The 55,922-nt window shown below is 61.7% G+C and carries 57 protein-coding genes and 1 pseudogene (1 of these 58 running past the window's edge); 27 read left to right on the top strand and 31 right to left on the bottom strand.

Features of this window, described 5'->3' with window-relative positions; genetic code table 11:
• Window positions 1-309 carry the end of a 16S rRNA (adenine(1518)-N(6)/adenine(1519)-N(6))-dimethyltransferase RsmA gene (rsmA, locus tag ACLKMW_RS02485; protein WP_415722800.1) on the top strand. 516 nt of this gene lie to the left of the window's left edge, so the window shows 309 of its 825 coding nt (coding positions 517-825); the start codon falls outside the window, past its left edge; it ends in the stop codon at window positions 307-309.
• A 25-nt stretch (window positions 310-334) separates the two neighbouring features.
• Here rsmA and gmk read toward each other — a convergent pair whose 3' ends face one another.
• From gmk to fabD, 7 genes are all read right to left on the bottom strand, one after another.
• A complete protein-coding gene (gmk, locus tag ACLKMW_RS02480) occupies window positions 335-982 on the bottom strand; it encodes a guanylate kinase (RefSeq protein ID WP_415722799.1) in 648 nt (215 codons plus the stop codon).
• Between the two features lie 3 nt (window positions 983-985).
• Entirely contained in the window at window positions 986-1,876 is an 891-nt protein-coding gene (locus ACLKMW_RS02475) for a YicC/YloC family endoribonuclease (RefSeq protein WP_415723172.1), read from the bottom strand.
• A gap of 53 nt (window positions 1,877-1,929) precedes the next feature.
• Window positions 1,930-3,126, bottom strand: a complete 1,197-nt coding sequence (gene mltG, locus ACLKMW_RS02470; protein WP_415722798.1) for an endolytic transglycosylase MltG — start codon at window positions 3,124-3,126, stop codon at window positions 1,930-1,932.
• 79 nt (window positions 3,127-3,205) lie between these two features.
• Window positions 3,206-4,468: a beta-ketoacyl-ACP synthase II gene (gene fabF, locus ACLKMW_RS02465; protein WP_415723171.1), complete on the bottom strand. Its 1,263-nt coding sequence runs from the start codon at window positions 4,466-4,468 to the stop codon at window positions 3,206-3,208.
• A gap of 37 nt (window positions 4,469-4,505) precedes the next feature.
• Complete coding sequence (locus tag ACLKMW_RS02460) at window positions 4,506-4,742, bottom strand: acyl carrier protein (RefSeq protein ID WP_019170544.1); 237 nt, start codon at window positions 4,740-4,742, stop codon at window positions 4,506-4,508.
• A 197-nt stretch (window positions 4,743-4,939) separates the two neighbouring features.
• Complete coding sequence (gene fabG, locus ACLKMW_RS02455; RefSeq protein ID WP_415722797.1) at window positions 4,940-5,677, bottom strand: 3-oxoacyl-[acyl-carrier-protein] reductase; 738 nt, start codon at window positions 5,675-5,677, stop codon at window positions 4,940-4,942.
• Between the two features lie 59 nt (window positions 5,678-5,736).
• Window positions 5,737-6,678 carry an ACP S-malonyltransferase gene (gene fabD, locus ACLKMW_RS02450; RefSeq protein WP_415722796.1) on the bottom strand — a complete coding sequence of 314 codons (942 nt, stop codon included), beginning with the start codon at window positions 6,676-6,678 and terminating at the stop codon, window positions 5,737-5,739.
• Window positions 6,679-6,882: 204 nt separating this feature from the next.
• Between fabD and ACLKMW_RS02445 the strand changes: the two genes are divergently transcribed.
• The gene (locus tag ACLKMW_RS02445) at window positions 6,883-8,799 is read left to right on the top strand and encodes an LTA synthase family protein (protein ID WP_415722795.1); all 1,917 of its coding nucleotides are present in this window, start codon (window positions 6,883-6,885) and stop codon (window positions 8,797-8,799) included.
• Between the two features lie 28 nt (window positions 8,800-8,827).
• Here the strand turns inward: ACLKMW_RS02445 and ACLKMW_RS02440 are convergent, their stop codons facing one another.
• Window positions 8,828-10,501 (bottom strand): pilus assembly protein TadG-related protein, encoded by a 1,674-nt coding sequence (locus ACLKMW_RS02440; RefSeq protein ID WP_415722794.1) that lies wholly within the window; start codon window positions 10,499-10,501, stop codon window positions 8,828-8,830.
• A 381-nt stretch (window positions 10,502-10,882) separates the two neighbouring features.
• Between ACLKMW_RS02440 and rpsF the strand changes: the two genes are divergently transcribed.
• The 11 genes from rpsF to ACLKMW_RS02385 all read left to right on the top strand — a co-directional run bounded on the left by rpsF (window position 10,883) and on the right by ACLKMW_RS02385 (window position 21,105).
• Window positions 10,883-11,341, top strand: a complete 459-nt coding sequence (gene rpsF, locus ACLKMW_RS02435; protein ID WP_415723170.1) for a 30S ribosomal protein S6 — start codon at window positions 10,883-10,885, stop codon at window positions 11,339-11,341.
• Window positions 11,341-11,589, top strand: a complete 249-nt coding sequence (gene rpsR, locus ACLKMW_RS02430) for a 30S ribosomal protein S18 (RefSeq protein WP_019170551.1) — start codon at window positions 11,341-11,343, stop codon at window positions 11,587-11,589. The genes rpsF and rpsR overlap by 1 nt, the downstream gene beginning before the upstream one ends.
• 227 nt (window positions 11,590-11,816) lie before the next feature.
• Entirely contained in the window at window positions 11,817-12,392 is a 576-nt protein-coding gene (rplI, locus tag ACLKMW_RS02425) for a 50S ribosomal protein L9 (protein WP_415722793.1), read from the top strand.
• A gap of 196 nt (window positions 12,393-12,588) precedes the next feature.
• The gene (locus ACLKMW_RS02420; protein WP_415722792.1) at window positions 12,589-13,887 is read left to right on the top strand and encodes a class I SAM-dependent methyltransferase; all 1,299 of its coding nucleotides are present in this window, start codon (window positions 12,589-12,591) and stop codon (window positions 13,885-13,887) included.
• A gap of 97 nt (window positions 13,888-13,984) precedes the next feature.
• Window positions 13,985-14,308 carry a YnfA family protein gene (locus tag ACLKMW_RS02415; protein WP_415722791.1) on the top strand — a complete coding sequence of 108 codons (324 nt, stop codon included), beginning with the start codon at window positions 13,985-13,987 and terminating at the stop codon, window positions 14,306-14,308.
• Between the two features lie 185 nt (window positions 14,309-14,493).
• Entirely contained in the window at window positions 14,494-15,984 is a 1,491-nt protein-coding gene (locus ACLKMW_RS02410; protein ID WP_415722790.1) for a replicative DNA helicase, read from the top strand.
• Window positions 15,985-16,054: 70 nt separating this feature from the next.
• A complete protein-coding gene (gene radA, locus ACLKMW_RS02405) occupies window positions 16,055-17,452 on the top strand; it encodes a DNA repair protein RadA (protein ID WP_415722789.1) in 1,398 nt (465 codons plus the stop codon).
• A gap of 57 nt (window positions 17,453-17,509) precedes the next feature.
• The gene (locus tag ACLKMW_RS02400; protein WP_415722788.1) at window positions 17,510-18,097 is read left to right on the top strand and encodes a CvpA family protein; all 588 of its coding nucleotides are present in this window, start codon (window positions 17,510-17,512) and stop codon (window positions 18,095-18,097) included.
• A 58-nt stretch (window positions 18,098-18,155) separates the two neighbouring features.
• Window positions 18,156-19,625, top strand: coding sequence for an amidophosphoribosyltransferase (purF, locus tag ACLKMW_RS02395; protein ID WP_415722787.1), 1,470 nt, complete (start codon window positions 18,156-18,158; stop codon window positions 19,623-19,625).
• Entirely contained in the window at window positions 19,625-20,371 is a 747-nt protein-coding gene (locus ACLKMW_RS02390) for an SDR family NAD(P)-dependent oxidoreductase (protein ID WP_415722786.1), read from the top strand. Before purF ends, ACLKMW_RS02390 begins: the two co-directional genes overlap by 1 nt.
• 107 nt (window positions 20,372-20,478) lie before the next feature.
• Window positions 20,479-21,105, top strand: coding sequence for a hypothetical protein (locus ACLKMW_RS02385; protein ID WP_415722785.1), 627 nt, complete (start codon window positions 20,479-20,481; stop codon window positions 21,103-21,105).
• 37 nt (window positions 21,106-21,142) lie between these two features.
• Here the strand turns inward: ACLKMW_RS02385 and ACLKMW_RS02380 are convergent, their stop codons facing one another.
• On the bottom strand, window positions 21,143-21,670 hold the full coding sequence (locus ACLKMW_RS02380) for an OsmC family protein (RefSeq protein WP_415722784.1): 528 nt from the start codon (window positions 21,668-21,670) through the stop codon (window positions 21,143-21,145).
• Window positions 21,671-21,885: 215 nt separating this feature from the next.
• Here ACLKMW_RS02380 and ACLKMW_RS02375 point away from each other — a divergent pair, with 215 nt between their 5' ends.
• On the top strand, window positions 21,886-22,785 hold the full coding sequence (locus tag ACLKMW_RS02375; protein ID WP_415722783.1) for a DMT family transporter: 900 nt from the start codon (window positions 21,886-21,888) through the stop codon (window positions 22,783-22,785).
• 252 nt (window positions 22,786-23,037) lie between these two features.
• Window positions 23,038-25,251 (top strand): AMP-binding protein, encoded by a 2,214-nt coding sequence (locus ACLKMW_RS02370; protein WP_415723169.1) that lies wholly within the window; start codon window positions 23,038-23,040, stop codon window positions 25,249-25,251.
• Between the two features lie 6 nt (window positions 25,252-25,257).
• Here ACLKMW_RS02370 and pssA read toward each other — a convergent pair whose 3' ends face one another.
• The 5 genes and pseudogenes from pssA to ACLKMW_RS02345 form a co-directional block, all read right to left on the bottom strand.
• A complete protein-coding gene (gene pssA / locus ACLKMW_RS02365) occupies window positions 25,258-26,070 on the bottom strand; it encodes a CDP-diacylglycerol--serine O-phosphatidyltransferase (RefSeq protein WP_415722782.1) in 813 nt (270 codons plus the stop codon).
• Window positions 26,071-26,073: 3 nt separating this feature from the next.
• Window positions 26,074-26,775: pseudogene (locus tag ACLKMW_RS02360) on the bottom strand (phosphatidylserine decarboxylase); the annotation flags it as partial.
• Window positions 26,776-26,899: 124 nt separating this feature from the next.
• Window positions 26,900-28,783: an ABCB family ABC transporter ATP-binding protein/permease gene (locus ACLKMW_RS02355; RefSeq protein WP_415722781.1), complete on the bottom strand. Its 1,884-nt coding sequence runs from the start codon at window positions 28,781-28,783 to the stop codon at window positions 26,900-26,902.
• 11 nt (window positions 28,784-28,794) lie between these two features.
• The gene (locus ACLKMW_RS02350) at window positions 28,795-29,136 is read right to left on the bottom strand and encodes an ArsR/SmtB family transcription factor (RefSeq protein ID WP_415722779.1); all 342 of its coding nucleotides are present in this window, start codon (window positions 29,134-29,136) and stop codon (window positions 28,795-28,797) included.
• A gap of 57 nt (window positions 29,137-29,193) precedes the next feature.
• Window positions 29,194-30,666: a LysM peptidoglycan-binding domain-containing protein gene (locus ACLKMW_RS02345; protein ID WP_415722778.1), complete on the bottom strand. Its 1,473-nt coding sequence runs from the start codon at window positions 30,664-30,666 to the stop codon at window positions 29,194-29,196.
• A 114-nt stretch (window positions 30,667-30,780) separates the two neighbouring features.
• On the opposite strand from ACLKMW_RS02345, the gene ACLKMW_RS02340 reads away from it, so the two are divergent.
• Window positions 30,781-31,389, top strand: a complete 609-nt coding sequence (locus ACLKMW_RS02340; RefSeq protein WP_415722777.1) for an LOG family protein — start codon at window positions 30,781-30,783, stop codon at window positions 31,387-31,389.
• Between the two features lie 31 nt (window positions 31,390-31,420).
• Here ACLKMW_RS02340 and rarD read toward each other — a convergent pair whose 3' ends face one another.
• The 6 genes from rarD to cysS form a co-directional block, all read right to left on the bottom strand.
• The gene (gene rarD / locus ACLKMW_RS02335; protein ID WP_415722776.1) at window positions 31,421-32,353 is read right to left on the bottom strand and encodes an EamA family transporter RarD; all 933 of its coding nucleotides are present in this window, start codon (window positions 32,351-32,353) and stop codon (window positions 31,421-31,423) included.
• A gap of 75 nt (window positions 32,354-32,428) precedes the next feature.
• The gene (cimA, locus tag ACLKMW_RS02330; protein WP_415722775.1) at window positions 32,429-34,048 is read right to left on the bottom strand and encodes a citramalate synthase; all 1,620 of its coding nucleotides are present in this window, start codon (window positions 34,046-34,048) and stop codon (window positions 32,429-32,431) included.
• Window positions 34,049-34,175: 127 nt separating this feature from the next.
• Complete coding sequence (gene pip, locus ACLKMW_RS02325; protein ID WP_415722774.1) at window positions 34,176-35,135, bottom strand: prolyl aminopeptidase; 960 nt, start codon at window positions 35,133-35,135, stop codon at window positions 34,176-34,178.
• On the bottom strand, window positions 35,128-35,628 hold the full coding sequence (locus ACLKMW_RS02320) for a GFA family protein (RefSeq protein WP_415723168.1): 501 nt from the start codon (window positions 35,626-35,628) through the stop codon (window positions 35,128-35,130). The genes pip and ACLKMW_RS02320 overlap by 8 nt, the downstream gene beginning before the upstream one ends.
• A 13-nt stretch (window positions 35,629-35,641) precedes the next feature.
• Window positions 35,642-36,025, bottom strand: coding sequence for a VOC family protein (locus tag ACLKMW_RS02315; protein WP_415722773.1), 384 nt, complete (start codon window positions 36,023-36,025; stop codon window positions 35,642-35,644).
• Window positions 36,022-37,473, bottom strand: a complete 1,452-nt coding sequence (gene cysS, locus ACLKMW_RS02310; RefSeq protein ID WP_415722772.1) for a cysteine--tRNA ligase — start codon at window positions 37,471-37,473, stop codon at window positions 36,022-36,024. The genes ACLKMW_RS02315 and cysS overlap by 4 nt, the downstream gene beginning before the upstream one ends.
• A 375-nt stretch (window positions 37,474-37,848) precedes the next feature.
• Here cysS and ACLKMW_RS02305 point away from each other — a divergent pair, with 375 nt between their 5' ends.
• The gene (locus ACLKMW_RS02305; protein ID WP_415722771.1) at window positions 37,849-38,001 is read left to right on the top strand and encodes a transcriptional regulator; all 153 of its coding nucleotides are present in this window, start codon (window positions 37,849-37,851) and stop codon (window positions 37,999-38,001) included.
• On the opposite strand, the gene ACLKMW_RS02300 is transcribed toward ACLKMW_RS02305, so the two are convergent.
• Together ACLKMW_RS02300 and ACLKMW_RS02295 are read right to left on the bottom strand one after the other, a co-directional pair.
• On the bottom strand, window positions 37,984-38,592 hold the full coding sequence (locus ACLKMW_RS02300) for a LysE/ArgO family amino acid transporter (RefSeq protein ID WP_415723167.1): 609 nt from the start codon (window positions 38,590-38,592) through the stop codon (window positions 37,984-37,986). The genes ACLKMW_RS02305 and ACLKMW_RS02300 overlap by 18 nt on opposite strands.
• Window positions 38,593-38,609: 17 nt before the next feature.
• On the bottom strand, window positions 38,610-39,365 hold the full coding sequence (locus tag ACLKMW_RS02295; protein ID WP_415722770.1) for an SOS response-associated peptidase: 756 nt from the start codon (window positions 39,363-39,365) through the stop codon (window positions 38,610-38,612).
• A gap of 157 nt (window positions 39,366-39,522) precedes the next feature.
• Between ACLKMW_RS02295 and ACLKMW_RS02290 the strand changes: the two genes are divergently transcribed.
• The 6 genes from ACLKMW_RS02290 (at window position 39,523) to ACLKMW_RS02265 (ending at window position 43,235) form a co-directional block, all read left to right on the top strand.
• A complete protein-coding gene (locus ACLKMW_RS02290; protein WP_415722769.1) occupies window positions 39,523-39,912 on the top strand; it encodes an NUDIX hydrolase in 390 nt (129 codons plus the stop codon).
• 58 nt (window positions 39,913-39,970) lie between these two features.
• Window positions 39,971-40,348, top strand: a complete 378-nt coding sequence (locus ACLKMW_RS02285; protein ID WP_415722768.1) for a TIGR02301 family protein — start codon at window positions 39,971-39,973, stop codon at window positions 40,346-40,348.
• A gap of 134 nt (window positions 40,349-40,482) precedes the next feature.
• Window positions 40,483-40,740 carry a hypothetical protein gene (locus tag ACLKMW_RS02280; RefSeq protein WP_415722767.1) on the top strand — a complete coding sequence of 86 codons (258 nt, stop codon included), beginning with the start codon at window positions 40,483-40,485 and terminating at the stop codon, window positions 40,738-40,740.
• 81 nt (window positions 40,741-40,821) lie between these two features.
• Window positions 40,822-41,652, top strand: a complete 831-nt coding sequence (locus ACLKMW_RS02275; protein WP_415722766.1) for a dihydrolipoyllysine-residue succinyltransferase component of 2-oxoglutarate dehydrogenase complex — start codon at window positions 40,822-40,824, stop codon at window positions 41,650-41,652.
• Between the two features lie 99 nt (window positions 41,653-41,751).
• Window positions 41,752-42,624: a CAF17-like 4Fe-4S cluster assembly/insertion protein YgfZ gene (gene ygfZ, locus ACLKMW_RS02270; protein ID WP_415722765.1), complete on the top strand. Its 873-nt coding sequence runs from the start codon at window positions 41,752-41,754 to the stop codon at window positions 42,622-42,624.
• Entirely contained in the window at window positions 42,621-43,235 is a 615-nt protein-coding gene (locus ACLKMW_RS02265; protein WP_415723166.1) for a YfbR-like 5'-deoxynucleotidase, read from the top strand. Before ygfZ ends, ACLKMW_RS02265 begins: the two co-directional genes overlap by 4 nt.
• Here ACLKMW_RS02265 and recO read toward each other — a convergent pair.
• The 7 genes from recO to rpoZ all read right to left on the bottom strand — a co-directional run bounded on the left by recO (window position 43,210) and on the right by rpoZ (window position 49,646).
• Window positions 43,210-43,971 (bottom strand): DNA repair protein RecO, encoded by a 762-nt coding sequence (gene recO, locus ACLKMW_RS02260; protein WP_415722764.1) that lies wholly within the window; start codon window positions 43,969-43,971, stop codon window positions 43,210-43,212. The two genes, ACLKMW_RS02265 and recO, sit on opposite strands and share 26 nt — an antisense overlap.
• An 18-nt stretch (window positions 43,972-43,989) precedes the next feature.
• The gene (era, locus tag ACLKMW_RS02255; RefSeq protein WP_415722763.1) at window positions 43,990-44,904 is read right to left on the bottom strand and encodes a GTPase Era; all 915 of its coding nucleotides are present in this window, start codon (window positions 44,902-44,904) and stop codon (window positions 43,990-43,992) included.
• On the bottom strand, window positions 44,901-45,617 hold the full coding sequence (gene rnc, locus ACLKMW_RS02250) for a ribonuclease III (RefSeq protein WP_415723165.1): 717 nt from the start codon (window positions 45,615-45,617) through the stop codon (window positions 44,901-44,903). The genes era and rnc overlap by 4 nt, the downstream gene beginning before the upstream one ends.
• A 2-nt stretch (window positions 45,618-45,619) precedes the next feature.
• Window positions 45,620-46,369 carry a signal peptidase I gene (lepB, locus tag ACLKMW_RS02245; RefSeq protein WP_415722762.1) on the bottom strand — a complete coding sequence of 250 codons (750 nt, stop codon included), beginning with the start codon at window positions 46,367-46,369 and terminating at the stop codon, window positions 45,620-45,622.
• Window positions 46,370-46,461: 92 nt separating this feature from the next.
• Window positions 46,462-46,863 (bottom strand): holo-ACP synthase, encoded by a 402-nt coding sequence (acpS, locus tag ACLKMW_RS02240; protein WP_415722761.1) that lies wholly within the window; start codon window positions 46,861-46,863, stop codon window positions 46,462-46,464.
• A 40-nt stretch (window positions 46,864-46,903) separates the two neighbouring features.
• Complete coding sequence (locus tag ACLKMW_RS02235) at window positions 46,904-49,132, bottom strand: RelA/SpoT family protein (RefSeq protein ID WP_415722760.1); 2,229 nt, start codon at window positions 49,130-49,132, stop codon at window positions 46,904-46,906.
• 112 nt (window positions 49,133-49,244) lie between these two features.
• Window positions 49,245-49,646 carry a DNA-directed RNA polymerase subunit omega gene (gene rpoZ / locus ACLKMW_RS02230; protein WP_415722759.1) on the bottom strand — a complete coding sequence of 134 codons (402 nt, stop codon included), beginning with the start codon at window positions 49,644-49,646 and terminating at the stop codon, window positions 49,245-49,247.
• Window positions 49,647-49,961: 315 nt separating this feature from the next.
• On the opposite strand from rpoZ, the gene ACLKMW_RS02225 reads away from it, so the two are divergent.
• Both ACLKMW_RS02225 and ACLKMW_RS02220 read left to right on the top strand, forming a co-directional pair.
• Window positions 49,962-50,546, top strand: a complete 585-nt coding sequence (locus ACLKMW_RS02225) for a LabA-like NYN domain-containing protein (RefSeq protein ID WP_415722758.1) — start codon at window positions 49,962-49,964, stop codon at window positions 50,544-50,546.
• Window positions 50,546-51,196: a uracil-DNA glycosylase gene (locus ACLKMW_RS02220; protein WP_415722757.1), complete on the top strand. Its 651-nt coding sequence runs from the start codon at window positions 50,546-50,548 to the stop codon at window positions 51,194-51,196. Before ACLKMW_RS02225 ends, ACLKMW_RS02220 begins: the two co-directional genes overlap by 1 nt.
• Window positions 51,197-51,237: 41 nt before the next feature.
• Here ACLKMW_RS02220 and smpB read toward each other — a convergent pair whose 3' ends face one another.
• Window positions 51,238-51,714 carry an SsrA-binding protein SmpB gene (gene smpB / locus ACLKMW_RS02215; RefSeq protein WP_415722756.1) on the bottom strand — a complete coding sequence of 159 codons (477 nt, stop codon included), beginning with the start codon at window positions 51,712-51,714 and terminating at the stop codon, window positions 51,238-51,240.
• Window positions 51,715-51,739: 25 nt separating this feature from the next.
• Window positions 51,740-52,621, bottom strand: a complete 882-nt coding sequence (gene dapA / locus ACLKMW_RS02210; RefSeq protein WP_415722755.1) for a 4-hydroxy-tetrahydrodipicolinate synthase — start codon at window positions 52,619-52,621, stop codon at window positions 51,740-51,742.
• A gap of 248 nt (window positions 52,622-52,869) precedes the next feature.
• On the opposite strand from dapA, the gene ACLKMW_RS02205 reads away from it, so the two are divergent.
• Both ACLKMW_RS02205 and ACLKMW_RS02200 read left to right on the top strand, forming a co-directional pair.
• Window positions 52,870-54,894, top strand: a complete 2,025-nt coding sequence (locus ACLKMW_RS02205) for a lytic transglycosylase domain-containing protein (protein ID WP_415723164.1) — start codon at window positions 52,870-52,872, stop codon at window positions 54,892-54,894.
• Window positions 54,891-55,793: an alpha/beta fold hydrolase gene (locus ACLKMW_RS02200; protein WP_415722754.1), complete on the top strand. Its 903-nt coding sequence runs from the start codon at window positions 54,891-54,893 to the stop codon at window positions 55,791-55,793. The genes ACLKMW_RS02205 and ACLKMW_RS02200 overlap by 4 nt, the downstream gene beginning before the upstream one ends.
• Window positions 55,794-55,922 lie beyond the last annotated feature (129 nt).

Raw genomic sequence — 55,922 nt, 5'->3', positions numbered from 1 at the left:
GGCGTGCTTGCCGGCTGGCGCACCGAGGCACGAATTGCCTTCGACGTGCCGCCCCAAGCCTTCACGCCACCTCCCAAGGTCACGTCCTCGGTTGTTCAGCTACTGCCGCGCGAAAACCCGCTGCCGGCCGATGTGCGCACGCTCGGGCGCATAACCGAAGCGGCTTTCGGGCAGCGCCGTAAAATGCTCCGGCAGAGCCTGAAGGGGATCGAGGGTATGCGCCTGCTGGAAGCCACCGGAATCGACGGTACACGCCGCGCCGAGACGCTGGACATCGCCGAATTTGTCGCGCTGGCGAACGCGGTTTAGGGCGACAGCCGCTTACGCGACCGGCTCACACTTTCTCGTCGAGCAATTCGGTGACAAAGTCGAACAGCCCCGCTCGGCGATCACGGCGCAGACGTTCGGCGGTCACGATAGCGCGCACCTCATCGAACGCCTGATTGAGATCGTGGTTGATGACAACGTAGTTGTATTCACGCCACTGCTCGATCTCTACCCGCGCATTCTCCAGCCGCTTTTCGATCACCTCATCGGAATCCTCGGCACGACGCTTCAGCCGAGCCTTCAGCTCCTTCATCGAGGGCGGCAGGATGAAGATCGAAACGATGTCGCCCCGCAGCTTTTCCTTAAGTTGCAGGGCCCCCTGCCAATCGATGTCGAACAGCATGTCGCGCCCTTCGGCCATCGCTTTTTCAGCCGGCTCGCGCGGCGTGGCGTAGAAATTGCCGTGGACCTCCGCCCATTCCAGCAAGGCGTCGTTATCGCGCAGAATCTCGAATTCGCGCTGGCTGCGAAAATGATAGTGGACGCCTTCGATCTCGCTGCCGCGCCGCGCCCGCGTGGTGACGCTCACCGATAGTTCCAGGCCGGGATCACTCTCCAGCAGATTGCGTGCGATGGTCGATTTTCCCGCGCCCGAAGGCGAGGAAAGAACCAGCATCAGGCCGCGACGACGGATGACGGGATGGCCGACGCTCATATGTTACTCCAGATTTTGAACCTGCTCGCGAAACTGATCGACCACTGCCTTCAGTTCCAGGCCGATTGCGGTGACCGTTGCCGCATTGGATTTCGAGCAGAGCGTGTTTGCTTCCCGATTGAACTCCTGCGCCAGGAAGTCAAGCTTGCGTCCGATGGCGCCGCCGCCGGCAAGCAGCGATCGGCTTGAGGCGACATGCGTTTTCAGTCGATCGATTTCCTCGCGGATATCGGCCTTGGTCGCCAGAAACGCCGCCTCCTGGTGCAGCCGCAACTCATCGAGATTGGCCGATGCGTCCAGGAGCAAGGCGACCTGTTCTGCGATTCTAACACGAATGACGGCGGGATCCCGCGACGGATCGGCTTCGGCTCTCTTCGTCAGCGCCTCGATCGCGTCGATCTGGCCGGCAAGCAGAACCTCCAGCGCTGCCCCCTCGGCCTCGCGCGCCTGTTTCAACCCGTTCAAAGCGGCATCCAGAACGCCAAGCACGGCGGCATCGTAACCTGCCCGCGCTTCCTCGGTCTCGTTGGTTTCCGGCACCTCAAGCACGCCGCGCAGCGCCAGCAGCCCGTCGGCGCTCGCGGGGGCTGCGCCGAACTGCTCCTGCAAGCGTTGCGCCAGGCCGGCCAGATCCTTAAGAAACGCCTCGTTGACCACCGGCAGCACATTCTGGCCAGCGGCGCGGACCACGTTCAGCGTCGCCTGTATGTTGCCGCGATGAAATCGCTTCTGAATTGCCTGCCGAACGGGCTGTTCCAGCCGCTCCTGCCCCTGCGGAAGCCGCAGTCGCGCCTCGACCGCCTTGCCGTTCACCGATTTGAGTTCCCAGACGATCGCAGCACCTTCGTGCTCGCCCGCGGCGCGCGAAAAACCCGTCATGCTCTGCAAGGCCAAGTGCGCGCCCCTCATATCCGTCTTTCCCCGCACGGCCGCGTTGCGACCATGCGCTATTGGGCGGTATTCGTCTTCGTCTCACCCGCTTCGCCAGCACCGGCGGCGGCCTTTTCAGCTTCTTCCGCCTGCTTCTTCTGCACGGCGCGCCAACGCGCCACGTTCTCATTGTGCTCTTCGAGTGTCTTGGCGAAGACGTGGCCACCGGTGCCATCGGCGACGAAATAAAGATCATCGGTCCGTGACGGATTGGCGACCGCCTCCAGCGAAGCGCGGCCTGGATTGGCAATCGGCGTCGGCGGCAGACCGTTGATGGTATAGGTGTTGTACGGCGTCGGCTTCTCGATGTCCGAGCGGTAGATCGCACGATCCGTCGGCTTTCCCTTGCCGCCGTAGAGACCGTAAATGATGGTCGGATCGGACTGCAGCCGCATATTCTTCTCAAGGCGATTGAGGAACACGGCAGCGACGCGCGAGCGCTCATCGCCGCGCGCCGTTTCTTTCTCCACGATCGATGCAAGGATCACGAATTCATCGATGCTGGCCAATGGCAGGTCGGGGCTGCGCCGTGCCCAGACTTCCTCCACCAGTTCCTTTTGATGTGCGAGCATCTTGTCGACGATCTGCTGACGCGTGGCGCCGCGCGTGAAGCGCTGGGTGTCGGCGGCAAGGCTACCCTCGGGCGGCAACGTCGACGGCATGTCGCCGGTTAGCGCCTCATGCTCGGCAATTCGCTGGAATGCCTGTTCGACCGTCAGTCCCTCGGGTATGGTCAGCGAATACATCACCGACTTTCCGCTCTTCAGCAGTTCCATGATGTCGCGCATCGAGGCGCCGGCCTTGATCTCGTATTCACCGGCCTTCAACGTCGATTCGTTGCCATAGGCGCCCACGCCCAGGCGGAAAACGCGCGCATCGCTGATCAGCCCACGCCGCTCAAGCTGTCCGGCAATCTCCCCAACGCCCGAATTCGGCTTCACCAGGAAAGTGGTGTCGGTGGTCGACGGGCCTTGTCCGTCGAACTCCCGCTTGCCGAGGTAGACGATGGCGCCGGCCGCCAACACTACAAGGATGACCAGCGACAGCATGAAATTCAGGAACACGACGAACTGGTTGCGCGAGGCGCGCGAGCGGCTTCGGGCGGGAGGCGGCGTTCCGGCTTCCGGCCGCAGGGCTTCGCTGGCAGTCTTCGGCACGATCGGCTTCGGCGTTTCGGCGCGTGTGCCGAATGTCTCTCCCACAGAATCGTTCATGGCGCCTCGATGTGTTCTGTGCGTCAAATCCCCACTAAACTAGGGATGAATAAGGCAAAATTCGCGACGAAACCCCGTTTCAGCCATTGTAGCGCTGGAAAACCAGCGATGCATTGGTTCCGCCGAATCCGAAGGAATTGGAAAGCGCCACGTCGATCTGGCGCGCACGTGGCTTGTGCGGCACAAGGTCGACCGCCGTCTCGCGCTCGGGGTTGTCGAGATTGATGGTCGGTGGGGCGATGTTGTCGCGGATAGCGAGGATCGAAAAGATTGCTTCCGCAGCGCCCGCCGCGCCCAACAGATGGCCGATCGACGATTTCGTCGAAGACATCGAAACCTTCGAAACCGCATTGCCGACAAGGCGCTCGACCGCGCCAAGTTCGATCGTGTCGGCCATGGTCGAGGTGCCGTGCGCGTTGATGTAGTCGATGTTGCCGGGGGACAGATTGGCTCGCTTCAGCGCCGCCGTCATGCAGCGGAACGCGCCGTCACCGTCCTCAGCGGGCGCGGTGATGTGATGAGCATCGCCCGTCAGCCCGTAACCGCTGATTTCGGCGTAGATCTTGGCGCCGCGCGCCTTGGCGTGCTCCAATTCTTCCAGAACCAGAACGCCGGCGCCCTCGCCCATGACGAAGCCGTCGCGGTCGCGATCATAGGGGCGCGAGGCCTGCTGAGGCGTGTCGTTGCGCTCGGTGGAAAGCGCCTTGCAGGCGGCAAAGCCGGCCAGCGAAAGACGCGTGACCGGCGCCTCGGCGCCACCGGCCAGCATCACGTCGGCATCGCCGAACATGATCAGCCGCGCCGCATCGCCGATCGCATGGGCGCCGGTCGAGCAGGCGGTCACAACCGCATGGTTCGGTCCCTTGAGTCCGTGCCGGATCGAAACCTGGCCGGAAACGAGATTGATGATGTTGCCGGGAATAAAGAACGGGCTGATGCGGCGCGGACCACGCTCCCGCAGAATCATCGCGTTCTCGGCGATGCCCTCGATGCCGCCGATGCCGGAGCCGATCATTACGCCGGTGGCAAACTGCTCCTGCGGCGTCTTCGGCTCCCAGCCGGAATCCCTCAGCGCCTCGTCGGCGGCCGCGATCCCGTAAAGGATGAAGTCGCCGATCTTGCGCAATTCCTTCGGCTCCAGAAAAGCCTCGGGATTGAACGTGCCGTCACTGCCGTCGCCACGCGGAATCACATGCGCGATCTTGCAAGGCAGATCGTCGACATCGAACTCGGTCACCCGCTTTGCGGCGCTGATGCCGGACAATAGCTGCTTCCAGCCATGCTCGACGCCCACGCCGAAAGGCGAAAGCAAACCCATGCCAGTGACGACGACACGCCGCATCATGGTACTCGCAGAACGCTGACGGGAGGCCGGTAAATCAGGCCGAAGCCTTGTCGATGTATTTCACCGCGTCGCCGACCGTCAGAATAGTTTCGGCAGCATCGTCGGGAATTTCCACGCCGAATTCTTCTTCGAACGCCATGACGAGTTCAACCGTATCAAGGCTGTCGGCGCCCAGATCATCGATGAAGCTCGCCGCTTCCGTTACCTTGTCGGCTTCGACGCCAAGATGTTCGACAACGATCTTCTTGACGCGTTCTGCGGTGTCACTCATTTGGGCATCCTCGTCCTTTGTTTGTCCGTCTTCGTTAGCCGCACGAATGCCGCTAATCAAGCTGAAAGATGTTCCTTCGAGGAACCAAACGGCAGCCGCAACATGCTTGCCGGCCCCGCTTGAAGGGCGGCATTACACGAAAAGCAACCGCCGTCCAATGTGGAAAACGCCTCATCCACTGCCGTGGAAAGGCAGGCTCAGATCATCGCCATGCCGCCGTTGACGTGGATGGTCTGACCGGTGACGTATGCGGCCTCATTCGACGCGAGATAGACGACTGCGGACGCAACCTCATCGCCTGTTCCCATGCGCTTCGAGGGAATCGCGGCCATGATCGCTTCTTTCTGCTTGTCATTCAGCTTGTCGGTCATGGCTGATTCGATGAAGCCCGGCGCCACGCAGTTTACCGTCACATTGCGCGTGGCGATTTCCTGGGCGAGCGATTTGGAGAAGCCGATCAGCCCGGCCTTGGAGGCGCAGTAATTCGCCTGTCCAGGATTTCCTGTCACGCCAACCACGGAACTGATGTTGATGATGCGGCCATTGCGGCGGCGCATCATCGGATGGGTGAGTTCACGCGTCAGCCGGAACACGGCGGTCAAATTGACCTCGAGCACCGCGTCCCAATCGGCGTCCGACATGCGCACGAACAGCCCGTCACGGGTGATGCCGGCATTATTGACGAGTATGTCCACTCCCTCGAGTTCGGCTTCCGCCTTCTGGCCGAGCGTCTTGACCTCATCGCGGTTCGACAGGTTGGCCGGGAAGATCTTCACCCGCTCGCCCAGCTCGCCGGCCAGGGCTTCGAGCTTCTCGACCCGCGTCCCATGCAGACCGACCGTTGCGCCCTGCGCATGCAGCGCACGCGCCACCGCCTCGCCAATACCGCCGGTCGCCCCGGTCACAAGCGCCTTGCGGCCGCTCAGATCAAACATCTTTCGACTCCCATTCCTGAGCACACCCTTCCACGGGGAGGGTCTTCAATCTCGATCGTTCAGGCAAGCGCGGCAACAGCAGCATCGGCATCGGCGGGACTGTTGACCGCAGCCGTCGCGATTTCCTTGTTGATGCGGCGGGCAAGCCCCGACAGCACCTTTCCCGCACCTACTTCATAAAGTGTGGCGACTCCGTTGGCGCCGAACCACTCGACGGTTTCGCGCCAGCGCACACGGCCGGTCACCTGCTCGACGAGCCGGGCGGCGATCTCGTCGGGATCGCTCAGCGGCGTCACCGCGACATTCGAAACGACCGGCACCAACGGCACATTCTTCTTCACGCCGGCCAACGCTTCGCGCATTGCCTCGGCGGCCGGCGCCATGAGGGCCGAATGGAAGGGAGCCGACACCTGGAGCATCAGTGCGCGCTTGGCGCCTTTTTCGGTGCAGAGCCTTGCCGCCAGCTCAACTGCCGCCTTTGAACCGGAGATCACGAACTGACCGCCGCCATTGTCGTTGGCGATCTGGCAAACCGAACCTTGCGCGGCCTCCTCACAGGCGGCTTCCACATCCGCTTGTTCCAGGCCGATGATCGCCGCCATCGCTCCCTCGCCGACCGGCACCGCCGCCTGCATCGCATCGCCGCGAATGCGAAGCAGCCGCGCCGCGTCTGCGATCGAAAACATTCCCGCGGCGGCGAGTGCGGAATATTCGCCGAGCGAGTGGCCGGCGACATAGGCCACCTTGTCCTTCAACACGAGGCCGCTCGCTTCCAGCGCGCGGATCGCCGCCATCGAGACGGCCATGAGCGCGGGCTGGGCGTTGGCGGTCAGCGTCAGGACATCTTCCGGTCCTTCCCATATGAGGCGCGACAGCTTCTCGCCGAGCGCGTCGTCCACTTCCTCGAATACGGCTCGCGCCTGCGGAAAGGCATCCGCCAGATCCTTGCCCATGCCGATGGCCTGGCTGCCCTGTCCGGGAAAGGTGAATGCGACGGCCATGATCGTGCTCCGGTTTCTGACTGAGGCCGTGTGGCGCAAGCGCGGTCGGGAAGTCAAGGCCGCACGGCCATACAACTCACTCAACCTGCTTCAAAAAAACACTCGAAAACCCTGCCTCTTCTCAATTTCACCACACGCGCTAGATTTTGTGACGGTTAAATGACAGTTAGATGACGTTTCCGTTTGGCGTTCGAGGGTCTTGAGTTGGCAAATCCGACTGCTTCTTCGCAGGATACCTCTACCGTCGCCCAATCCGGCGATGGCCGCAAAGGCGCGGTCATCGCACTTCGAGCGGCTGGCACGGCGGCACTGACGCTGCTGATTTCGGCCCTCCTGGTGTTTTCCGTCGAACTCATCGTACGCGGCTCGCTTTCCGAAACGCTGCTGTTCTTCCAGCAGCCTTTCCGCCCCGGCTGGACGACCGTGCTGTTGTTTGCGCTTCTGCTCGTCTTTCTCGACGCATTGCTCGGGCGCGCGCATCACGCGCTGCTGGTGGTGGCGCCGCTCGCCTTGTTCCTGGCCTTTGTCGGCCATCAGAAGTCACTTTATCTCGGCGATCCGCTCTATCCGACCGACTTTCTATATGCGCGGCAAATCGTGGAACTGATGCCGCTGCTGGTAAGCGAGCGCCCGGTCACCGCCGTTTTGTTCACGCTCGGCGGCCTGGCCTCGGTCGTCCTGCTCATCGTCGCATGGCGCTTCTGGCGGCGACGGTTTCCGGCGCTGTCGTTTCGCGGCCGCATGACGCGCCTTGTCGTGGCGCTGCCGGCGCTGCTGTTTTTCGGCTCGATCATGGACTACGCCACTTTTTCGTGGGCGCGCGACCGGCTGCAGATCATCCCGATGATGTGGGACCAGAAGGAGAACTACAGCAGCAACGGCTTTGCCATCGCCTTTGCCCTCAATGTGCCGATGGCCAAGGTTTCGGCACCTCAGGGCTATTCGGCCAAGGCGATCGAGGCAATTGCGCGGCCCGAAGCTGCCTTGCCCGTCCTGCCGCCCGAACGGCCCGACATCATCATTGTGATGAACGAATCCTTCTGGGACCCGACACGCCTACCCGGCATTTCGATCACGCCGGACCCGATCGCGAATGTCCGTTCGCTGCAATCCGGCCATGTGTTTTCGCCTGAGTTCGGCGGCATGACCGCCAATGTCGAGTTCGAGGCGCTGACCGGATTTTCCAATGCCTTCCTGCCTTATGGCAGCATTCCCTATCAGCAATATGTGCGTCGTCCGATGCCGTCGCTCGCGACCTTCCTCAAGGGCGAAGGCTATGAAACGAAGGCCATCCACCCCTTCTCCGGCTGGTTCTGGAACCGCGCGCCGGTCTACAAGGCCTTCGGCTTCGACAGCTTTCTTTCGGTCGACGAACTGCCGCCGCTAGCCAACCGCGGCCGACTCGTATCGGACGAAGCTCTGACCGAAGAGATCATCCGCGAGGCCGAGCGCATCGACCGGCCGTTCTTCCTGTTCGCGGTGACCTTGCAGAATCACGGCCCTTATGAGCCCGGGCGCTACGCGCAGACCACCCATAGGGTGGACGGGGCGCCGAGCAAATCCGCGCACGATGCGATTCTGAGCTACGCCGAAGGCGCGTCGGACGGCGACAAGAGCCTTGCACGTCTGATCGAGTGGGCAAAGCAGCGCACGCGGCCGACAATCATCGCGATGTTCGGCGACCATCTGCCGCCGCTCGGATCCACCTATGTGGAAACCGGGTTCATGAAGGAAAATGTCGCCAAGCGCAAAGCGCCGCTCGCCGAGATGAGCGTGCAGCACGAAACACCATTGGTCATCTGGTCGAACCGCGACGGGCCGGTCGAGAATCTCGGGTCGATCAGCCCGTCTTTCCTGCCGCTGCACGTGCTGAGATCGGCCGGCATCAGCCATCCCTATTATACAGGTTTTCTTGGAGCGGTGAGCGAGCGCTACCGCGTCATCGATCGCAACATGCTGGTGACGCCCGATGACCGCCCGACGCCTGACTGGTCGCGCGCCAAGAAGATCGATCCGGCAATCCGCGACTTCCGCCTGCTTCAGTACGACATGATGTTCGGCAAGCACCACGGTGCCGAAACCTTCTTCCCGAAACCGCCGGTGCTTCCCGAAACGATCTGATCGGGTCGGCAGACGTTGCCGTCGCCGGTCAGTTCGTTACGTAAAGCTGCGAGATTGAGAAGGCGATGTTCTTGAACGCGTCCTTGAGCTGAGCCTGGTCCTTGGTCGGATAGTAGTTCGCCGGCGTGGTGGCGCATTCGCTGTAGAGCTTCCGGTTGGCCGCGGTATCGGCCCCAAGCACCACGGTAAAGACGCGCACGTTCTGGTTCTTCAGCTGCGTACACATCGTCTTGGTCAGCGTGTTGACGTTCGTCAGGGCCTGGTTGCGACTGGTCGAGCCCATTCGATTCGTATCGAGATAATTGTATGAGCCGTAGTCGGATTTGTTGATTTTGGCGCCCGAGGCACCGAACACGTTATTTTCGCCATCGGTGAAAACCACGACCACCTTCGAGGTTTCTTCCGAGTCAAACGGATCGCCCTGCGTATAGGGCTCGCCGGGAGACAGAACACGAAAGCCCCACGCCAGGCCCTCAGACACATTAGTGCCAGAGCCATTCCAGTAGACCATCTTGCCGATTTCGGTCTTGAGCTTGGCAAGGTCGCTGGTCAGCGGGACGATCGGCGTCGGACAGGCGTAATTCGGGCCACTGGTGAGCGGAGCCACCGTGCTGATGTAGACTTCCTTCGTCGGCTTTTCTTTCACATTCGTATATTTGGTCAGAGACTCCTGGCGGTCCCTGTCCGATGTGCCATTCGGCACCAAATCGTGGAGGTAAGTGTTGTTGTATACGCTGCCGCTGTTGGCAGCCTTGGCGGCATTGCCCGGCTCATCCGGCGCGAAATAAGGCACGAACAACGTTTCATATTTCGGTTTAGGTCCGTTCGGGTCGATCTGAAACTCATTCAGCTGATCGGGCGGCGTATCATTCAAATTGAGTGAATGGGCCATATCCGGCACACCGAACGCATCGAATTTGGAAGGCCGCGCTTCCACGCAACCCTTCCAGTCAACCTGGGGGTTGGCGGTTGGATAGTCAGGATTGAGCCTAAGGAAGAGATCCCAGTGGCCGACACGGTTGCCATCGGCGTCACGCGCGAAATTCTCGCCATTCTTGCTGGGGTCGTCCTTTGGTATGACTCTTCTCTTATCGATCCACCATTCCTTGAAACCCTCGCCCTTGATGTTCACTGCGGTGACAAAGGGAACCAGCGCCGCGCGAATTTCACGCTCGGGCCTGTCGGCTTTCTCCTTTTCGAGCGTCTCGATCAGGCTTGTCGCCGCTTCCCGCAACGCCTTCATGTTACTGGCCCCCATCGAGCCCGTATTGTCGAGCACGAGGGCTACTTCTAGTTTCGCGGTCGATTCATAGGCGCTGGAGGTTACCGATACGCGTGCGCTCTGGCCGAAGATGAAAGCGAAATTCAGCGCCACGTCGGCGTGAGCCGTGGCCGAGGTCCTGATGGAATTTACGCCCGGCTCCACCTTCAGATCGGCTTCGGCATTCGCAAGATCATGCCTGCCCTCGACATTCGCGGCAAAATAGCCGTCGAAGGCGTCTTGTCGGGAAACGGATCTGTCCGACAGCCGCGAGGCGGCAAGCACCGCCGCGTCCAGCGCGTTCTGCAGGTTCGATTTGGCCGTCATCAGGTTGGAGACATCGAGCGCCAGGCCGACGCTGGTGAGAACCACTGGAAGCGTCACGGCAAACATCATGGCGAAGTTGCCGCTTTCCGAACGCCAGAAGCGTTTGACGAGCATCGTTGACCCCCGAAATTGCCCTATCGAGCGAGTTGATGCGCCGTCATGATGAAAATATCCTTGATTTCTCCCCTTGCGACGGCACAGCCTTGTCAGGTGGTTAAGGATCGGTTCGCAAAGCAATTGGCGCGGACCTTGTCTTCTCGCCAGAATACTGTATAGAGCCGCCCATCTGCCGGTCCCAGCTGGGGGCTGAACGGAGGGCCGGAGGTTTTCGCAAGAAGACCGCCGTAGCGAAGCCGGATGTGCTTCCGTCTCCCGTGTCTCCGCTCTCGACCGTCTCGTCATGCGCCTTTCTTCCCCGTTTTCGGGTCAAAGAGAAGTTGCAGAGGCTTTAGCCGCCGGGAACCGGACAGGGAAACGAAGAAAGGCATGAGAACAATGGCTCTTTACGAACATGTGTTTCTTGCCCGCCAGGACCTCTCGCAGCAGCAGGTCGACGCGCTTGTCGAACAGTACAAGGGTGTCATCGCCTCGCATGGTGGATCGGTCGGCCGGGTCGAGAACTGGGGACTGAAGTCCCTCACCTACCGCGTCAAGAAAAACCGCAAGGCCTACTACACGCTGATGGACCTTACCTGTCCGCCGGCCGCGCTCGACGAGATGGAACGGCAGATGAGTCTTTCCGAAGACGTTCTGCGCTTCATGACCGTCAAGGTCGAAGCCCATGAGGAAGGCCCCTCCGCCATGATGCAGAAGCGCGAAGAGCGCGGTGAGCGTGGTGACCGCGGCTTCGGCGACCGTCCGAATCGCGGCTTCGGCGATCGTGATCGTGGTGGCGACCGCGGTGACCGCGGCCCGCGCCGTCCGCGCGAAAGCGCTGAAGGAGGAGCAGAATAATGGTCGACATCAACCAGATCCCGACCCGGCGTCCGTTCCATCGTCGCCGCAAGACCTGCCCGTTCTCCGGGGCCAATGCGCCGAAGATCGACTACAAGGATGTGCGGCTTCTGCAGCGCTACATTTCCGAGCGCGGCAAGATCGTGCCGTCGCGCATCACCGCCGTCAGCCAGAAGAAGCAGCGCGAGCTCGCCAAGGCGATCAAGCGCGCCCGTTTCCTCGGCCTGCTGCCCTACGTGGTGAAGTAACGAGGCGCGGCCACGCGCCGCGCATGAATAGCTAAGCGGGCGGCGCGCCGCCCGCCCCCCTTCCCGCGACGGGCGCGGGTTTCGGGCACATCAAATCCCGGGTTGGGAACCCCTGATTGGCTCCCTAACTGCCTCACCGGCAGGACAGCGACCGAGGCGCCTGGCGCCACCCTTAGCTTCCTGCCTGTTTTCCGCCATTCGTGGCGACCTTCGAAAGGAACAGAACAATGGAAGTCATTCTGCTCGAACGCATTGCCCGCCTCGGCCACATGGGCGACGTCGTCAAGGTCAAGGACGGCTTCGGCCGCAATTTCCTTTTGCCGCAGGGCAAGGCGCTGCGCGCCAACGAAGCCAACAGGAAGAAGTTTGAAGGCCAGCGCGCCCAGCTCGAGGCCCGCAACAGCGAGCGCCGCACGGAAGCGCAGGAGATCGCCGAGCGCCTGGACGGCAAGACCTTTATCGTGGTGCGCTCCGCCGGCGAAACCGGCCAGCTCTACGGCTCGGTGTCGACGCGCGATATCGCCGAGATCATCACCGCCGAAGGCTTTTCCGTCAGCCGCACGCAGGTCGAGCTCAATCATCCGATCAAGACCATCGGCCTGACCAATGTCGCGATTTCGCTGCATCCGGAAGTCGAGGTCACGATCACCCTGAACATCGCGCGCACCGCCGACGAAGCCGAGCGGCAGGCCAAGGGCGAAAAGCTTGATTCGGCGGAAGCCATCTATGGCGAAGACATCAACGAGAATGCGCGTCCGGAGAACTTCTTCGACCCGAACGAAGCCGAAGGCGAGGAAGCCTGATCACGCTTTAAGACATAAACAGTTCAAAATTGAACTGGACCAAAGCCCGGGCCACGCACCCGGGCTTTTTCATGGCGACTGGAACTATTGAAGCCGTGGCGCTTTGACGCAAGATAGGCCACTCTTATTTCTGGAGCGGATGGAAGCGTGGAGGGCTTTCGTTGGCATGCCGCTCTAACTTATTGAGGGCAACGCCATGAATATCCTGCTGCGACGCATCGTCGAACGCCTGGTTCGGACCGGCAATCTCAAAATCACCGGCCCTGACGGCGGGCATCATCAATTCGGGGACGGCAGCGGCGATCCCGTACATGTGGTGATCCGGACCAAACGGGCAGCGCGCGCCATCGCGCTCGATCCGATGCTGGCGTTGCCGGAAGCCTTCATGGACGGCGAACTCGACGTGGTCGAGGGCGATATTCTCGGTCTTCTGCGCATCGCCTACGAAAACATGGGACCACACGGCACCGTCGAGGCAGCCTGGACCAAGGCCGTGGAGGGCATGCGCCGCGCCTTCCGCCGACTTTATCAGCTGAACACGACCGGGCGTTCCAAGCGCAACGTTCAGCGCCATTATGACCTTTCGGGCGAGATGTATAAGCTCTTCCTCGACGAGGACATGCAGTATTCCTGCGCTTATTTCGAGCGGCCGGACATGACGCTCGAAGAAGCGCAGCTTGCCAAGAAGCGGCATATCGCAGCGAAGCTTCGCATGCAGCCGGGCCAGAGCGTTCTGGATATAGGTTCCGGCTGGGGCGGCCTCGGTCTTTATCTGGCGAGAACCTTCGAGGCTGAGGTGCTCGGCGTGACGCTTTCAACCGAACAACACGCGGTTTCAACCGACCGCGCGCGCGCCGAAGGGCTCGACAACCATGCGCATTTCGAGATTCGCGACTATCGCAACCTGACCGAACGCTTCGATCGCATCGTTTCGGTCGGCATGTTCGAGCATGTCGGTGTCAATCACTACCGCACTTACTTCGAAAAATGCGCGCAGCTTCTCAAGCCCGACGGCGTCATGGTGCTGCACTCGATCGGGCGCAGCGGGCCGCCCTGCGCCACCAACGCCTTCATTCGCAAGCATATCTTCCCCGGTGGCTACATCCCCGCACTTTCCGAGGTGCTGCCGGTGATCGAAAAATCCGGACTGATGGTCGCTGATATCGAAATTCTGCGGCTGCACTATGCGGAGACGCTGAAGAACTGGCGAGCGCGTTTCATGGCCAACCGCGAACGCGCCAAGGAGATCTACGACGAGCGTTTCTGCCGCATGTGGGAATTCTACCTGGCGGGCTCCGAAGCGGCGTTCCGCTGGCAGGACCTGATGGTTTTCCAGATCCAGCTAACCCGCCGCAACGATATCGTGCCGCTGACCCGCGACTATATCGGCAAATGCGAAAAGACGCTTGCCATGCACGAGGCCGCACATGAGCCGCGAGCGCAACCTGCCCGCAAGCAGCGCGCGCAAAAGCGGATTTCCGAAAAAGGCAAATAAGCTAGCGTTTTTCGGCGCCGACAATCCGCCGCCCTTCCCCAAGCTGTTCCACGAAGCTACGGAAGGGCGGTGTCCATTTCAGCAAAGTCCTTACCCTATGAGCATTCCGATATTCTTCGCCGCCGCGCTCTGTGAAATTGCCGGCTGCTTCACCTTCTGGGCATGGTTGCGGCTCGAAAAATCGGCGCTTTGGCTGATTCCGGGCATCGGCTTGCTCATACTGTTCGGCTGGCTTCTGACTTTCGCCGAGTCCTCCGACGCAGGCCGCGCCTATGCCGCTTATGGCGGCATCTACATCGGAGCCTCGCTGGCCTGGCTGTGGCTTGTCGAAGGCGTACGCCCCGATCGCTGGGACGTTGTCGGCGCCACGATCTGCGTCATCGGCGCTTCGATCATTCTTTTCGGGCCGCGCACCGCTTGAGGATGCCCTTCCTGGCGGGCCGCGCTATGATTCCGTGATTCGCGTCAATCCGGATTCACCGGCCCGTTCAACTGATCTGTGGACGACCTCACCGAGCTGTGAATCATGGGCATCATGCCGCGATAGTTACTACGGCCGGCGGCTGCGTCTGATAGCGCAGTGGCTGGACAGGCATCAGGGACGTCATGGCAGAGGCAGCACGAAAATTCAGCGTCGCCGAGACACCGCTTTATCGCGAAGCGCCCAACAATATCGAGGCGGAACAGGCACTGCTCGGCGCGATCCTCGTCAACAATGACGCCTTCTATCGCGTTTCGGATTTCCTCAAAGCCTCGCATTTCTACGAACCGCTGCACCGCAAGATCTTCGAGGTCGCCGGCGAGCTCATCCGCATGGGCAAGATGGCCAATCCGGTGACGATCAAGACCTTCCTGCCTGCGGAGGAGAAGGTCGGCGACATGACGGTCGCGCACTATCTCGCGCGCCTTGCGGCCGAAGCCGTTACCGTCATCAACGCTGCCGACTATGGCCGCGCCATCTACGATCTCGCCACCCGCCGCGCGTTGATCACCGTCGGCGAGGACATGGTCAATATCGCCTATGACGCGCCGGTCGATATGGCGCCGCAGCAGCAGATCGAGGATGCCGAGCGCCGCCTGTTCGAGCTTGCCGAGACCGGCCGCTATGACGGCGGCTTCGAGAGCTTCACCGACGCGCTGAAGACCGCCGTCGACATGGCCAACGCAGCCTATATGCGAGACGGCCATCTCTCGGGAACGGCGACGGGCCTGCGCGATCTCGACCAGCGCATGGGCGGCCTGCAATCGTCCGATCTTATCGTGCTTGCCGGCCGTCCAGGCATGGGCAAGACCTCGCTTGCCACCAACATCGCCTTCAACATCGCCCACGCCTATGAGCCCGCCCAGCAGGCCGACGGCTCGTTCAAGGCGGCCAATGGCGGCGTCGTCGGCTTCTTCTCGCTCGAAATGTCGTCCGAGCAGCTTGCGACCCGTATCATCTCCGAGCAGACGGAAATTCCATCGTCGAAGATCAGGCGCGGTGAAATCACCGAGCACGACTTCGAGAAGCTGGTGGGCTGCTCGCAGATGATGCAGAAGATACCGCTGTTTATCGATTCGACCGGCGGCATTTCGATCGCGCAGCTTGCTGCCCGCGCCCGCCGGCTGAAGCGCCAGCGCGGCCTCGACGTCATCGTAATCGACTATATTCAGCTCATGCAGGGCTCATCGGCCAAAGCCTCGCAAAACCGCGTGCAGGAAGTGACCGAGATCACCACGGGCTTGAAGGCGCTGGCCAAGGAGCTTTCGGTGCCGATCATCGCACTGTCGCAGCTTTCGCGTCAGGTCGAAAATCGCGACGACAAGCGCCCGCAACTCTCCGACCTGCGCGAATCCGGCTCGATCGAGCAGGATGCCGACGTGGTGATCTTCGTCTATCGCGAGGAATATTATCTGAAGAACCGCGAACCAAAGCTCGGCAGTGAAGAACACCTCAAATGGGAAACAGAGATGGCCGAGGCGGCCGGCAAGGCCGAGGTGATCATCGCCAAGCAGCGCCATGGCCCGACCGGCACTGTCTCATTGGGCTTCCAGGGCGAATTCACCCGCTTCTTCGACCTGGCGGAAGAACACCATCTGCCTGAGCGGATTGAATAGGCGTCTCGTGTTTGCGCTATCCTCTTTCCTCTGGCTCCTTTTGGCTGATACCGGGCGGGACGGATGAGCCGTGGCTAAAACCCGCATCCAGTTCATCTGCCAGAATTGCGGCACGGTCCACACGCGCTGGGCGGGCAAGTGCGACGCCTGCGGCGAGTGGAACACGCTGATCGAGGAAGGCACTTCGGGCGGCATCGGCAGCGGTCCGGCTGCAACCCGTAGCGCCCGAAAGGGCCGGCCGGTGGTACTCACCAGCTTGTCCGGCGAGATCGAAGACGCGCCGCGCATCGCCAGCGGCATCGGCGAACTGGACCGCGCCACCGGCGGCGGCTTCGTTCGCGGCTCCGCCATTCTGGTCGGCGGCGATCCGGGCATCGGCAAATCCACGCTGCTCACCCAGGCGGCCGCAGCGCTTGCCAACCGGGGTCATCGCATCGTCTACGTATCCGGCGAAGAGGCCGTCGCGCAGATCAGGTTGCGGGCCCAACGGCTGGGCGCCGCCCAATCGGCCGTTGAACTGGCGGCCGAAACCAATGTCGAGGACATTCTGGCGACGATTGCCGAAGGCAAGCGACCCGACCTCGTCATTCTCGATTCGATCCAGACGCTGTGGACCGACCTTGCGGATTCGGCGCCAGGCACCGTTACACAAGTGCGCTCGTCGGCGCAGGCCCTGATCCGCTATGCCAAATCCACCGGTGCGGCGGTGGTGCTGGTCGGCCATGTCACCAAGGAGGGCCAGATCGCCGGGCCACGTGTCGTCGAGCACATGGTCGACGCGGTCCTCTATTTCGAAGGCGAAGGCGGGCATCATTATCGCATCCTGCGGACGGTGAAGAACCGTTTCGGCCCGACCGACGAGATCGGCGTGTTCGAAATGTCGGACAAGGGCCTGCGCGAAGTTTCCAACCCGTCGGAGCTTTTCCTCGGCGAGCGGCATGCCAAATCGCCGGGAGCCGCGGTTTTTGCCGGCATGGAAGGCACAAGGCCGGTGCTGGTCGAAATCCAGGCGCTGGTCGCCCCCTCCCCGCTCGGCACGCCGCGCCGCGCCGTCGTCGGCTGGGATCAGCCGCGGCTTGCCATGGTGCTCGCGGTTCTGGAGGCCCATTGCGGCGTGCGCTTCGCCACCCATGACGTCTATCTGAACGTCGCCGGCGGCTATCGCATCTCCGAACCCGCCGCGGATCTCGCCGTTGCCGCCGCTCTGGTTTCGTCGCTCACCGGCCTTGCCCTTCCGGCTGATTGCGTCTATTTCGGCGAAATCAGCCTTTCGGGGGCCATAAGGCCGGTTGCGCATGCGCAACAGCGGCTCAAGGAAGCCGAAAAACTGGGTTTTGGACAGGCGGTTCTGCCAAAAGGCAGCGAGGAGATCACGGGCGGAATCGGGTCCGGCGCCTTTCAGCCGGCGACGCTCACCGACCTTGTGGTACGAATTGCCGGGTCGCTGCGCCGAAATGCCGACGACTGAGCCGCTCCCGCCACCGGGGACGGCAAGGCGGAAACCGCCAGATGGAGTGGGAACGACATGCCGATTACGCTGCTTGACGGAATTCTCGTCGGCTTCACGCTGGTTTCGGCCATGCTTGCCATGGTGCGCGGCTTTTCCCGCGAAATCCTCTCCATCGCGTCGTGGATCGCCGCAGCGGTGGCGGCTTATCTGTTCTATCCGGCAGTGCTGCCCTATGTGACCCCTTATATCGACAACGAAAAGCTGGCGATGGGAGCGGCCGCCGGCATCGTCTTCATTATCGCGCTGATCGTCGTTACCGTCATCACCATGAAGATCGCCGACTTCATCATCGATTCGCGCGTGGGCGCGCTCGACCGTACGCTCGGCTTCCTTTATGGCGCGGCGCGCGGCATCCTGGTCGTGGCGGTCGGCCTGCTGTTCTTCAATTGGCTCGTCGGCACCAACCCGCCAGCCTGGATCGCCAACGCCAAATCGAAGCCGCTTCTCGAAAGCGTCGGCACGAAATTGGAAAGCTTCCTGCCTGACGATCCCGAAAACTCGATCCTCAAGCGGCTGCAGCCGGACACGACGCCGCAGGCCGGCACCGAAACCCAGCCGTCCGAAACGGCACCGCCCGCAGAAGTGCCGCCGGCGAACAATTGACGGTGGCGCCGCGCGTGCGTCCATCCTATATGATGGCTTTCTGACAAGAGGCTGCCCGATGGCACATGTCGACGACACCTTGCTAGGCGAGGCCGACGATCATTTCCACGACGAATGCGGCGTGTTCGGCATATTCGGCCGGCAGGACGCCGCCGCAATCGTGACGCTCGGCCTGCATGCGCTCCAGCATCGCGGCCAGGAAGCGGCCGGCATCGTCTCCTATGACGGCAGCCAGTTCCATGTCGAGCGTCATGTCGGCCTGATCGGCGATACGTTCACCAAGCCAAGGGTGCTCGACAGCCTCAAGGGCAATCGCGCCATCGGCCACACCCGCTACGCCACCACCGGCGGCTCGGGGCTGCGCAATGTCCAGCCGCTGTTTGCCGAATTTTCAGACGGCGGTTTCGCCATCGCCCACAACGGCAACATCACCAACGCCATGACGGTGCAGCGTACGCTGCAGAAGCAGGGCGCGATCTTCTCGTCGACTTCGGATACCGAAACAATCCTGCATCTCGTCGCCACCAGCCGCGAGAAGGATTTGAATTCGCGCTTCATTGAAGCGGTGCGCACGCTGGAGGGCGCGTTTTCGCTGGTGGCGCTCACCTCCAAGAAGATGATCGGCTGCCGCGATCCGCTCGGCATCCGCCCGCTGGTGCTCGGCGATCTCGACGGCGCCTGGATCCTCGCTTCCGAAACCTGCGCGCTCGACATTATCGGCGCGCGCTTCGTGCGCGACATCAAGCCTGGCGAGATGGTGGTGGTGACGACGAAGGGCATCGAAAGCATCTTTCCATTCGAGCCGCAGAAATCGCGTTTCTGCGTCTTTGAATATGTCTATTTCGCCCGTCCCGATTCCACGGTCGAAGGACGCAATGTCTATGACGTGCGCAAGCGCATCGGCATGGAACTGGCGCTGGAAAACCCGGTCGATGCCGACATCGTCGTGCCGGTACCCGATTCCGGCACGCCGGCGGCCATCGGCTTTGCCCAGCAGGCCGGCCTGCCCTTCGAGCTCGGCATCATCCGCAACCACTATGTCGGCCGCACCTTCATCCAGCCGACGGATTCCATCCGGCATATGGGCGTGAAGCTGAAGCACAACGCCAACCGCCGCATGATCGAAGGAAAGCGGGTCGTGCTCGTCGATGACTCGATCGTTCGCGGCACCACCAGCCAGAAGATCGTGCAGATGGTGCGAGACGCGGGTGCCCGAGAAGTGCATATGCGCATCGCCTCCCCGCCGACGCGCTCGGCATGTTTTTACGGCGTCGATACGCCCGAGACGGCGAAATTGCTCGCCTCGCGCATGTCTGTGGAAGAAATGGCTGACTTCATTCGCGTCGATTCGCTCGGCTTCCTCTCGCTCGATGGGCTATATCGTGCGGTCGGAGAGGCAAGACGGGACAGCGAGCAGCCGCAATTTTGCGATGCCTGCTTCAGTGCACAATATCCGACGCGACTCGTCGACGCCGAAGGCACAGACAATGTGCGCACCTTGTCACTGCTGGCCGGAAGCGGATCATAATGCCTGACATTCCTGACCTTTCGGGGCGCGTTGCGCTCGTTACCGGCGCGTCGCGCGGCATCGGCTACCAGATCGCCAAGCAGATGGCCGCGGCCGGGGCGCATGTGGTGGCGGTTGCCCGCACAGTCGGTGGCCTTGAGGAACTCGACGACGAGATCAAGGCCGCAGGCGGTCAAGCCACGCTCGTCCCGCTCGATCTTACAGACATGCAAGGGATAGACCGCCTTGGCGGCGCCATTCACGAGCGTTGGGGCAAGCTCGACATTCTCGTCGCCAATGCCGCCGTGCTGGGGGTCATCGCACCCATCGGCCATGTCGAGGCGAAGGTGTTCGACAAGGTCATGGCGGTCAACGTCACCAGCACCTGGCGGGTGATCCGCTCGGTCGATCCGCTGCTGCGCCAATCCGACGCCGGCCGCGCCATCATCCTCTCGTCGGGGGCTGCGCACTCCGCCCGCGCCTTCTGGGCGCCCTATGCTGCCTCGAAAGCCGCGGTTGAAGCCCTGGCGCGTTCCTGGGCCGATGAGACCAAGAACACCAAGCTGCGCGTCAACTGCGTCGATCCCGGCACGACGCGAACCGCCATGCGCGCACAGGCCGTTCCCGGCGAAGACCCCAGCACCTTGCCGCATCCCGCCGAGATCGCGGAAAAGATCCTGCCGCTGGCAAGCCCCGAACTGAGCGAAACCGGCAAAATCTATCTGGCGAAACACGGTCGCTGGGTTTCCTACCGTATGCCGGAATAACAATCCTGAGCAGAAATCCGCTAAAGCCTTCCAACACGGCGTTGTGATTGGCGGCGATTTCCCTGCCACCCTAGTCTTCCTCCGGGTGGGCCAATCGGAGGAAAACCATGATACGCCTCGCATTTCTGACAGTCGCCGGCTTAGCTGCCGCTCTTTCGGCGGCCAGCGCGCAAGACACCTCGATGAGCTTCTTCGTCACCAGCCAGGGGCTCGGCAAAGGTGCCAACCTCGGCGGCCTTGAGGGCGCCGACGCCCAATGCCAGAAACTCGCCGAGGCCGCCGGCAGCAGCGGCAAGACCTGGCACGCCTATCTCTCGACCAGCGACACCGACGCCAAGGATCGGATCGGCAGCGGACCATGGTTCAATGCCAAAGGCGAGAAGATCGCCGACGATGTGGCCTCGCTGCACAGCGATGCCAATGGCATCACCAAGCAGACCGCGCTGGACGAGAAGGGCATGACGGTCAATGGCCGCGGCGATGAGCCTAACCGGCACGATATTTTGACCGGAACGATGCCGGATGGCACCAAGGCTGAGCAGACCTGCGGCGACTGGACCATGAACGGCACCGAAGGTGCTGCGATGGTGGGGCACCATGACCGCATGGGACTCGACGATTCAGCGGCTGCAAAATCGTGGAACTCCTCACATGCATCGCGCGGCGGCTGCAGCCAGGAAGCGCTCCAGGGCACCGGAGGCGACGGCCTGTTTTACTGCTTCGCCGTCAATTAGCTATCCCGAATAGCTCCAAGCCGAATCGCCCGGCTGGTCACATCCGGGCGATCTTTCGGCGCACCTCAGCGTTCACCGACAAGTCGGGCCTGACATTCAGGGTCTGAAACACCACGCAATAGCGCTCGGTAAGTTTCAGCAATGTATCGATGCGGTCCTGCGGTTCGTCCGTATCGAGATCGAAGGATAGCCGGATCGCACGAAACCCGACCGGCGCATCCTTCACTACGCCCAGTGTACCGCGAAAATCGAGATCACCCTCAGCCTCGACCGTGCAACCGCCGAGCCGGAACTCCAGCGCCGTGGCAACAGCCTTGAGCGTCACCCCCGCGCAGGCGACAAGCGCCTCAAGAAGCATGTCTCCGGAGCATAGCTGAAGCCCGGTGCCGCCGGTCGCCGGATGCAAGCCGGCGACAGCGACCGCACGGCCCGTTTCGACCTTGCAGGCGATTGCCTCATCATCGACCGATCCCCTGGCGCGAAGCGTGATGAGCGCGCGTGCGGCATCGTCGCGATAAGCTTCCTTCAATGGTGTCTGCAATCGCTTCAGTTCCGCTGCGTCCATGGCAACCTCCCTGTCGGCATCAGCTTTCGCGTCCATGGCAGTAATATCACAGATGGTAACCGCCTGCGCCAACGGCTTCGCGCGGCTGGCGTAGCCTGACGATGTGCCCGCACCTTATAGTGGTGCTCGCTTGATCGCGCCAAACCAGCCAGTGGGCGGCGGACGAGCAAAACCGTTGATAATTTGCTCATCCGCTGTTGCCGCAGGTATTCGGTATGGCCAGTGCCGTTGCTCTCGACGCGCGTGAAAACATCTACGCCGGCATCCTGCTGACCGGCGTAGCCTATCTGTTGTTTTCCATGCAGGACGCCGCGATCAAACTGCTGGTGGCAAGCCTCACCGTCTGGCAGGTGCTATTCTTCCGTAGCGCCGTCATCCTCGGCGGTTGCGTGCTCATCGGCGGCCACAAGGTCCTTGCGGCTTCTGCACGTTCGCCCATCGTCAAACCGATGCTGTTGCGCAGCTTTCTTATCCTGGCCGCCTGGCTTTGCTTCTACAGCGCCGCCCGATATCTGCAGCTTGCCGAGCTGACGACGATCTATTTCGCGGCACCGGTCATCATCACCATTCTGTCCATCGTCATACTTGGCGAGCAGGTGCCGCTGATCAGATGGCTGGCGGTGCTCCTCGGATTCGCCGGGGTATTCATCGCCTGCGACCCGGCCACATTCGGCATCACTTTGCCGGTTGCGATGGTCCTCATGGCGGCATTCCTCTGGGCCCTGTCGATCGTTCTGATGCGCAAGATCGCTCTTCAGGAGCAAACCCTGGTGCAACTCGTTCTCAACAACGCCTTCTTCCTTGTCATAGCCGGCACACCCCTGCTCGTTCTGTGGCAGATGCCCGACTGGAAGCAGACGCTGCTGCTGGTTGGCGTCGGCGTTCTCGGCGGTATCGCCCAGTTCGCCCTGTTCGAAGGCATGAAACGTGCGCCGGTTTCCGTGATCGCGCCGTTCGAATATACTTCGCTGGTTTGGGCATTCGGGCTCGGCTTCGCCATCTGGGGCGACATTCCCCGCCGCGAAGTCTTCCTTGGAGCGGCGCTGATCATCGGTGCGGGCCTGGTCATTATCGCCGCGGAGCATTTCCGTAGGAAAACCGCCCGATTGCAATAGTTTACGCAAGTGATGGAACCTTCCGACCCTTCATGCATTTGAGTGTGAGGACGGGCACGTCCCCCAAGCCCGGCCCCCCGCCCGTCCCTTTACTCCAAGCCGGCCAAATGGCCGGCTTCTTCTTTGCCGGACACAGCGTTATCGCAATGTGGCGAACGCCTCATTGACGTACGCGTTGCTTCGTCTAATTTCTCCTCTTCGAAACGGCCGCAAAAACCGTGACAACAGCAACGTTGGGAGTGCGGCATGGTCCTGATCGTTACGATCGCGCTTGTAATGGCTGCCGCTTATGCGGCGATGGCGATCCTGCAGATGCTTCGGCTAGGCATCAGTGCTCGACAGGCACTGCTCTATGTGCCGCTGAAGCTTGTCTACCGGATTCACGACTGGCGGATGCGAGACGCGCGCAAGGTAGCAGCCCCGGTCATCTATGCAGTTACCCACCAGTCGCGCCTTGATCCGGCGCTGATGCTGGCCCTGCTGCCGGACGACACGCTGCACATCCTTGACGAGGCTTCGGCAAAATCACCCTGGCTGGAACCCTGGCGCGTGCTTGCCCGCACGATCGCCTTCAACGCCAAGCATGTCTTTCTCAGCCGCCGGCTGGTGCGCTTCCTGAAAGGCGGCGGCCGCCTTGCCGTCTACCTGCCCGACAATGTCGAACCGGATGTGAAGTCCTACCGGCTGTTCCGCGCCGTGGCGCGCATGGCAGTGCAGGCCGATGCCAAGATCGTCCCTATTTTCATCGGCGGCGCGCGGCATCTGCCCTTTTCGCTCAGTCCGGTCACGAAAGCGCCACGCAGTTTGTTTCCCGGGCTGTCGATCAGCGTGCTCGAGCCGATGACCATCCAGCAGCTTATGGAGCGTCCGGATTCCCGCCCTTCCAACGCATTGTTCGACCGCCTGGCCGAGGCGCGGCTTGCCGCCACCGACCCGGACCGCAGCCTGTTTCTGGCAGTCCGCGATGCAGCGAGCCGCTTCAAGCCGTGGCATCCAATCGTCGAAGATCCAATCGATGGGATTTTGAGCTACAGGCGGCTGTTCGTCAGCGCACGCATACTCGGCCAGCGATTCGCCTCGCTTACCGCGCCTGCCGAAGCCGTTGGCGTGCTTTTGCCCAACAGCAACGCCATGGTGCTGACGCTGCTCGGCCTCGCTTCCGGCAGCCGGGTGACGGCGATGATCAATCACAAAACAGGCCCGGCCAGCGTCACTTCCGCCGTGCGGACCGCAGTGATCCGGACCGTCGTCTCGTCTCGAGCCTTCGTGCAGAAAGGCGATCTTGCCGCCATTGTCGAGGCTGCCGAAAAGGGTGGCGCGAAATTCATCTGGCTGGAGGATCTGCGGCAATCCATTACCATATTCGACAGACTCGCGGCCCTGGTTTCCTGGCGTCGGCCCATTCTTGCGCAGAATGCCGCCAGCCCAGCCGTGATCCTGTTCACCTCAGGTTCGGAAGGGAATCCGAAAGCGGTGGTCCTCTCCAGCCGCAACCTTGTCGCCAACGCCATGCAAGTAGAGGCGCGCATCGCCTTCGGTCCTGACGACAAGCTTCTCAACGTGCTGCCGGCCTTCCACTCCTTCGGGCTGACCGGAGGCACTTTGCTGCCGCTGCTGACCGGCGTGCGGCTTTTCCTCTATCCCTCGCCGTTGCATACCAAGCTCATTCCTGAGATCGCGGCCAAGATCCAGCCGACGGTCATGTTCGGCACAGACACCTTCCTTGCCGCCTATGCGCGAGCCGCCAAGGACGGCGATTTCGCCGGCCTGCGTTTCGCCGTGGCCGGCGTGGAGCCGGTGAGAGCGGAAACACGGCGCATATGGCGCGAGTGCTTCGGCGTCGAGATTATCGAGGGCTACGGGTTGACCGAAGCTGCACCCGTGGTGTCGGTCAATACGGCCACGCATGGCCGCGAGGGAACGGCCGGGCGCCCCTTGCCCGGCATACGCGTTCGCCTGGAACCCATCAAAGGGATCCGCGAAGGCGGCCGGCTGCTGCTCCAGGGTCCCAATCTGATGATGGGCTACATGACGGCAGAGAAGCCCGGCATCCTGCAGCCACTTGGGGATAGCTGGCACGACAGCGGCGACGTCGTTTCGACCGACCGCGAAGGCTACCTGACGATACGTGGGCGGGCGAAGCGCTTCGCGAAAATCGCCGGCGAGATGATTTCACTCGGAGCGGTGGAGATGCTCGTTCACTCGCTCTGGCCGGAGGAGAGCCATGCGGTCGTAGCCTTGCCTGACAAGCGCAAAGGCGAGCGGATCGCCCTTCTCACCACCGCCGCCGATGCCGACATCTCCCTGATCAGGCAGTTCGGCAGGCTGTCTGGCGCGAGCGAGCTGATGGTGCCGCACGACATAGTCAAGGTCGATGCGATTCCGACCCTCGGGTCGGGCAAGACCGACTATGTCACGGCGCGCCGGATGGTGATGGAACAGCTCGGGACGGAGGCGGCCGCCTGAACGGGACTACTGCGCGTCCGGCATTGTCGCCTTTTCTTCCTCGATCTTGGCGCGGCGCGAATAGGCCCGCGCGCTCAGCGGCAGGAAGATCATGTAAGCGAGGGCTGAAATCGACAGCGTCTGCCAAGGATAGGTGACGAGCAGCAGGATGAAGAAAGCGACGCCAAGGATCAAAGGCAGCACCCTGTCGCCCGGAATGCGGATTTTCTTGCCGGAATAGACGGGCAGCCGGCTGACCAGCAGAAATGCGACAAGCACCGTGAAAACGGAACTCAGGAAACCAAGGGTGCGGTCCGGCGCGATCGCGCCGATGAACACCAGATAGATCGGCAGCATGACGACCACCGCGCCAGCCGGGGCCGGCACGCCGACGAAATATTCCGACTGCCAGCCGACGGGATGCTCTTCCTCGTCGAGAACGTTGAACCGGGCCAATCTCAGACCACAGGCGATGGCAAACAGCAGGGCCGCGATCCAGCCGGGGGATCCGGCGCGATCAAGCAGGAACGCGTAGAGAACCAGTGCCGGCGCCACGCCGAAATTGACGATGTCGGCAAGCGAGTCCATTTGCGCGCCGAATCTGGACGTTGCCTTGAGCATCCGCGCGATGCGGCCGTCGATGCCGTCGAGGAAGGCAGCAATCAGCACCATCGTCACAGCGGTTTCGAAACGATGCTCGAAAGCCAGGCGAATGCCCGAAAGCCCGGCGCAGATGGCAAGCACGGTGATCAGGTTGGGCAACACCATGCGCAGCGGGATTTCGCGAATGCGCGGCCCACCGTGGCCATGCGGTTCGAAGGGCTGGAACGGCTCGGCCACCGGTCAGGAAACCCGCACCAGCGGCGTCGCCGCTTCGCCGCCGAATTCGGCGATTATCGTCTCGCCGGCGACCGCCGTCTGGCCAACGGCGACGCGTACCGACGCTCCCGCCGGCAGGAAAACATCCACCCGCGAGCCGAAGCGGATGAGACCGAATCGCTCACCGACGGAGATGTTGCCGCCCGATTGCGCCCAGCAGACGATGCGTCGCGCCACCAGACCTGCGATCTGGACGGCGGCGACAATGCCGTGCGGGCTTTCGATCACAAGGCCGTTGCGTTCGTTTTCGCTGCTTGCCTTGTCGAGTTCGGCATTGAGGAATTTTCCGGGGCGATGCTCGATGCGCGCAATGCGGCCACGCACGGGTGCGCGGTTCACATGGCAGGAAAACACGTTCATGAATACCGAGATGCGGATCATCTCGCCGTCTCCGAGGCCAAGCTCGCGCGGCGGCAGAGCCGGGCCGACCGCCGACACCACGCCATCTGCCGGACTGACCACGAAACGGTCATCGACGGGCGTGACGCGCTGCGGATCACGGAAGAAATAGGCGCACCAGGCCGTCAGGATCAGACCGATCCAGAACAGGCTCGTCGAGAAATAGCCCAGGATCAGCGTGGCGGCGGCAAAGGCCCCGATAAAGGGGTAGCCCTCCCGATGGATCGGCACGAAGACATTCCTGACTGTGTCGACAAGGCTCATTGGGCGGGGGCGGCTCCGTGTCTGGCTGCCGGTTGCTTAGCGGAAACGAGGGCGAGCCGCAACGCAACATTGCAGTGGAAAAACCTGCGTCATTTTTCCATCTGCCTACGCCGGCTCGTTCAGGCGCTCAGATTTCCGACATTCGGTGGCGCACGACGATGCCAAGCTCGTCGGATTCGCGGGCAATCCGCAGGCGCTCCTCGGCTTCAGTCGCCTCGCGCTGGCGCGCCCACATGGAAGCATAAAGGCCATTGGCGGCAAGCAGCGAAAGATGCGTGCCACGCTCGGCGATCTGCCCGTCCTTCAGCACGATGATCTCATCGGCGGCGATCACCGTCGACAGGCGGTGGGCGATGACGATGGTCGTGCGGCCGCGGCTGACAAGGTCGAGCGCAGTCTGGATTTCCTGTTCGGTTTGCGTATCCAGCGCCGAGGTCGCTTCGTCCAGCATCAGGATCGGCGGCGCCTTGAGGATGGTGCGGGCAATTGCCACACGCTGCTTTTCGCCACCGGAAAGCTTCAAGCCACGCTCACCGACCATCGATTTATAGCCTTCGGGCAGCCGCTCGATGAAAGGCCCGATCTGCGCGAGTTCGGCAGCCCTGCGCACTTCGTCCTTGCTTGCGGTCGGCCGCCCGTAGCGAATGTTGTAGGCGATTGTGTCGTTGAACAGAACGGTATCCTGCGGAACCATTCCGACCGCGGCGCGCAGGCTTTCCTGCGTAACGTCGCGGATGTCCTGCCCATCTATGAGGATGGCGCCGCCCTGAATATCGTAGAAGCGGAACAGAAGCCGCGAAATCGTTGATTTACCTGCACCCGACGGCCCGACGATGGCAACGGTGCGGCCGGCCGGAACCTTGAAACTGACACCCTTCAAGATCGGCCGGGCCGAATCATAGGCGAAACGCACATCGCGAAATTCGACGCTGCCGCCGGTCACGGCAAGCGCCTGCGCGCCGGAACGATCGACCACTTCCTGCTTGACATCGAGCAGGTCGAACATCTGCTCGATATCGGTCAACGCCTGTCGGATTTCGCGATAGATGAAACCGATGAAATTCAATGGCACCGAAAGCTGCATCAGCATGGCGTTGATGAAGACGAAATCGCCGATGTTCTGCGTGCCGGCCATGACCTCCAGAGCCGACATCCACATGACAATGGCCATGCCGATGCCGAAAATGACGCCCTGACCGAAATTCAACCAGCCGAGCGAGGTCCAGGTCTTGGTCGCGGCGACCTCGTAGCGTGCCATGGAGCGGTCGAAGCGCTCGGCCTCCATCCGCTCATTGTTGAAATATTTGACGGTCTCGAAATTCAGAAGCGAATCGATCGCCTTGGTATTGGCGTCGGTATCGGAATCGTTCATTTCGCGCCGGATGCCGATGCGCCAGTCACTCGCCCAGACGGTGAACCACGTATAGACGACCACTGTAACCGCGACGACGAGGACGTAGAGCCAGCTATAGGCGACCGCGAAGATCAGGGCTGTCAGCGCGAATTCGAGAAGCGTCGGAACCGAGTTCAGGATCGTGAAGCGCACGATCGTCTCAATGCCCTTCGTGCCGCGCTCGATGATGCGCGACAGCCCGCCGGTGCGGCGCTCCAGATGGAAGCGCAACGACAGATCATGCATATGCATGAAGGTCTTGAACGCAAGCTGGCGAACCGCATGCTGGCCGACGCGGGCAAACAGCGCGTCGCGCAGCTGGTTGAAACCGACCTGGATGATGCGCACGATATTGTAGGCAATCACCAGCATGACCGGCCCAAGCAGGAAATCCGGCAAGGGCGGCGTCGGCGCATGATCACCGGCGAGTGCATTGGTCGCCCATTTAAAGAAGTAGGGCACCGCGATCAGGACGAATTTGGCGACGAACAGGAACAGCGTCGCCCACACCACGCGCGCCTTGAGATCGGGGCGATCGGCCGGCCACATATAGGGCCACAGATTGCGCAGGGTCCTGAAGGTCGAGCCGGAATCGGCAGAGACGGTCTTTGAGGCCAATTTTCGATGCCTTATTGTTCTTCGCGGGCCGCGCAGCAGGACTGAACCAGGCGCTCAACCGAAGTGGAGAGTTCGGACAAGGCGGTGCGGTCGAGCTCGTAGCGCGAACGCTGTTTCTCGGGCGAAAACTTCACCAATCCGGCTTCGACCAGGATCTTCAGATGCTGCGACACCGTCGATTGTGCGAGATCGAACTGCTCGACAACCTCCTTGCAGCAACAGGACCGGTTGCCCGACAGATATTGCAGGATTTCTATGCGCGCCGGGTGAGACAAAGCGGCGAACCGCGCCGCCACTTCGTCATGAGCCGGTCTGGCGCACCTTCCTACGTCAGCTTCAAGGGTCTTGTTCATCGCTTATCGTCGATAAACGATAAATGCCTTCTCGGCAACAGGCGCCGACCCGAAAGTCTACCGCGCCGTCGTCGCCTGCCCTTCGATCGCCTTCATGTTGGCGGTTTCGCCCTCGGACGTTTTCTCGGGAACCTTGAACACCTGCCCCGGCCAGATCAAATCCGGGTCGCGGATCTGCTGCTGGTTGGCGAGATAGATCGTCGAATAGCGCACGCCAAGGCCATAGACGCGCCGTGAGATGCGCCAGAGGGAATCACCGCGGCGGATGATGACCGCGCCATCGACATTCTCAAGCTTCGGTGCCAGTGCCTCGGGTGCCGCCGCGGCAATATCACCGGAGCCGGCAGGCAACGGCGCCTTGGCACCGATTTCGGCGCCTGGAGCATCGGTTGAAGGTGATGCTTGCGCCTTATCTCCCGGCGCCTGCGCGGCAGATGCGGGCGGCGCCACGGCGGAAATCGCCTCCCCCGGCTCGCGTTCGAACGGTACGGCCGCGCGCGCGACCACCTTGACACCATCCGGCTCAAGCGCATCGACCCGGACGATATAGTCACCAACCGGAAGGTCGCGCTCGGCTTCGATCAGGAAGCGTCCGCCCGGCGAGGTGACCGCTTCGCCAAGCAGGATTTCATTGGCATAGGCACGCACTTTGCGCCCCGGCTCGGCGATGCCGGCCACGAAAATCTTGCGGCCGTCGATCTCCACCGCTTCGACGCGCACGGCGGGCTCGCCGGCGATGGCGGCCGGCGCGCTCTCGGTTTCGGGTGCCTGTGCCGCCGCTGCGGTTTGCTGATCGGCCGGCTGATTGTCGCTCCCAGCCGTCGCCGGCTCCGCTGGCTTGGTGCCTTGAGACTCGGACACGACCTCGCTCGGCGGGGTGGGCTCGGGCACCGAAATCAGCTTGCTTGGTGCGCCCGGCTTTTCGACCAGAGCCAGCACTTGGCCGTCCTTCGTCTCGGGAATGGAGACGATCGCGGTCTCGGGCGAGGTCGCCACCACATTGTCGGGCGTGGTGGAGCGGATCACGATCTGATGCCCGCCCGGCTCCAATGGCGTATCGAGCGCAACGGCAAAATCACCCTCGGGTCCGGCGACGGCGTTGCCGATCACCTTCGCGCCAATGACGATCTCCACCTTGGCGTTAGGTGCGGCCCGCCCCGCAATGACGATCGAACCGTCAGATTCCGCGCGGACGACGTCGAAGGAAGGCGCAAGCACCTTGGGGGCGGCTGCCGGCGTCTTGGCTTCAGACGTGGCGGAAGGTTTTGTGATGTCGGGCGTGGCAGCGGCCATCTCAGAGGGTTGAGGCGTGGCGGCTTGTTCGGGCCCAGGCACGGCGGCGGACTGCTGATCCGGCAACTGCCCGGCGCTGGGGCTCGCCTGCGGCTCGGCGGGCTGCGAAAGGGAAGTCGCGGTGACCGGGGACTGCGAAAGATAGGGGTCGAACACGCCGAATCCATAAGCTGTCGCCGCCGCGGCGGTTACGCCGCCAGCCAGAAACAACAAGCTCTTCGCTGCGATACCTGCCATTATTCCCTACCCATTAGCCCTCTAAAGGCGGTCTAGCCTGTTTTCCCGGTGCCGACAAGAAAAAGCCCCGGGCAGGCTTGACCAGAGTTGCGCAGGCGATCACCAATTTAGCCCATGAATCCGATTCGGTCAGTCTGCGTTTATTGCGGTTCCTCCCCCGGGCGCAACGATGTCTACCTGAAGGCCGGCTACACGCTTGGGCGTGCAATTGCCGAGGCCGGATTGCGGCTTGTCTACGGCGGCGGCACCAAAGGCATCATGGGTGCGGTCGCCGAAGGTGCGCTGCGCGGCGGCGGCAACGTGCTGGGTATAATCCCGCGCTTCCTCATCAACCGCGAAGCGAGCCAAAACGCACTTGGTGATTTGTCCGAGGTCGTAATCACCGAGAACATGCACGAGCGAAAGCACAGGATGTTCGAGCAATCGGACGCTTTCGTGGCGCTTCCGGGCGGTATCGGCACGGTGGAAGAAATCGTCGAGATCATGACCTGGGCGCAGCTCGGACACCATCGCAAGCCGATGGTATTCGGCAACATTGAGGGTTTCTGGAACCCGATGCGGGCCTTGATCGGACACATGAAGGCGGAAGGCTTCGTTCACACCGCCCATCTGGTCCGGCCGATCTTCGTCGACCGAGCGGAGGCGATCGTCGAGACGATCCTTGCTGCCGCAGCCGAGAAGGCTCCGTCGGAAGGTGTCGAGTCGGTCATCGAAAATATGTAGTTGATCTGCCATGGCCCACGGCCATGCATCTTCAGCAGACAGGCGTTGTTTCGTCGCTCACCGCTGTTTCCGGCCGGCGACCGAAGAACATCGACCACGTGTAAAGCGCAAGCGCAATCCAGATGAGCCCGAACGCCAGAAGGCGCGCGTTGCTGAAGGGTTCGTCGAAAACGAACACCGCAATCACGAATATCATGGTCGGCGCGACATATTGCATGATGCCGATGGTCGAATAGCGCAGCAGCTTCGCACCGAACGCATAAAGCAGCAGCGGCACCGCGGTGACCGGGCCACAGCCGAGCAGAAGCGCGATGTCCAACGGGTTCGAACTCACGAAATGGCTCGTGCCGTGCATCTGCAGCCACAGGATATAGGCGAGCGCCGGCACGCAGAGGATGGCCACTTCGAGGAAAAAGCCCTGGCTCGGGCCGATCGGCAGGGTCTTGCGCAGAAAACCATAGAGCGCAAAGGTCAAGGCGAGACTGAGGGAAACCCACGGCAGGCCACGGGCTTCGATTGCCAGGACGATCACTGCCACACCAGCGAGGCCGACAGCAGCCATCTGTAGAGAGCTTAGCCTCTCTCTCAACAACACCGCGCCCATAACCACGCTCATAAGCGGGTTGATATAGTAGCCGAGCGCCGTTTCAACGGCACGGTCGGCCGCGATCGCCCAGACGTAGATGCCCCAGTTCATGGTTATCAGGCCGGCAGTGACAATCGCCATCAACATCGTGCGAGGCGAGCGCAATGCCCCTGTGATATCGGTGCGGCCGAGCAGCAGGAGCACCGCGCCAGCAATCGGGATCGACCAGAGCGCGCGATGCGCAACCACTTCGACAGCCGGAATGTGGTCCACAGCCTTCATGTAAAAAGGCAGGAACCCCCACATCACGTAGGAAAGCAGCGCGAAGGCAAATCCGCGGCGCGCGGCTGCATCACTGGTCTGTGCGTCGGTCATCATGCGACATGGTATGAGCGCGGCTCGCAGCCGGCACCATTTCAAACTTTTGATAGATCGTCGCCGATCGCTGATGGTTCACTCAGCCGCCACAAGCCCGGCCAGTTCGCGGTTTTTCATCAGCTTGTAGACGATCGAATCCATCAGCGCCTGGAACGACGCATCGATGATGTTGTTGGAGACGCCGACCGTCCACCAGCGCGCGCCGGTGGAATCACGCGATTCGATCAGCACCCGCGTGACCGCCTCGGTTCCTCCGTTCAGAATGCGCACCTTGTAGTCGGCAAGCTCGAGATCGCCGATCTCGCCCTGAAACTTGCCAAGGTCCTTGCGCAGCGCGATGTCGAGGGCGTTGACGGGACCGCGTCCCTCGGCCACCGACATTTTCTCCTCGCCGTCAATGCTTACCTTGACGATCGCCTCCGATACGGTCTTCAACTCGCCATTGGCGTCGAAGCGCCGCTCGACCATGCAGCGGAAGCTGGTGACGCGAAAGAACTCCGGAACCGTGTGAAGCATCTTGCGGGCGAGCAGTTCGAAACTCGCATCCGCACCCTCATAGGCATAGCCCTCGGCCTCGCGCTCTTTTACCACGGAAATCAGCGCATCGAGCCGGCCGCCATCCTTCGGCACGTCGATGCCGCGCCGCTTGAGCTCGGCAATGAAATTCGCCCTTCCCCCCTGGTCCGACACCATAACCCTGCGCCGGTTGCCGACCGATTCCGGCGGCACATGCTCATAGGTCTGCGGTTCCTTGGCCAATGCCGACGCATGGATGCCGGCCTTGGTGGCGAAAGCGGATGCCCCGACATAGGGCGCCTGCGGCTCCGGCGCCCGGTTCAGAAGCTCGTCGAAGCTGCGCGACAGCCGCGAAATATGGGCAAGCATTTCCAATGAAATGCCGGTTTCGAACCGCTCCGCAAAGGCCGGCTTCTGCATAAGCGTCGGAATGATGGTGATCAGGTTGGCATTGCCGCAACGTTCGCCGATGCCGTTCAGCGTGCCCTGGATCTGGCGCACGCCGGCTTCCACGGCCGCGAGCGAATTGGCAACCGCCTGACCCGTATCGTCATGCGCGTGGATGCCGAGATTCTCGCCCGGAATTCCACCGGCGATCACCTGTGCGACGACGGCCCGTATTTCGCCAGATTGCGTGCCGCCATTGGTGTCGCACAGCACCACCCAGCGCGCACCGGCATCGTAAGCAGCGCGGGCGCAGGCCAGCGCATAGCCCGGATTTGCCTTGAAGCCATCGAAGAAGTGCTCGCAGTCGACAAGCGCCTCCTTGCCGGCGGCGCGGGCGGCCGCGACGGACGCCGCAATCGCTTCGAGGTTTTCTTCATTCGTGCAACCAAGCGCCACGCGAACGTGATAGTCCCAGCTTTTGGCGACAAAGCAGACCGCATCCGAGGCGGAGCGGAGCAGCGTTGCCAATCCGGGATCGTTCGAGGTCGAGATGCCGACACGCTTGGTCATGCCGAAAGCCGCAAACCGCGCTCGCTCGCTGCGCTTGCGTGCGAAGAACGCCGTGTCGGTCGGGTTGGCGCCGGGATATCCACCTTCGACATAGTCGAGACCGAATTCGTCCAGCATACTGGCGACAGCGATCTTGTCGTCGAGCGAAAAATCGACGCCCGGCGTCTGCTGGCCGTCGCGCAGCGTCGTATCATAGAGATAAATACGCTCTCTCTTGGTCATTACCTTGTTTCGAACCTCGCGACGGCTTTCTTGGTTTGTCCGTCCTCGCCCGCTTCGCGGCTGCGGGCGGACGGGCAGCGCAGCGTCGTATCATAGAGATAAATACGCTCTCTCTTGGTCATCGAAGTCATCGCTTCCCCGCAAATCCGTCCGTTGCCCGGATCAGCCGATCGAGGATGCCTGGCTCGGAATAGGCATGACCGGCATTCTCGATCAGATGATATTCGGCCTCGGGCCACGCCTTGTGCAGCGCCCATGAGGTCGCCGGCGGGCAGGCCATGTCGTAGCGGCCCTGGACGATGACGCCTGGAATACCCTTCAGCTTGCCGGCGTCGCGGATGAGTTGGCCATCCTCGATCCAGCCGCCATTGATGAAATAGTGATTTTCGATGCGCGCAAAGGCCACGGCGAACTCATCCTTGCCGAAGGCGCCGCTGGTCGACGGATCAGGAAGCAGCGTAATCGTCTCGCCTTCCCACAGGCTCCAGGCCTTGGCGGCAGCGATGCGCACGGCCGGATCGTCGCTGGTCAGGCGCTTGCGATAGGCGGTGACGAGATTCCCGCGTTCCTCCTCGGGAATGAGGGCGACGAAGCGCTCCCATTTTTCCGGGAAGAATTGCGACGCGCCACGCTGATAGTACCAGTCGATCTCCTCGCGCCGCAGCGTGAAGATGCCTCGCAGCACGAGTTCGCTCACCCGTTCGGGATGCGTTTGGGCATAAGCCAGGGCCAAGGTCGAGCCCCAGGAGCCGCCAAAAACCAGCCATCTGTCGAAACCCGCCATCTCGCGCAGCCGCTCCATGTCGGCGACGACATGCCAGGTCGTGTTCGCTTCCAGTTCGGCATGCGGCGTCGAATGCCCGCAGCCGCGTTGATCGAACAGGATCACGTCATATAGTTCGGGATCAAACAGCCGGCGATGCTTGGGCGAGATGCCACCGCCGGGACCACCATGTAAAAAGACAGCCGGCTTGGCGCCGCGCGTACCGGAGCGCTCCCAGTAGATCTGGTGGCCATCGCCAACCTCCAGCATGCCGCTGTCGAAGGGCTCGATTTCCGGATAAAGTTCGCGCAGTCCATTATTCATTGCGTTCATCCTTCGTCGGCGGCCAGATTTCAGTGTCGTAGTCCGGATGCTGGTAGGAGACGAGCGTCGCGAGAAATTCCGAGGCGCCCCCGTCCGCCATCGTGTCCTTGCCTGGCAGGTCTGCAATTGTGTCCACATAAGGCAGCTTCGCCTCGATGCCCCATTGGACAGTCGGCGCGATACCGGCCGGATCGTCAAAAGCCGCAACTGTCAGGGCCACGCCGTCGGGTGCCTCATAGGTCAACGGTGTGCCGCACTCGCCGCAAAAGCCACGCAGGACGTGGTTCGACGATTGGAATCGTTTCGGCTCGCCACGTGTCCAGGTAAGCCTTGCCTTCGGTACCGCGACAAGCGGAAGAAAAAAGTTGCCGCCCGCTTTCTGGCACATGCGGCAGTGGCAGACAGAAGCATCGCCGAGCGCGCCTTCGACCCGAAAGCGCACGGCGCCGCATTGGCAACCGCCGGAATAGACAGGTTTGTTGTCGAGGCTCATCATTGTCTTCGCCCTATTCCGGCAAATGGCAGACGGCTTCAATATTATTGCCGTCGGGATCGAAGACGAAAGCGCCGTAATAGTCCGGATGATAGTGCGGGCGCAGGCCCGGCGCGCCATTATCGCGCCCGCCGGCTGCAAGTGCCGCCTCGTGGAACGCGTCGACTTCGGCGCGCGAACGGGCGGAAAAGGCAACGTGCTGATGGTGCCCGGGCTTTTCGCTCTCATGCAGCCAGAAGGTCGGCCGCTCTCGGCCGTAGCCGCCCACCTTCACGCCGCCGGTATGTTCGAGCGGAACCAGCATCAGCAGCGAGGCACCAAGCGGCGCCAACGCCTTATCGTAGAATGCCTTTGATATATCGAAATTCCCGACGGTTATGCCAAGATGATCGATCATCGCTTCACCTCCCATGTGGTTATGCGCTCGCCGGTGGCGGGGTCTTTGCCGTCCTTGAGCTGGATGCCTTGCGCCAGCAACTCGTCGCGGATCCGGTCGGCTTCGGCCCAGTTCTTATCGCGGATGAAGGCAAGGCGGGCGGCGATGCGCGGTGCGATCGTATCGGCATCGATCGCGGCACTGGACGCTTTCGCGGCAAACCACTCGGTTTCGGTCCGCTCCAGAAGTCCGAGCATCGCGGCGCTGGCCTTGAGGCATGCCCGCGCCCCCTGGCTGCCCTTTGCCGCCTCGCCACGCAATTCGTGCAGTCCGGTCACCGCACCTGCAGTGCCCAGATCGTCGCACAACGCGCCCAGCACATCGGCGCAGGAAATCTCTGAAACCATAGTGTCGCCGACCGCACGATACCAGCCGTCTAGCACTGCCTCCGCCTCCTCCAGCTTGCGTACGCTGAAATCGATCGGTTCGCGATAATGCGTCATCAGCATGGCCAGCCGCAGCACCTCGCCCGGCCATTTGCGGCCGCCGAACCTGTCGGTTTCCAGCAGTTCGTTGATCGTGACGAAATTGCCCTCGCTCTTCGACATCTTGCGGCCCTCGACCTGGAGGAAGCCGTTGTGCAGCCAGTAATTCGCCATGACGTCGGTGCCGTGCGCGCAGCGCGACTGGGCGATTTCGTTCTCATGGTGCGGGAAGATCAGGTCCAGTCCGCCGCCATGGATGTCGAACACTTCGCCGAGATAGGCCGCCGACATGGCCGAGCATTCGATATGCCAGCCGGGGCGCCCCCTTCCCCAGGGGCTTTCCCAGCCGGGCTCTTCGGCCGACGACTGTTTCCACAGCACGAAATCGCCCGGGTTTTTCTTGTGTCCCTCGACGGCCACGCGCGCGCCCGCCTGCTGCTCATCAAGATTGCGCTTAGAGAGCTGCCCGTAATCACTCATCGAGGCAGTATCGAACAGAACTTCGCCTTCCGATTCATAGGCATGGCCGCGTTCGATGAGCCGTTGAATCAAGGTCACCATGTCGACCTTGCCGTCGGCGCGCGGCTGTACGAATTCGGTGGCGCGAGGCTCGTGCGTGGGCGGCAGGCAGCCGAGAGCGGCCACATCCTTGTGAAACTGCTCGGCGGTCTTCGCCGTCACCCGGCCGATCGCCTCATTGAGCGGCAGTTCGGGAAAATCGCGCAGCGCGCGCGCGTTGATCTTGTCGTCCACGTCGGTGATGTTACGCACATAGGTGACGTGGTCGGCACCATATAGATGGCGCAGCAAGCGGTAGAGAATGTCGAAGACGATGACCGGCCGTGCATTGCCGACATGCGCGAAGTCGTAGACCGTCGGGCCGCAGACATACATGCGCACATTCCCTGGATCGATCGGAACGAAGTCTTCCTTCGTGCGCGTCAGCGTGTTGGTGATCCGCAGGCCCTTAAATCCGTTCGTCATCCAAAATCCCTGTCTTTTCGCCGAGGAGATGATGGCAATCATGCTCCAGCCTGCTGGCCGGGGCGTTTGTCCTGTCTGGGAAGAAAAGGCGAAAACGACCGAGCCAGCGCGCAGGCTAGCCGATAATGCAAATGCCACAAATGGCCAAAGGCGTTTTCATGGCCGGCTTTATCGCCTTCGGTCCTGTTGCCGTCAAGCCGCAACTTGGCTGCAACCATAGCCGGCTTCATGCATTCCGCTAATAGGTAAGCCTTTATTAAACATGTAGGCACATGAAATCGATGACGAGCCGTACCTACCGCAGACGTCACGATTTCGACCCAAAGGAAGATCATCAGCGAGTCTGAGCGAGAAATGAACTTGGGGAATAAGGCAATGTCGGTAAAGGAAAGTGAAGCTGAACGCGTGCGCGCGCAAGATGCGACGCTCACGAGACATTATCGCGCCATCGGATCGGCGGCGATCCTGGCGGCGGTTCTTGCGGCCAAGCCCAGCAAGCCGACCGTTCGGTCAGCCAAGGCGGCTTAAAAGGCTAAGGCCGATGGCGACCATGACGAGGCCGATCACAGCATCCAGCACTCGCCAGGCCGCCGGACGAGCAAATATCGGCTGAAGCAGGCGCGCGCCGTAACCGAGACTGAAGAACCAGACGAAGGACGCAAGTGCCGCACCGGCACCATAGGCAAGGCGTGCAGTTCCTTCGTAACGCGCCGAAAGCGATCCTAAAAGCAACACCGTGTCCAGATAGACGTGCGGGTTAAGGAAGGTGAACGCCAGACAGGCTATCACCGCAGCCTTCAGATTGCCCTCCCCTCTATCGGCGGCTTTCAGCGCATGCGGGGTCAGCGCCCTCCGGAATGCAATTGCCGCATAGGCGAGCAGAAACAATCCGCCGCCAGCCGTAACCACCGCAATCAGCAAAGGCGACTGGGCAATCAGCGTACCGAGCCCGGCAACGCCTGCGGCGATCAGCAGGGCGTCCGAAAGCGCACAGATCAGGCACAGGACGAAGACATGCTGCCGAAGCAGCCCCTGGCGCAGAATGAAGGCATTCTGCGCGCCGATGGCGATGATAAGCGAGGCACCCAGAAAAAATCCGGAGAGGCTGGCCGGCAACAAAGCTGACATGAACGGGCCTAGAAAAGTGACATCTGGGTGCCGACGGCCGGTTTCGGCTTTTCGGCCTTGGGCGGGAGTGAAACCTCAACGCGCTGCTGCAACTCGGGACCCGTATTAGCGACCTTGTTGACCAGATCGGAAACCGGGATCGGCTCGAAGAAGCCGGGCTCGGCCGGCCGCAGCAGATCGGCCACGTCGCGCGGCTCCTGCGACCTGCAATCCAGCCATCGCGCGAAATCCTGCCGATGGATCACCACCGGCATGCGCTCATAGATGTCGCTTATGTCGCCGTTCGCCGAGGTCGTCAGGATCGTGCCGGTATCGATTTCCGATCCGCCGGGTTCCGCATAGGTTTCCATGAGGCCGGCAAAGGCGAAGACGCCGCCATTCCTTGGCCGCACCCAGTAGGCTTGGGCTTCCTTCTTGCCGTATTTGCGCCATTCGTAAAAACCGGAAGCCGGAATCAGCGCGCGGCGATGGCGCATGGCGGTGCGGAAGGCGGCTTTTTCCGCTGCCGTTTCCGAGCGCGCGTTGAAAAGCAGCGGAAAATTCTTCGTGTCTTTGACCCAGGCCGGCATCAGCCCCCAGCGCACCAGCAGGGCGCGCCGGTCGGGCAGGTTGGAACCCGGCTCTCGGGGTTCACCGGCAACGACCATCAGGATCGGCTGCGTCGGCGCGATATTGTACCGCGGCGGAAACGGCTCAAGCGTCATCAGCCCGAACTCGGCTTCAACCTCCTCAGGTTTTGATATCAGGGAAAAACGTCCGCACATTGGGCTGTCGATGCCGTTCTGATCTGCTCGGTTGCAATGTGACGATGGAAATCGCCCGCCGCAACCTGTATTCGCTTGGGTGGAGCGCTTCATCCCACGCGAATCGAGACCATTCGGGCCCTTGCCAAAAATAATCCACAGACGAATCGTCCCGGCGGTGTCGGTCGCGCTCCGGCGCGGCGGCAGGCTGCTGCTGGTCAAGCGCGGCCAGGCGCCGTCCCTGGGCTTCTATGCTTTTCCGGGCGGAAGGGTTGAACCCGGTGAAACCGATGAGGCGGCGGCAGCGCGCGAGCTTTGCGAGGAAACCGGGCTCGAGGTCGGGGACTTGTCTCCACTGCGCGAGGTGATGATCGACGCAGTCCGCGATGGCGAGGCGCTGACCTATCGGCTGCTGGTCTTCGCTGGAAAGGATTGCGGAGGCGAGCCCCAAGCAGCCAGTGACGCGGCCGAAGCCGGCTTTTTCACGCTGGCTGAAATCGAAATGCTGTCGGTAACCGATTCGGTCGCGGAACTGGCCCGCGAACTGCTTGGGAATATCGACGAATAAGCGAGGACAGCGCACCGATGCGCCTTGCGGCTGACAAATTGTTTCGTCACAAGGGCTTATGAGCCGCACCCTGCAGATTTTCCTGGTCTTTCTGATCCTCGCACCGGCACTCGCCACGGGTCCGTCGCGCGCGGTCGAAGCCCCCTTCGAGCGCAGCCTGCTGCGGCTGTCGGAGATTCTCGGATCGCTGCATTTTCTTCGCAACCTTTGCGGCGAAAACGGCGATAATTGGCGCAAGCAGATGGAAAAGCTGCTCGAAGCTGAAAAGCCGGATGCCGCCCGGCGAGCGAAATTCATCGCCAGTTTCAACCGCGGCTATCGTTCGTTCGAGGGCACTTACGCAAGTTGCACCGCCTCGGCCGCCGAGGCGATCGCCCGCTACATGAAGGAAGGCGAACAACTCAGCCGCGAGGTAGCGAGCCGCTACGGAAATTAAACGCGCATTAACTTTTCCGGCAATGGCGGGCGTACAGGAACGGCCGGGTGTGCTAAGAGTTTAACGGGACATTAAAGGGAAAGCTAAAGTTGATCCAAATACCGGATCCTGGCTTGAAAGGGTGGAAGATGAGCATGCAGCAGCGGGTCAGCGACATCGACGCGCTGGTCAGGGAAGAAAAGCGCCTGACCGCGGTGGAATGCCATAATGAAGCCTGGGCCGAAGGCTTTTCAGCCGGCATTGAGACCGAAATCATCGCGGAAGCAGCGCTAGCCACTGCTTTTGTCGAAATCCTGCGGGCGAGCGGCGAGAACGCAGCGCTTGCCCTGCTCGACCGGATGCGCGAAAAGGTGGTCGCCGGCGAATTCGAGCCCCTTCGCCTGCGACATTGACACGTCCCCGAAGCCGCCTTTTCATTGTAGTAAGAGATCGGTCGGTGACGAACGGTCTCGGGCTTGCAGAGAGGGACGGATATGCAGACAGCGACGCGCGGCACATCGCAGGGCCGCAACCGCAACGGCGCGAAAGTGCTTCTTTGGCTGGTCGCCCTGAGCGTCGCAATGCCTGCCGCCGTTTTTGCCGGCACGTTTCCCGCATCCGCGCTGAGCGAGATCAAACGCGAAGAACTGCCCGCCGAGACCGCGCCGTCGAGCCCCGGTGACGACGCCGCGCCTGAGAATTCCGTCCCCTCACCCGACCCGCTCGAGACGAATCCGCCGGCGGCGGAAGAGCCGGCAACGCAAGAGCCCAATATCGATGAACCGGGTGCGGCCGAGCCCAACGAACCACCGGCAAACGGTCCTGCAGCCCCCCAGGCCGACGAGGCCGATGCGCCGATACCTGAGATCCTCTACGATCTGACCAAGCTCCCGGAGCCGGTGCAACGCATGCGCCAGCTCATTCTCGACGCCACGCAGACCGGCGATCTTGAAAAGTTGCGGCCGTTGATCGGCACCGGCGACGATGCCACCCAGCTTTCGCTCGGTGGCCTTGATGGCGATCCGATCGCATTCCTCAAGGAGCAGTCGGGCGACAAGGATGGCCAGGAAATCCTGGCGATCATCGAGAACATCCTCAATGCCGGCTATGTCCACATCGAGCCGGGAACGAGCGAGGAAATCTATGCCTGGCCGTATTTCTTCGCCGTCCCGCTTGAGAAGCTCGATCCACGCCAGCGCGTCGAGCTGTTCAAGATCGTTACCGCCGGCGACTATGAGGAGATGAAGACCTACGGGGTCTACAATTTCTATCGCCTCGCGATTACCCCCGAAGGAAAATGGGTGTTCTTCGTTGCCGGCGACTGACTGCAATTGCGGGATGGTGCCAGCCGCCATCCGGCTCTTGCTCCTGATCGGCACGCAGCCTACCTAAGGCCAAGCGATTTCAAAATCAGGCCACCAATCATGCCCACTGCCCTGCTCGCCGACCGTGCCCTCATTTCAGTCTCGGGTGCGGAAGCCGAACATTTCCTGCAAAATATCCTCACGACCGACCTGGACGCTCTGACCGACGCCGACGCGAAGCCTGGGGCACTGTTGACGCCGCAAGGAAAAATCCTGTTCGACTTCCTGATTTCGCGCGATGGTACGCAAGGCTTTCGACTTGAATGCCGCCTCGACGTGGTGGATGACTTCGTCCGGCGGCTTATGCTCTACAGGTTGCGCGCCAAAGCGGAAATCTCAAAACTGGATCAAAGCTTTGTCTCCGTCTGCTGGCAGGCTGATTCACTCGCGTTGCATGCAGGTTCATCCTCGGCGGTCGTGCGCGACACGCGATTTGCCGAAACGGACGCGGTTTTCCGCATCTACGGCAGCAAACCGGTTGAGGACGGAGACGTTGGCGCCTGGCAGGCATTTCGCATAGCCCAGGGCATTGCCGAAAGCGGTTCGGATTATGCCCTGGGCGACGCTTTTCCGCACGACGTGCTGCTCGACCAGACGGGCGGCGTGGGCTTCAAGAAGGGCTGTTATGTCGGCCAGGAGGTGGTGTCGCGCATGCAGCATCGCGGCACCGCGCGCCGGCGGGTGCTTCTGGCTTCAGCCGAGCAGCCCTTGCCGCCGTCCGGTACGGACATCAGCGCCGATGGACGCACGCTCGGCACACTGGGCTCTGTCAGCGGCGCAAACGGGCTGGCGATCGCCCGCATCGATCGGGTCAAGGATGCGCTGGACGCCGGCGCGGAGATCTCGGCCGGCGGGATTCCGGTAAAGCTTGCGATACCGGCTTGGGCGACCTTCACCTTTCCGCAGAACCCGGCCGATGCGGAGAACGCATAGTGTCAGACAAGGCAGGGGCGCCGGCGCGGGCATGGCAGCGCATGCTTTCGGGCCGCCGCCTCGACCTGCTCGATCCGTCGCCGCTCGACGTCGAAATCAGCGACATCGCCCATGGGCTGGCGCGTGTCGCGCGCTGGAACGGGCAAACCGCCGGTGACCACGCCTTTTCGGTCGCCCAGCATTCATTGCTGGTCGAGGCGATCTTTTCGGCCCATGCGAAGTGCCCAAAGCCCGAGGACCAGCTCGCCGCGCTCCTGCACGATGCGCCTGAATATGTGATCGGCGACATGATCTCGCCGTTCAAATCCGTCGTCGGCGGCGGCTACAAGGCGATCGAGCAGCGGCTTCAACGCGCGATCCACCTTCGCTTTGCGCTTCCCGCCGAAATCGACGAGAAGCTGAAGAAGGAAATCAAGCGGGCCGACCAGATCGCCGCCTATTTCGAAGCGACAGCTCTCGCCGGCTTTTCGGTGACGGAAGCCACACGCTTCTTCGGCCGCCCGCGCGGCATGTCAGTTGACGGCTTCGACCTTTCGTCACGACCGGCAAAAGCCGTCCAGGGCGCGTTCCTGAAGCGGTTCGAGGCTATCGAGAAAGCAAGGCGGTTGTAGGCGGAACGCTTGCATAATGCTTCTTCAACGCGTTGAGGAACCCGCCACGCGCTTCCGGCGCGCTTAGCCCGCGCGGCTCATAGACGTGCCTGGCGAAGAAGAATTCGGTCAGCCGAAACGCCTGCTCGATTGTCACGCCATCGGCATGCAGGCGGGCGCCGCGCAGCAGGAACGGCGGCAAGGCCAACATTCGGTCCTGCCACGGCCGGCCAGCCTCTCGTGAAACGGCCCTGCCGGATTTCGGCGAGACATAGGCAAGGTCGTCGTTCCGTCCGGTTGCGGCACACTCGGTCAGATCGAGGCCGAAACCGAGTTCCTCCAGCACCAGAAGCTCGAAACGTACAGCGAGTTCGCCGGCGACCGCCGGATCGTCGAGATGCGCGATCAACAGCAACAGGGTTTCATAGAGGCCGGCATGGGGATCGCGCTCCGGCAGCAAGCGCAAATGCGCTGCCAGGGTCTGGAGGCCGTAGACGGCGCAGGCGCTTTCGAACAGCCGCGCCGCATTCAGTTCCAGAGGTTCGGCCTGGAAAAGCCCTAGATGCTCATCGAGGCGGGCACGCCAGAGAAGCTCGACGCGGTTGCCCGCCTGCAGAACCGGCTGCACCTTGCGCGAGCGCCCGCCCCGCACCATGCCCAGATGCCGCCCATGGGCGCGCGTCATCACCTCAAGTATGACGCTGGTTTCGCCATGCTTGCGGGTGCCAAGGATTATACCCTCGTCGCGCCATTCCATTTGAGGAGTCTTGTTCCCTCAGTGAGGGAATTCAAGGCCCATTTCGCGGTAGCGCTCGGGATCGTCGCCCCAGTTCTCGCGCACTTTCACGAAGAGGAAGAGATGCACTTTCTGTTCGAGGATTTCGCCGATGTCCTTGCGGGCGGCCTGTCCGATCGAGCGGATCGTCTCGCCCTTATGGCCGAGCACGATCTTCTTCTGGCTGTCGCGCTCGACATAGATCACCTGCTCGATGCGCACCGAACCGTCCGGCTTTTCCTCCCATTTCTCCGTTTCAACATGGGACGAATAGGGAAGCTCCTGATGAAGCCGAAGATAAAGCTTTTCGCGGGTGATCTCGGCCGCGAGCTGGCGCATCGGCAGATCGGAGATCTGATCCTCTGGATAGTACCAAGGCCCGACCGGCAAGGCTTCGGCGAGATAATCGAGGATGGCGTCGCACCCCGCTCCGGTCAGCGCCGAAACCATGAAGGTGCGCTTGAAGTCGACACGTTCGTTGGCGGCGGCCGCCAGCGCCAGCAGGTTTTCCGGCTTCACCCGATCAAGCTTGTTCAAAACGAGGATCTTGGGCTGGCGAACGCCCTCCAGGTTGGACAGGATCACGTCGGCGTCGCCCTTGATGCCGCGCTCCGCATCGATCAGCACCATGACCATATCGGCATCCTTTGCCCCGCCCCAGGCGGTGGAAACCATTGCCTGGTCAAGGCGACGGCGCGGCTTGAAGATACCGGGCGTGTCGACGAACACGATCTGCGCCTGCCTGTGGGTCGCGATGCCGCGCACGATGGCTCGGGTCGTCTGCACTTTATGGGTGACGATGGAAACCTTTGCGCCGACAAGCTGGTTGACCAGCGTCGATTTTCCCGCATTCGGCGCACCGATGAGGGCGACGAAACCGGAATGGGTCTCGGGCGGGGTTTCGGTGTCTGTCACGTATTCTGTCCTTCCTGGGACCAAATGCCTTCGCGGATCAGAAAGCCCGTCGCCGCCGCGCGCTCGGCTGCCTGCTTGGAGCGGCCCGTCGCGGAAAACGGCGGAAAGCCGGTCAAGGCGACCGATACCGTGAATACGGGCTCATGATCCGGCCCCTCGCGATTTTCGATAGTATAGAGCGGACGCGAGCCGTTGGCTTGCGCCGCCCATTCCTGCAGTACGGTTTTCGGATCGCGCGGAATGCTCAGCACGGCGGTGGATCGCGGCTCCCAATATCTGAGCACGAAGCGGCGGGCCGCCTCCAGACCGCCTTCTATGTAGATGGCAGCAATCAGCGCCTCGACGGCATCTGCAAGGACGTTCGTCGACTTGCGGCCATTGCCCGATTTTACCGCAGCATCGGCGCGAAGGAGCGCCTCAAGCCCAAGTTCGCGGCCAACCTCCGCGCACGTCTGTCCGCTCACCAGCGCGCTCAACCGAACCGCCAGTTCTCCCTCCGTAGCGTCGGGAAATGCTTCGAACAGCATCTGCGAAACCACAAGCGCCAGAACCCGATCGCCCAGGAACTCCAGCCTCTCATTGTTGGCGACGGCTCGCACCGCGCTGGAATGGGTCAGCGCGGTCTGAAGCAGGGCATGATCGCGAAAGGCATGGCCGGTGCTTTCGCGAAGAATATCCGCCAGCGCACCCTTTGTCGGCCGCTTGAGGCTCATCGTCAGCGGACGAAATCGAGAAGCCGCGAGCCGCGCATCAATGTCGGCCACTTCCAGATCTCGAGCGGGCTGGCGCCGCCAGCGATCGAGAAGAAGATGATGTTGGCACGGCCGACGAGATTTTCGGCAGGCACAAAGCCGACCGAAAAGCGGCTGTCGGTGGAGTTGTCCCGATTGTCGCCCATCATGAAGTAATGACCCTCGGGCACGACGAATTCGCGGGTATTGTCGCCGATCGAATTCGGCGTCAGATCGAGCGTGTCATAGGAGACGCCGTTCGGCAGCGTTTCGCGGTATACGTCGACCGGGCGGTTGACCTCGGTGATGTCCGGATTGTCGATCTCGCCGACCTTCTCACGCGCGACCGCCTGGCCGTTGATGAAAAGCTGGCCGTCACGCATCTGGATGCGGTCGCCCGGCAGCCCGATCACCCGCTTGATATAGTCGAGCGACGGATTGGGCGGAAACTTGAAAACGGCGACATCGCCGCGCTCGGGCTCGCCGCCCCAGATGCGTCCCGAAAAGAGGTTGGGGGAAAACGGCAGGGAATGCCGCGAATATCCATAAGACCATTTGGTGACGAAGAGATAATCACCCTCCAGCAGCGTCGGGCGCATTGAGCCGGAAGGAATCGAGAACGGCTGGAACAGGAAGGTGCGGATGACCAGCGCCAGCAGCAACGCCTGGATGATGACGCTGACTGTTTCACCCAGTCCGCCCGATTTCTTCTCGCTCTTGTCAGCCACGCTCATATGGTCCTCGGTTCATGCGTCGGGTTGGTATAGGGGCTCGACGCGCACGGGGCAACGTCTACCGTCGGTCACGAGCGCCATCAAAGTGGCGGTTATTCGACAGGCAGGGCCTCGATGATGACAAAGGCTTGCGCCAGCGGAAAATCATCCGTGATGGTGAGATGGATCGCGGCGCGATGACCAGGCGGCAGCATTTGCGCCAGACGGTCGGCCGCGCCGCCCGTCAGATGCATGGTCGGCTTGCCTCCAGGCAGATTGACCACGCCCATGTCCCGCCAGAAAACGCCCTGCGCCATGCCGGTTCCCAGCGCCTTTGCACATGCCTCCTTGGCTGCGAACCGCTTGGCATAGGAGGCGGCGCGCTCCCTGCGCTTTTCAGATTTCGCCTGCTCGATATCGGTGAAAATGCGCGCGATGAACCGCTCGCCATAACGGTCGAGCGATTTGGCGATGCGTCGAATATCGATCAGGTCGCTCCCTATGCCGATGATCATTCAGCGATGGTCCTCAATGTGGGGGCTAATTCGCAGTCGCTCAGCCATTGACGCGCTTGGCGTCGCTAACGCTCGAATTGTCTTTCAGTTGCGACAGGAGACGACTGAGATGCTTCAGGTCCCAGACTTCGAGGTCGAACAGCATCTCGGTGAAATCCGGAGCGGTGCGCACCATCGACAACGTGTGAATGTTGGCGTCGTTTTCGGCGATCACCTGTGCGATTTCGGCAAGCGAGCCTGGCGCGTTGATCGCGATGACCGAAATCCGCGCCGGAAAGCGCTCCTTGGTTGCTTCGTCGATATCCCAGCGCACGTCGATCCAGCGTTCCGGCTGGTCGTCGAAGGCGGTAAGCGACGGCGACTGGATCGGATAGATGGTGATGCCCGAACCGGGATGGATGATGCCGACGATGCGGTCGCCCGGCACCGCTCCTTCCGGCGCAAAGCGCACCGGCAGATCGCCACGCACGCCCCTGATCGGAACCGCAGTGCCATTTGCCTTGGCCTCGCGCCTGTCCTTGCGCGACGAGCGGCCGGGCATCTGGAACAGCATGCCGGCGGCGTTGCGTATTTTCGACCAGCCCTCCTCGCGCGGCTTTGGCACTTGCACGACCCGTTCGTCCTTGAAGTCGGGAAAGACCGCCTTCATCACGTCCGTCGACGACAATTCGCCCCGCCCGACGGCGGCAAGCACGTCCTCGATGTCCTTGCGGGCCAGCCTGTGCAGCACGGGCTTCAGACTCTCCCTGGAGAAGACCTTGCCGCTGCGTTCGAAGGTGCGTTCGAGAATGCGGATGCCCAATCCCGAATATTGCTTGCGAATCGCGTTCTTGGTGGCGCGGCGAATGGCGGCGCGCGCCTTGCCGGTTACCACGATCGATTCCCACGCCGCCGGCGGCACCTGGGCCTTCGAGCGGATGATCTCGACTTCGTCGCCGTTCTTCAGCTCCGTCACCAGCGGCATGATGCGGCCATTGACCCTTGCACCGACGCAGGTGTCGCCGACATCGGTGTGGACCGCATACGCGAAGTCGATGGGTGTGGCGCCGCGCGGCAGCGCAATCAGCATGCCTTTTGGCGTGAAACAGAACACCTGATCCTGGAAGAGTTCCAGCTTGGTGTTTTCGAGAAACTCTTCCGGGTTGTCGCCTTCCGACAATTGCTCGATCGTGCGCCGCAGCCAGGCATAGGCGTTGGTTTCCGTCGAAATCGCATGGCTGGCGCCATTCTTGCCGCCATTGTCCTTGTAGAGCGCGTGGGCGGCAACGCCATACTCGGCAACCTCGTTCATCTCATGCGTTCTGATCTGCAATTCGATGCGCTGGCGCGACGGTCCGACGATGGTGGTATGGATGGAGCGATAATCGTTCTGCTTCGGCGTGGAAATATAGTCCTTGAAGCGGCCGGGAACCATCGACCACGTGGTATGGATGGCGCAAAGGGCGCGGTAGCAATCCTCGACCCTGTCCACGATAACGCGAAAGCCAAAAATGTCCGACAACTGCTCGAAGGACAGCGCCTTTGCTTCCATCTTGCGGAAGACGGACCACGGCTTCTTCTGGCGGCTGGTGACGACCGCCTTCAGCGCGTATTTTTCGAACAGCCGCGAGAGCGCATTCTCAATTTCGGTAATAACCCCGCGATTCTGCGCCGAAATATCGGCCAGTCTTGCCGTTACCGTGCGGTAGGCTTCCGGATTGATGTAGCGGAATGCCAATTCCTCCAGTTCCTCGCGCATGCCCTGCATGCCCATGCGACCGGCAAGCGGCGCATAGATGTCCATCGTCTCCTCCGCGATGCGCAGGCGCTTGTTTTCCGGCACGTGATGAAGCGTGCGCATATTGTGCAGCCGGTCTGCAAGCTTGACCAGCAGCACGCGAACATCGTCGGAGATCGCCAGCAGCAGCTTGCGCAGGTTCTCGGCCTGCTCGGCCTTCTTCGATACCAGATCGAGTTTCTTCAGCTTGGTCAGACCTTCGACCAGCTTGCCGAGATCGGGCCCGAACAGTTCATCGATCTCCTGGCGCGTGGCCGAAGTGTCCTCAATGGTATCGTGAAGCAAAGCGACAGCAATCGTCGCCTCGTCCATGTGCATTTCGGTCAGGATCGCCGCGACTTCGAGTGGATGCGAAAAATAGGGATCGCCCGAAGCGCGCCGCTGATGGCCATGCTTCTGCATGGCGTAGACATAAGCCTTGTTGAGGAGGACCTCGTTCACGTCAGGCTTGTAGCGCTGCACGCGCTCGACAAGCTCATACTGACGCATCATGGGCCATATCTCTCACACCGGAATGAATCATGCGCCGCATCGGGCGATACGGCGCATGTCATAGATAGCCACGAAACTGCTGGTACGGAAGTACCCGAACAGCCTTGCGCGATCAGTAGTCGTCGCTTTTCTCGGGCGCAACAAGACCTTCGATGCCGGCCAGAAGATCTTCCTCGCTCATCCGGTCGAAGGCGATGTTGTCGTCCTCGCGGTCGTCGGAAGCGTTGGCGGTCGTCGCATCGGCCTGGTCGATCAGCTCCGGAGCTTCGGCCTCCGGCTCGTCGACCTCGACATGGCGCTGGAGCGAGTGGATCAGGTCTTCCTTCAGATCGCCGGGCGACAGCGTCTCTTCCGCGATCTCACGCAGCGCCACCACCGGGTTCTTGTCGTTGTCACGGTTGACGGTGATTGCCGCGCCCTGCGAAATCTGCCGTGCTCTATGACCAGCCAGAAGCACCAGCTCAAAGCGGTTATCGACCTTGTCGATACAATCCTCAACGGTCACGCGGGCCATGGATTGCCCCTTTCATACATGAATGTAGTGGAAAACAGGCGCGCTCCATAACCCGAACAGCCGCCGAACACAAGCACGAAGCCAAATCGCGCCACAAGCCGGCGGGCCGTTCCACGCAAAAACGGCACTCTCTCCGACCTCGACGCCACGCTTGGCCGTATCACATTTTCTTGCATCTGAGGCCATTGCCTTGGAACGGAAACCCTCCGACGATATTTCTTATAAGATAAGTTGCAGAAGCCATTTTTCAAAGGCAACCCGGCGGGCAATGTCCGCATATTTAGTGACATTGTCGTTCGTTGAAGGATATTTCAGATGTTCGACCCACGTGAAAAGATTGCGCTTTTCATTGACGGAGCCAACCTCTACGCCACGTCGCGCTCGCTCGGCTTCGACATCGACTATCGCAAATTGCTGGCAAGTTTCCAGAAACGCGGCTATCTGCTGCGCGCTTACTACTACACGGCGCTGGTGGAAGATCAGGAGTATTCCTCGATACGCCCGCTTATCGATTGGCTGGACTATAACGGCTTCAAGGTCGTGACCAAGCCGGCCAAGGAATTCACGGATTCGACGGGCCGACGAAAGATCAAGGGGAACATGGACATAGAGCTGGCCGTGGATGCGCTGGAACTGGCCGACATCATCGACCACTATGTGATCTTTTCGGGCGACGGCGATTTCCGCACGCTCGTGGAGGCTCTACAGCGGCGTGGCAAGAAGGTCAGCATCGTTTCCACGATGGCCTCGCAGCCGCCGATGATTTCCGACGATCTGCGCCGCCAGGCGGATCACTTCATTGATCTCATGACCTTGAAGGGCGAGTTGGGACGCGATCCGACCGAGCGGCCGGTGCGGCGGCCCGATCCGGCCGAACCGGAAGGCGACGACGAATTCTGATGCAGGCCACGACAGAACCGTCGCGCGATTGTCCGCTGTGTCCGCGCCTTCATGATTTCATCTCGGGCTGGCGCCTGCGCGAGCCGTCATGGCACAATGCGCCAGTGCCGACCTTCCTGCCGCCGGAAGGCGAGGATGCAGTTCGTTTCCTGGTGGTAGGACTGGGGCCGGGCCTGCGCGGCGCCAATCGCACCGGCCGCCCATTTACCGGCGATTACGCCGGCGACCTGCTCTATAATACGCTGATCCGTTTCGGCTTTGCCGAGGGGCGTTTCGAAGCGCGACCGGACGACAGCCTTCGCCTGATCGAAACCGCGATCACCAATGCGGTGCGCTGCGTGCCGCCTGAAAATAAGCCGCTCGGCGGAGAAATCAGCACCTGCCGGCGGTTTCTTTCCTCAACGCTTGAGCGCTTCAAGAATCTCGAAGCCGTGCTGACGCTCGGCACGATCGCACACCAGTCTACTGTCAGGGCACTTGGCGCACGCGTCGCGGATCATCCGTTCCGACACGGTGGCCGCAGTACGATCGGCCCGCTCGCGGTGTTCTCGAGCTATCACTGCTCGCGCTACAACACCAATACCGGCCGGCTTACCGAAGACATGTTCGTCAGCGTTTTCCAAGAGATAGCGGGCTATCTGAAGAAATAGAGTCAGGCTGGCCTTCGGCTTGGCTTGCGCGGCGAGTCACCTCACCCGCGCTCCTTGAGCAGCCGGCCCTTTTCGCGGTTCCAGTCGCGCTGCTTTTCGCTCTCGCGCTTGTCGTGCAGCTTCTTGCCACGAGCGATGGCGAGCAGCAGCTTGGCGCGGCCTTTGTCGTTGAAGTAGATTTTCAACGGCACCATGGTCATGCCTTCGCGCTCCACGCTCTGCGACAGGCGCGCCATTTCGCGCTTGTTCAACAACAGCTTGCGGCGGCGGCGCGGCTCGTGGTTGAAGCGGTTTCCCTGCAGATACTCGGGCAGGTAGGAATTGATCAGCCAGATTTCGCCGCCTTCGTTCGAGGCATAGGATTCCTGAATGTTGGCGTGGCCCTCTCGCAGCGATTTGACCTCCGTGCCGGTCAGCACGAGGCCAGCCTCGATCGTATCGAGAACCTCGTAGGAAAACCGCGCCTTGCGATTCTCCGCCGCAACCTTGTTGTTGGGGTCAGCCTTCTTTCGGTTCATGAAAACAGAACGCGTAACATCGGCGTCAGTTCAACAGCCCGGCGTGCTTCATCGCAGCATCGATCCGGGCGGCAGTCTCCGCCTCTACTTCGACCATCGGCGAACGCAGGATGTTTTCCACCCGGCCCAGACGCGACAAGGCATATTTGACGCCCGCCGGATTGGGCTCGACGAAAAGCGCCCGATGCAGCGGCAGCAGCCGGTCCTGCAGTTCTATCGCCCGCTCACCGTCGCCCTTGAGCGAGGCTTCCTGAAACTGCGCGCATAGACGCGGCGCCACATTGGCAGTAACCGAAATGCAGCCAACCCCGCCATGGGCATTGAAGCCCAAGGCCGAGGCATCCTCGCCTGAAAGCTGGATGAAGCCCTTGCCGCAGGTGGCGCGCTGTTCGGAGACGCGTTCCACCTTGCCGGTCGCGTCCTTGACGCCGACGATGTTTGAAAAATCATGCGCCAGTCTGCCCATTGTTTCGGGCGCCATGTCGATGATGGAGCGCGGCGGGATATTGTAGATGATGATCGGCAGCTTCGTCGCCTTGGCCACCGCCGCGAAATGCGCGTAAAGGCCGCGCTGGCTCGGCTTATTGTAATAGGGCGTGACCACCAGAACGGCGTCGGCACCGACCTTTTCGGCGAACTGCGCCAGCCCGACCGCCTCGTCGGTGTTGTTGGAGCCGGCGCCGGCAATCACCGGCACCCTGCCCTTGGCAACGTCGACGCAGGCTTCGACGACCCGGCGGTGCTCCTCATGCGATAGCGTTGGCGATTCGCCGGTGGTCCCGACAGGAACCAGGCCGGATGTCCCCTCCGTTATCTGCCAATCGACCAATGACCGAAAGGCTTTTTCGTCGAGACCGCCACTCTTCTGGAACGGTGTCACGAGCGCGGTGATCGAGCCTCTCAGCATGTCGTCTTCTGCGACCTTGCGGTTGCGCAGTCCTTTCTTGATTTGGCGGCTTTCTATCCGAAAACAATGCCGCGCACCATAGGCTTTGCGTGGGACAAGCTAGTGCCAGTGGAAAGAATCGGATCACCAAAGGAACGCATTTGAGTGTTCGTGATAACCTTTCGTTAACCCGTCCTTCACCACCGATGAATAGGCTTTCGCCAATCTGCTCCGCTTTGTATTGTGTTTGGATAAGGAACGGAATGAGCATGCCGGGCAACAGGCACCATCGCTTCGCGCTTTTTGGCGCACTTCTCGCAATCGCCCCCACGACGGCGTTCGGCGCCAATATCGACGGCCAGATCACCGCCGCCATCCCCATGAAGCCGGCGCTGTCGGAGACGACGACATCGGGCGCGAGCATCGCGAAACTGAAAAGCGGGCTCGACGCATTGTCCGGGCGGCAAATCGACCGCGCCCGCGCCATACGCGACAGTCTTCCCGGCACATCGCTCGATCGGCATATCCTTGCCTGGGCGATTGCGCTGAGGGGTGGCGACCAGGTGCCGAGCGGGGACATAGCGGCGGCTGCGCAGGCGTTGCCCGGCTGGCCCGGCATGGCGGCCCTGCGCCGCAACAGCGAACGGGCGCTTTTCCGTGAAAATCCAGGCGCCAAGACCGTCATCGCCGCGTTCGGTGGAACGCCGCCGCAAACCGTCGAAGGCGTCACCATTCTCGCCCGCGCGCATGTCGCGCTCGGCAATCGCGAGGCCGCCCGAAAAGTACTGGCGCCGTTCTGGCGCAGCGAAAAGCTCGACCCCAAGGACGAGGTCGCGATCATCAAGGAATTCGGAAAACTCATTCCCGCCTCCGATCATCGCGTCCGCATGGAGCGGATGCTCTATTCGGACCGCGTGAATTCGGCCAAGCGGGTGGCCGGCCTTGCGGGCGCGAGCGACCTTGCCGAAGCCTGGGGCGCGGTGATCAAGAACGACAAGGCGGCCGGCAAGCTTCTCGAAGCGGTTCCTGCCAAGCAGCGCAGCGCCGGTTATGTTTTCGCCAAGGCCAAATATCTGCGGCGCAAGGAGAAGATCGCGCAGGCCGCCGCCGTGATGCTGAAGGCACCGAAAGACAAGGCATCGCTGATCGACCCCGATGCGTGGTGGATCGAGCGCAGGGTTCTGTCGCGCGAGCTGGTGGACCAGGGCGACATGCAGACCGCCTACCGCGTGGCCGCCGCCCATGCGGCCGAAAGCCCGGCCAATGCCGCCGACGCGGAGTTTCATGCCGGCTGGTATGCGCTGCGTGGATTGAAGGACGCCAAGACCGCCTCAAGGCATTTTTCGCGCATCGCCGATCTGGCGGAGGGCTCGATTTCGCTTGCGCGCGCCTACTATTGGCTGGGTCGGGCGGCCGAGGCGGGTGGACCCGGTCGTGCGAACGATTATTTCCAACGTGCCTCGACCTACGGCACGACATTTTACGGCCAACTTGCCGCAGAGCGCATCGGGCGCAATGCTATCAGGGTGAGTTATCCCTCGCCATCCGATGCCGACCGGAGCAATTTCGCGCGTCGGGAAGCGGTTCACGCAATAAAGCGGCTGGAACAGGCAGGTTATGAAAGCCTCGCCGACACGCTCTATCGCGATCTCGCCGGACAATTGACCAGCCCCGGTGAACTGGCCCTTCTTGCGGTAATGGCTGAAAAGCGGGGCAACCATTTCCTCGCCCTGAAAGTCGGCAAGATCGCCGCTTCACGCGGCATCGAGGTCGGGGCGCTGGCGCATCCGCTCGGCGTCATCCCCTCTTCCGCCAATATTTCCGGCTCCGGCAAGGCACTGGCCTATGCCGTGGCGCGGCAGGAAAGCGAGTTCAATATTTCCGCCGTCTCGGGTGCCGGCGCGCGCGGGCTGCTGCAATTGCTGCCTGGAACGGCGAAGGAAGTCGCCAAAAAGGCGGGCATGGCCTATTCCCAAGCTCGGCTGACGACCGATGCCGCCTACAATGCCACGTTGGGTGCGGCGTTTCTCGGCGAGCAGCTTGGCCGCTTCAACGGTTCCTATGTGCTGACTTTCGCGGGTTACAATGCCGGCCCGCGCCGTGCGCGGGAATGGATTTCGCGTTATGGCGACCCCCGCGGCAAGGACATCGATACCGTTATCGACTGGATCGAGCGCATTCCCTTTGCCGAAACCCGAAGCTATGTGCAGCGCGTGATGGAAAACTACCAGGTCTATAAGATGCGGCTTTCGGGCACGTTCGACATTGCCGGGGATCTGGTGAACGGCCGTTGATTGCCAAAACCGCCCCTACCCCACCGGATGGCTATGCCGACTTTTTCTATTCCGCCCCTGATGGTCTGAGGCTTCACGCGCGCATTTACGGAAGCGACTCGGGGCGGATGCCGGTCATCTGTCTTCCAGGCCTGACCCGCAATGCGCGCGACTTCCATCGGCTTGCCCTTCACCTGTCGCGCGACGTCGTCGCGCCGCGCAGGGTCGTGGCATTCGACTATCGCGGCCGAGGTCAATCCGCCTACGACCGCAATTGGATGAATTACACTGTCGTCACGGAAGCCGCAGACATACTCGCCGGCCTGGTAGCACTCGAGATTGAGCACGGCGCCTTCATCGGCACCTCGCGCGGCGGCCTCATCATCCACCTCCTCGCGGCGATGCGCCCCGCTGTTCTGAAAGCGGTGGTCCTCAACGACATCGGGCCCGTTGTAGAGGGTGCCGGCCTTGCCCATATTCGCGCCTATCTGGAAAATGCGCCAAAGCCCAAAAGCATTTCGGAGGCAATCGCGATCCAAAGGGCCATTCACGGCACGGCATTTTCGGCGCTGAGCGATCAGGATTGGGAGTGGTTTGTCCGGGCAATCTATCGCGAGGAAGGCGGCAGGTTAATCGCAGACTACGATCCCGCACTTCTTAAGACATTGGCCGGCATAGATTTGAGCGCACCGCTGCCGGTTCTCTGGCTGCAATTCCAAGGACTTTGCGGTATCCCACTGCTTGCCATTCGTGGCGAGAACTCGAAGCTGCTTTCGGGCGAGACGCTGAAAGAGATGGCGCGCCGTCATCCCAACATGGAGACGATCACCGTGCCGGGCCAAGGCCATGCGCCGCTGCTGGAAACCGGAGCCCTGCCGTCTCGGATCGCAGCATTTTTCGAAAAAGTCGAACAAAGCTAAAGTCCAACACGAAACGGTTGGCGCTGGTCGCGTCCGATCGCCTACTAACAAAAAAACCCGGCGGTCGCCCGCCGGGTTTCTTCAAGTAGTCGTAAGCCGATCAGAACGAGCGGCGGAAGCGGAGCCAGC

Origin of the sequence: Borborobacter xinjiangensis (genome assembly GCF_047739745.1) — a bacterium.
Lineage (GTDB): Bacteria > Pseudomonadota > Alphaproteobacteria > Rhizobiales > Rhizobiaceae > Pseudaminobacter.
Note: the sequence above shows the minus strand (reverse complement) of the source record. Positions and strands in the feature narration are given on the sequence as shown.

Excerpts from the sequence above, each read along its gene's own strand:
- ACLKMW_RS02415 (WP_415722791.1), top strand. The coding sequence starts at position 13,985 with ATGAGCATTCCGATATTCTTCGCCGCCGCGCTCTGTGAAATTGCCGGC.
- rplI (WP_415722793.1), top strand. The coding sequence starts at position 11,817 with ATGGAAGTCATTCTGCTCGAACGCATTGCCCGCCTCGGCCACATGGGC.
- ACLKMW_RS02225 (WP_415722758.1), top strand. The coding sequence starts at position 49,962 with ATGTTCGACCCACGTGAAAAGATTGCGCTTTTCATTGACGGAGCCAAC.
- ACLKMW_RS02410 (WP_415722790.1), top strand. The coding sequence starts at position 14,494 with ATGGCAGAGGCAGCACGAAAATTCAGCGTCGCCGAGACACCGCTTTAT.
- rpsF (WP_415723170.1), top strand. The coding sequence starts at position 10,883 with ATGGCTCTTTACGAACATGTGTTTCTTGCCCGCCAGGACCTCTCGCAG.
- cimA (WP_415722775.1), bottom strand. The coding sequence starts at position 34,048 with ATGACCAAGAGAGAGCGTATTTATCTCTATGATACGACGCTGCGCGAC.
- ACLKMW_RS02390 (WP_415722786.1), top strand. The coding sequence starts at position 19,625 with ATGCCTGACATTCCTGACCTTTCGGGGCGCGTTGCGCTCGTTACCGGC.
- acpS (WP_415722761.1), bottom strand. The coding sequence starts at position 46,863 with ATGATCATCGGCATAGGGAGCGACCTGATCGATATTCGACGCATCGCC.
- rnc (WP_415723165.1), bottom strand. The coding sequence starts at position 45,617 with ATGAGCCTCAAGCGGCCGACAAAGGGTGCGCTGGCGGATATTCTTCGC.
- gmk (WP_415722799.1), bottom strand. The coding sequence starts at position 982 with ATGAGCGTCGGCCATCCCGTCATCCGTCGTCGCGGCCTGATGCTGGTT.
- rpoZ (WP_415722759.1), bottom strand. The coding sequence starts at position 49,646 with ATGGCCCGCGTGACCGTTGAGGATTGTATCGACAAGGTCGATAACCGC.
- ACLKMW_RS02440 (WP_415722794.1), bottom strand. The coding sequence starts at position 10,501 with ATGCTCGTCAAACGCTTCTGGCGTTCGGAAAGCGGCAACTTCGCCATG.
- ACLKMW_RS02280 (WP_415722767.1), top strand. The coding sequence starts at position 40,483 with ATGCAGCAGCGGGTCAGCGACATCGACGCGCTGGTCAGGGAAGAAAAG.
- ACLKMW_RS02420 (WP_415722792.1), top strand. The coding sequence starts at position 12,589 with ATGAATATCCTGCTGCGACGCATCGTCGAACGCCTGGTTCGGACCGGC.
- dapA (WP_415722755.1), bottom strand. The coding sequence starts at position 52,621 with ATGCTGAGAGGCTCGATCACCGCGCTCGTGACACCGTTCCAGAAGAGT.
- fabG (WP_415722797.1), bottom strand. The coding sequence starts at position 5,677 with ATGTTTGATCTGAGCGGCCGCAAGGCGCTTGTGACCGGGGCGACCGGC.
- ACLKMW_RS02375 (WP_415722783.1), top strand. The coding sequence starts at position 21,886 with ATGGCCAGTGCCGTTGCTCTCGACGCGCGTGAAAACATCTACGCCGGC.
- ACLKMW_RS02345 (WP_415722778.1), bottom strand. The coding sequence starts at position 30,666 with ATGGCAGGTATCGCAGCGAAGAGCTTGTTGTTTCTGGCTGGCGGCGTA.
- ACLKMW_RS02305 (WP_415722771.1), top strand. The coding sequence starts at position 37,849 with ATGTCGGTAAAGGAAAGTGAAGCTGAACGCGTGCGCGCGCAAGATGCG.
- ACLKMW_RS02385 (WP_415722785.1), top strand. The coding sequence starts at position 20,479 with ATGATACGCCTCGCATTTCTGACAGTCGCCGGCTTAGCTGCCGCTCTT.
- ACLKMW_RS02380 (WP_415722784.1), bottom strand. The coding sequence starts at position 21,670 with ATGGACGCAGCGGAACTGAAGCGATTGCAGACACCATTGAAGGAAGCT.
- ACLKMW_RS02400 (WP_415722788.1), top strand. The coding sequence starts at position 17,510 with ATGCCGATTACGCTGCTTGACGGAATTCTCGTCGGCTTCACGCTGGTT.
- ACLKMW_RS02220 (WP_415722757.1), top strand. The coding sequence starts at position 50,546 with ATGCAGGCCACGACAGAACCGTCGCGCGATTGTCCGCTGTGTCCGCGC.
- smpB (WP_415722756.1), bottom strand. The coding sequence starts at position 51,714 with ATGAACCGAAAGAAGGCTGACCCCAACAACAAGGTTGCGGCGGAGAAT.
- lepB (WP_415722762.1), bottom strand. The coding sequence starts at position 46,369 with ATGAGCGTGGCTGACAAGAGCGAGAAGAAATCGGGCGGACTGGGTGAA.
- ACLKMW_RS02315 (WP_415722773.1), bottom strand. The coding sequence starts at position 36,025 with ATGATCGATCATCTTGGCATAACCGTCGGGAATTTCGATATATCAAAG.
- ygfZ (WP_415722765.1), top strand. The coding sequence starts at position 41,752 with ATGCCCACTGCCCTGCTCGCCGACCGTGCCCTCATTTCAGTCTCGGGT.
- ACLKMW_RS02460 (WP_019170544.1), bottom strand. The coding sequence starts at position 4,742 with ATGAGTGACACCGCAGAACGCGTCAAGAAGATCGTTGTCGAACATCTT.
- pip (WP_415722774.1), bottom strand. The coding sequence starts at position 35,135 with ATGAATAATGGACTGCGCGAACTTTATCCGGAAATCGAGCCCTTCGAC.
- ACLKMW_RS02340 (WP_415722777.1), top strand. The coding sequence starts at position 30,781 with ATGAATCCGATTCGGTCAGTCTGCGTTTATTGCGGTTCCTCCCCCGGG.
- recO (WP_415722764.1), bottom strand. The coding sequence starts at position 43,971 with ATGGAATGGCGCGACGAGGGTATAATCCTTGGCACCCGCAAGCATGGC.
- ACLKMW_RS02275 (WP_415722766.1), top strand. The coding sequence starts at position 40,822 with ATGCAGACAGCGACGCGCGGCACATCGCAGGGCCGCAACCGCAACGGC.
- fabD (WP_415722796.1), bottom strand. The coding sequence starts at position 6,678 with ATGGCCGTCGCATTCACCTTTCCCGGACAGGGCAGCCAGGCCATCGGC.
- ACLKMW_RS02295 (WP_415722770.1), bottom strand. The coding sequence starts at position 39,365 with ATGTGCGGACGTTTTTCCCTGATATCAAAACCTGAGGAGGTTGAAGCC.
- ACLKMW_RS02285 (WP_415722768.1), top strand. The coding sequence starts at position 39,971 with ATGAGCCGCACCCTGCAGATTTTCCTGGTCTTTCTGATCCTCGCACCG.
- ACLKMW_RS02235 (WP_415722760.1), bottom strand. The coding sequence starts at position 49,132 with ATGATGCGTCAGTATGAGCTTGTCGAGCGCGTGCAGCGCTACAAGCCT.
- mltG (WP_415722798.1), bottom strand. The coding sequence starts at position 3,126 with ATGAACGATTCTGTGGGAGAGACATTCGGCACACGCGCCGAAACGCCG.
- rpsR (WP_019170551.1), top strand. The coding sequence starts at position 11,341 with ATGGTCGACATCAACCAGATCCCGACCCGGCGTCCGTTCCATCGTCGC.
- fabF (WP_415723171.1), bottom strand. The coding sequence starts at position 4,468 with ATGCGGCGTGTCGTCGTCACTGGCATGGGTTTGCTTTCGCCTTTCGGC.
- ACLKMW_RS02350 (WP_415722779.1), bottom strand. The coding sequence starts at position 29,136 with ATGAACAAGACCCTTGAAGCTGACGTAGGAAGGTGCGCCAGACCGGCT.
- rarD (WP_415722776.1), bottom strand. The coding sequence starts at position 32,353 with ATGATGACCGACGCACAGACCAGTGATGCAGCCGCGCGCCGCGGATTT.
- ACLKMW_RS02205 (WP_415723164.1), top strand. The coding sequence starts at position 52,870 with ATGCCGGGCAACAGGCACCATCGCTTCGCGCTTTTTGGCGCACTTCTC.
- purF (WP_415722787.1), top strand. The coding sequence starts at position 18,156 with ATGGCACATGTCGACGACACCTTGCTAGGCGAGGCCGACGATCATTTC.
- ACLKMW_RS02320 (WP_415723168.1), bottom strand. The coding sequence starts at position 35,628 with ATGAGCCTCGACAACAAACCTGTCTATTCCGGCGGTTGCCAATGCGGC.
- cysS (WP_415722772.1), bottom strand. The coding sequence starts at position 37,473 with ATGACGAACGGATTTAAGGGCCTGCGGATCACCAACACGCTGACGCGC.